This window comes from Allorhodopirellula heiligendammensis (assembly GCF_007860105.1).
Lineage (GTDB): Bacteria > Planctomycetota > Planctomycetia > Pirellulales > Pirellulaceae > Rhodopirellula > Rhodopirellula heiligendammensis.
In genome coordinates this window covers 115,344-173,014 of record NZ_SJPU01000004.1, presented here as the reverse complement: position 1 = coordinate 173,014, position 57,671 = coordinate 115,344, and the positions used below count along the sequence as shown (strand labels likewise).

39 protein-coding genes and 1 tRNA gene are annotated in these 57,671 nt (G+C 57.0%); 12 read left to right on the top strand and 28 right to left on the bottom strand.

Translation table 11 applies throughout. The annotated features are described in order from the left end of the window. Positions 1-241: 241 nt before the first annotated feature. The gene (gene uvrA / locus Poly21_RS24090; RefSeq protein ID WP_302120441.1) at positions 242-2,683 is read left to right on the top strand and encodes an excinuclease ABC subunit UvrA; all 2,442 of its coding nucleotides are present in this window, start codon (positions 242-244) and stop codon (positions 2,681-2,683) included. A gap of 209 nt (positions 2,684-2,892) precedes the next feature. Here the strand turns inward: uvrA and Poly21_RS24085 are convergent, their stop codons facing one another. Genes Poly21_RS24085 through nadA form a run of 4 tightly spaced genes read right to left on the bottom strand, consistent with a single transcriptional unit; the run spans position 2,893 to position 6,920 of the window. Then, positions 2,893-4,224, bottom strand: a complete 1,332-nt coding sequence (locus Poly21_RS24085; protein ID WP_146409627.1) for a dihydroorotase — start codon at positions 4,222-4,224, stop codon at positions 2,893-2,895. Between the two features lie 18 nt (positions 4,225-4,242). Then, positions 4,243-5,274, bottom strand: a complete 1,032-nt coding sequence (locus Poly21_RS24080; protein WP_146409626.1) for an aspartate carbamoyltransferase catalytic subunit — start codon at positions 5,272-5,274, stop codon at positions 4,243-4,245. Between the two features lie 21 nt (positions 5,275-5,295). Continuing rightward, positions 5,296-5,706 (bottom strand): DUF423 domain-containing protein, encoded by a 411-nt coding sequence (locus tag Poly21_RS24075; RefSeq protein ID WP_302120438.1) that lies wholly within the window; start codon positions 5,704-5,706, stop codon positions 5,296-5,298. Further along, a complete protein-coding gene (gene nadA, locus Poly21_RS24070; protein WP_146409625.1) occupies positions 5,703-6,920 on the bottom strand; it encodes a quinolinate synthase NadA in 1,218 nt (405 codons plus the stop codon). The genes Poly21_RS24075 and nadA overlap by 4 nt, the downstream gene beginning before the upstream one ends. Positions 6,921-7,288: 368 nt before the next feature. On the opposite strand from nadA, the gene Poly21_RS24065 reads away from it, so the two are divergent. Then, positions 7,289-8,752, top strand: a complete 1,464-nt coding sequence (locus tag Poly21_RS24065) for a DUF1501 domain-containing protein (RefSeq protein WP_146409624.1) — start codon at positions 7,289-7,291, stop codon at positions 8,750-8,752. A gap of 75 nt (positions 8,753-8,827) precedes the next feature. Here Poly21_RS24065 and Poly21_RS24060 read toward each other — a convergent pair whose 3' ends face one another. The 9 genes from Poly21_RS24060 to Poly21_RS24020 all read right to left on the bottom strand — a co-directional run bounded on the left by Poly21_RS24060 (position 8,828) and on the right by Poly21_RS24020 (position 20,892). Then, complete coding sequence (locus tag Poly21_RS24060; RefSeq protein ID WP_146409623.1) at positions 8,828-9,157, bottom strand: cupin domain-containing protein; 330 nt, start codon at positions 9,155-9,157, stop codon at positions 8,828-8,830. Between the two features lie 217 nt (positions 9,158-9,374). After that, positions 9,375-9,758, bottom strand: a complete 384-nt coding sequence (locus Poly21_RS24055; RefSeq protein WP_146409622.1) for a translation initiation factor — start codon at positions 9,756-9,758, stop codon at positions 9,375-9,377. Position 9,759: 1 nt separating this feature from the next. Further along, the gene (topA, locus tag Poly21_RS24050; RefSeq protein WP_436967524.1) at positions 9,760-12,567 is read right to left on the bottom strand and encodes a type I DNA topoisomerase; all 2,808 of its coding nucleotides are present in this window, start codon (positions 12,565-12,567) and stop codon (positions 9,760-9,762) included. 384 nt (positions 12,568-12,951) lie between these two features. After that, complete coding sequence (locus tag Poly21_RS24045) at positions 12,952-13,773, bottom strand: arginyltransferase (RefSeq protein ID WP_146409620.1); 822 nt, start codon at positions 13,771-13,773, stop codon at positions 12,952-12,954. 4 nt (positions 13,774-13,777) lie between these two features. Further along, positions 13,778-14,764, bottom strand: a complete 987-nt coding sequence (locus Poly21_RS24040) for an ABC transporter ATP-binding protein (RefSeq protein WP_146409619.1) — start codon at positions 14,762-14,764, stop codon at positions 13,778-13,780. Further along, positions 14,761-17,187 (bottom strand): hypothetical protein, encoded by a 2,427-nt coding sequence (locus tag Poly21_RS24035; protein ID WP_302120437.1) that lies wholly within the window; start codon positions 17,185-17,187, stop codon positions 14,761-14,763. The genes Poly21_RS24040 and Poly21_RS24035 overlap by 4 nt, the downstream gene beginning before the upstream one ends. Next, entirely contained in the window at positions 17,184-17,537 is a 354-nt protein-coding gene (locus Poly21_RS24030; protein ID WP_146409618.1) for a hypothetical protein, read from the bottom strand. The genes Poly21_RS24035 and Poly21_RS24030 overlap by 4 nt, the downstream gene beginning before the upstream one ends. Before the next feature lie 60 nt (positions 17,538-17,597). Beyond that, positions 17,598-19,847, bottom strand: a complete 2,250-nt coding sequence (ppk1, locus tag Poly21_RS24025; RefSeq protein WP_146409617.1) for a polyphosphate kinase 1 — start codon at positions 19,845-19,847, stop codon at positions 17,598-17,600. 73 nt (positions 19,848-19,920) lie between these two features. Beyond that, entirely contained in the window at positions 19,921-20,892 is a 972-nt protein-coding gene (locus Poly21_RS24020; protein ID WP_146409702.1) for a c-type cytochrome domain-containing protein, read from the bottom strand. Positions 20,893-21,384: 492 nt separating this feature from the next. On the opposite strand from Poly21_RS24020, the gene Poly21_RS24015 reads away from it, so the two are divergent. Then, entirely contained in the window at positions 21,385-23,703 is a 2,319-nt protein-coding gene (locus tag Poly21_RS24015) for a hybrid sensor histidine kinase/response regulator (protein ID WP_146409616.1), read from the top strand. A 190-nt stretch (positions 23,704-23,893) separates the two neighbouring features. Beyond that, positions 23,894-25,144, top strand: coding sequence for a tagaturonate epimerase family protein (locus Poly21_RS24010; RefSeq protein WP_146409615.1), 1,251 nt, complete (start codon positions 23,894-23,896; stop codon positions 25,142-25,144). Here Poly21_RS24010 and Poly21_RS24005 read toward each other — a convergent pair. Both Poly21_RS24005 and Poly21_RS24000 read right to left on the bottom strand, forming a co-directional pair. Then, positions 25,108-25,599, bottom strand: a complete 492-nt coding sequence (locus tag Poly21_RS24005) for a hypothetical protein (protein ID WP_146409614.1) — start codon at positions 25,597-25,599, stop codon at positions 25,108-25,110. The two genes, Poly21_RS24010 and Poly21_RS24005, sit on opposite strands and share 37 nt — an antisense overlap. Positions 25,600-25,604: 5 nt before the next feature. Next, on the bottom strand, positions 25,605-27,203 hold the full coding sequence (locus Poly21_RS24000) for an ExeA family protein (RefSeq protein ID WP_146409613.1): 1,599 nt from the start codon (positions 27,201-27,203) through the stop codon (positions 25,605-25,607). Between the two features lie 206 nt (positions 27,204-27,409). Between Poly21_RS24000 and queG the strand changes: the two genes are divergently transcribed. Beyond that, positions 27,410-28,597: a tRNA epoxyqueuosine(34) reductase QueG gene (gene queG / locus Poly21_RS23995; protein WP_302120434.1), complete on the top strand. Its 1,188-nt coding sequence runs from the start codon at positions 27,410-27,412 to the stop codon at positions 28,595-28,597. 62 nt (positions 28,598-28,659) lie between these two features. Here the strand turns inward: queG and Poly21_RS23990 are convergent, their stop codons facing one another. Continuing rightward, positions 28,660-30,129, bottom strand: a complete 1,470-nt coding sequence (locus Poly21_RS23990) for an ABC transporter substrate-binding protein (RefSeq protein ID WP_302120433.1) — start codon at positions 30,127-30,129, stop codon at positions 28,660-28,662. Positions 30,130-30,271: 142 nt separating this feature from the next. Between Poly21_RS23990 and xylB the strand changes: the two genes are divergently transcribed. Next, a complete protein-coding gene (gene xylB, locus Poly21_RS23985; RefSeq protein WP_146409612.1) occupies positions 30,272-31,792 on the top strand; it encodes a xylulokinase in 1,521 nt (506 codons plus the stop codon). Between the two features lie 238 nt (positions 31,793-32,030). Continuing rightward, complete coding sequence (locus tag Poly21_RS23980) at positions 32,031-35,804, top strand: 3-keto-alpha-glucoside-1,2-lyase-like domain-containing protein (RefSeq protein WP_146409611.1); 3,774 nt, start codon at positions 32,031-32,033, stop codon at positions 35,802-35,804. A gap of 127 nt (positions 35,805-35,931) precedes the next feature. Here Poly21_RS23980 and Poly21_RS23975 read toward each other — a convergent pair whose 3' ends face one another. Next, entirely contained in the window at positions 35,932-37,026 is a 1,095-nt protein-coding gene (locus Poly21_RS23975) for a beta-ketoacyl-ACP synthase III (RefSeq protein ID WP_436967523.1), read from the bottom strand. A gap of 378 nt (positions 37,027-37,404) precedes the next feature. Here Poly21_RS23975 and Poly21_RS23970 point away from each other — a divergent pair. The 3 genes from Poly21_RS23970 (at position 37,405) to Poly21_RS23960 (ending at position 39,825) form a co-directional block, all read left to right on the top strand. Next, a tRNA-Met gene (locus Poly21_RS23970) sits at positions 37,405-37,478 on the top strand. A 338-nt stretch (positions 37,479-37,816) separates the two neighbouring features. Further along, complete coding sequence (locus Poly21_RS23965; protein WP_302120430.1) at positions 37,817-38,914, top strand: fatty acid desaturase family protein; 1,098 nt, start codon at positions 37,817-37,819, stop codon at positions 38,912-38,914. Then, entirely contained in the window at positions 38,911-39,825 is a 915-nt protein-coding gene (locus tag Poly21_RS23960) for an aminotransferase class IV (RefSeq protein ID WP_302120429.1), read from the top strand. The genes Poly21_RS23965 and Poly21_RS23960 overlap by 4 nt, the downstream gene beginning before the upstream one ends. 23 nt (positions 39,826-39,848) lie before the next feature. On the opposite strand, the gene rimI is transcribed toward Poly21_RS23960, so the two are convergent. The 3 genes from rimI to mnmL form a co-directional block, all read right to left on the bottom strand. Then, the gene (gene rimI, locus Poly21_RS23955) at positions 39,849-40,325 is read right to left on the bottom strand and encodes a ribosomal protein S18-alanine N-acetyltransferase (RefSeq protein ID WP_496109477.1); all 477 of its coding nucleotides are present in this window, start codon (positions 40,323-40,325) and stop codon (positions 39,849-39,851) included. A gap of 168 nt (positions 40,326-40,493) precedes the next feature. Then, positions 40,494-41,486 carry an exonuclease domain-containing protein gene (locus tag Poly21_RS23950; RefSeq protein ID WP_146409607.1) on the bottom strand — a complete coding sequence of 331 codons (993 nt, stop codon included), beginning with the start codon at positions 41,484-41,486 and terminating at the stop codon, positions 40,494-40,496. Between the two features lie 4 nt (positions 41,487-41,490). Then, complete coding sequence (mnmL, locus tag Poly21_RS23945) at positions 41,491-42,579, bottom strand: tRNA modification radical SAM protein MnmL/YtqA (protein WP_146409606.1); 1,089 nt, start codon at positions 42,577-42,579, stop codon at positions 41,491-41,493. Between the two features lie 392 nt (positions 42,580-42,971). On the opposite strand from mnmL, the gene Poly21_RS23940 reads away from it, so the two are divergent. Beyond that, positions 42,972-44,426 carry a protein kinase domain-containing protein gene (locus tag Poly21_RS23940; RefSeq protein ID WP_146409605.1) on the top strand — a complete coding sequence of 485 codons (1,455 nt, stop codon included), beginning with the start codon at positions 42,972-42,974 and terminating at the stop codon, positions 44,424-44,426. On the opposite strand, the gene serB is transcribed toward Poly21_RS23940, so the two are convergent. From serB to Poly21_RS23910, 6 genes are all read right to left on the bottom strand, one after another. Continuing rightward, on the bottom strand, positions 44,346-45,578 hold the full coding sequence (gene serB / locus Poly21_RS23935) for a phosphoserine phosphatase SerB (RefSeq protein WP_146409604.1): 1,233 nt from the start codon (positions 45,576-45,578) through the stop codon (positions 44,346-44,348). The two genes, Poly21_RS23940 and serB, sit on opposite strands and share 81 nt — an antisense overlap. 45 nt (positions 45,579-45,623) lie before the next feature. After that, entirely contained in the window at positions 45,624-45,872 is a 249-nt protein-coding gene (locus Poly21_RS23930; protein ID WP_146409603.1) for a hypothetical protein, read from the bottom strand. A gap of 42 nt (positions 45,873-45,914) precedes the next feature. Continuing rightward, positions 45,915-46,736: a pyrroline-5-carboxylate reductase gene (gene proC, locus Poly21_RS23925; RefSeq protein WP_146409602.1), complete on the bottom strand. Its 822-nt coding sequence runs from the start codon at positions 46,734-46,736 to the stop codon at positions 45,915-45,917. Positions 46,737-46,786: 50 nt separating this feature from the next. After that, positions 46,787-48,292, bottom strand: coding sequence for a serine/threonine-protein kinase (locus Poly21_RS23920; RefSeq protein ID WP_146409601.1), 1,506 nt, complete (start codon positions 48,290-48,292; stop codon positions 46,787-46,789). Next, entirely contained in the window at positions 48,289-49,185 is an 897-nt protein-coding gene (locus Poly21_RS23915) for a leucine-rich repeat domain-containing protein (protein WP_302120426.1), read from the bottom strand. Before Poly21_RS23915 ends, Poly21_RS23920 begins: the two co-directional genes overlap by 4 nt. Positions 49,186-49,268: 83 nt before the next feature. After that, the gene (locus Poly21_RS23910; protein WP_146409599.1) at positions 49,269-50,936 is read right to left on the bottom strand and encodes a hypothetical protein; all 1,668 of its coding nucleotides are present in this window, start codon (positions 50,934-50,936) and stop codon (positions 49,269-49,271) included. Positions 50,937-51,221: 285 nt separating this feature from the next. Here Poly21_RS23910 and Poly21_RS23905 point away from each other — a divergent pair, with 285 nt between their 5' ends. After that, positions 51,222-54,326 carry a dockerin type I domain-containing protein gene (locus Poly21_RS23905; RefSeq protein ID WP_302120425.1) on the top strand — a complete coding sequence of 1,035 codons (3,105 nt, stop codon included), beginning with the start codon at positions 51,222-51,224 and terminating at the stop codon, positions 54,324-54,326. 58 nt (positions 54,327-54,384) lie between these two features. Here the strand turns inward: Poly21_RS23905 and Poly21_RS23900 are convergent, their stop codons facing one another. Next, positions 54,385-57,153, bottom strand: a complete 2,769-nt coding sequence (locus Poly21_RS23900) for an O-antigen ligase family protein (protein ID WP_146409598.1) — start codon at positions 57,151-57,153, stop codon at positions 54,385-54,387. 208 nt (positions 57,154-57,361) lie between these two features. Continuing rightward, positions 57,362-57,574 (bottom strand): DUF3565 domain-containing protein, encoded by a 213-nt coding sequence (locus Poly21_RS23895; protein ID WP_146409597.1) that lies wholly within the window; start codon positions 57,572-57,574, stop codon positions 57,362-57,364. Between the last annotated feature and the right edge of the window lie 97 nt (positions 57,575-57,671).

Genomic DNA, 57,671 nt, shown 5'->3' with positions numbered 1-57,671 from the left:
CGCATTTCGGGCATTCGATTTGCAGACCAGTGCAAGTGCATGCCAGTTGACCCGAGGTGACCGGCATTGACTCTACGCGTCCAGCACAGATTTCCTAGGCAATACGCGATAGCCCCAGTAGGCTCACAACAGTTTTCGGAGTATCCCCATCGCCTCAATCAACTTCCAAACCGAATCAGGTTCCCTCGGACAAAATATTCAGGTGCGGGGGGCCCGTGTTCACAATCTCAAAAATGTGGATGTGGATGTTCCACGCAACGCGATAGTCGTGTTTACCGGCATCTCGGGTTCAGGTAAATCCTCGTTAGCGTTCGGAACGCTGTTCGCTGAGTCACAGCGACGGTATCTCGACTCGGTGTCGCCTTATGCTCGGCGTTTGATCGACCAGGTCGGTGAACCGGACGTGGATACGATTGAGGGACTGCCGCCCGCGGTCGCTCTCCAACAGCAACGCGGAACACCATCGGCCCGTTCCTCGGTCGGGAGCGTGACGACAATTTCCAATAGCCTCCGGATGCTGTACTCACGCGCCGGAATCTATCCACGCGGTCAGACGATTTTGTACGCGGACGCTTTTTCACCTAACACGCCGGAAGGTGCCTGTCCTCGGTGTCATGGAATCGGGCGTGTGTTCGATGTTACGGAAGATCTGTTGGTACCGGACAACTCTCTGACGATTCGCGAAGGCGCGATCGCCGCTTGGCCGCCCGCTTGGCAGGGCAAGAATCTGCGTGGGATTCTTGTGACGCTGGGCCACGATATTGACAAACCTTGGAAAAAACTGTCTCGAAAAACTCGCGACTGGATCCTGTATACCGACGAGACACCGGAGGTGCCGGTCTACCCCGGACTGAACTGCGAACAGGTCCGCCAGGCAATCAAGCACGACGAGCCACCCAGCTATATGGGCACGTTTTCGAGTGCCCGCCGCTATGTTCTGCACTCCTTCGCGACCACACAAAGTCAGCGGACAAAGCAACGAGTCTCACGTTACATGCAGATTTCGCAGTGCCCTGATTGCAACGGCAAGATGCTGAAGCAAGAGTCGCTGTCGGTGAAGTTCGCAGGACTTGATATCGGGGAATTGTCGCAATTAACTTTGACAGAACTGGCTGATAGGTTGCGCGGGGCTGTCGACGGTGAGTCTGCCACGAACGACGCGCACCGCGAACGAACGATCGTCGCGGAAAGAATTGTCCGCGATGTTCTGGCTCGGGTTGAGGCGCTAACCAACCTGGGTCTGGGCTATCTTTCGCTGCAGCGCAGCACGCCTACTTTGTCGCCGGGTGAGCTTCAGCGACTGCGGTTGGCCACGCAGCTTCGGTCGCAACTTTTTGGCGTTGTCTACGTTCTCGACGAGCCATCGGCAGGTTTGCATCCAGCAGACACTCAGGCGCTGCTCGGGGCACTCGACGAGCTCAAACGAATTGGTAACTCGATCTTTGTCGTTGAGCACGATGTCAGTGTCATCGAACACGCTGACTGGATTGTCGATATCGGGCCGGATGCAGGACAACATGGGGGCGAGGTGATCTACAGCGGCCCCATCGCAGGATTGTGCGGTGTTGAAAGATCGCATACAGCTCGCTACCTCGTTGCCGCCGATGGCGAGTCGATCAGGGCAGCGAAGATGCCGCGGCGTGACCCCGCGGGATGGCTCAGGCTGGAAGGTGTGACGCGCAATAACTTGAATCGACTCAACGTGGAATTTCCGCTCGGCGTGATGACCACGGTGACGGGGGTATCAGGTTCAGGCAAATCAAGTTTGGTCAGTCAGGCGCTTGTTGAACTCGTCCGTCAAACCCTGGGGCAGAAAATCGAGGCTGATCCTACCAGTAGCGAGACCGACCTGCTCGAGCACTCAGAAGAGACACCGATCGGAGGAAGTATCGAAGGTGGGCTGGAGCACGTTCGACGTCTCGTCACGGTTGATCAAAAGCCAATCGGCCGCACACCACGTTCGAATCTTGCGACTTATACGGGACTATTTGACTATGTTCGTAAGCTATTCGCTTCCACACGTGAGGCGAAGACGCGGCGCTACGATGCTGGACGGTTTTCGTTTAATATCGCTAAAGGACGTTGTGCCAATTGCGAGGGCGCAGGGTTCGTCAGTGTTGAGTTGCTGTTTCTTCCGAGCGTCTACACGCCATGTCCAGTCTGTCAGGGACAGCGGTATAACGACGAGACGTTGGAAATCGTCTACCGGGAGAAAAACATCGCTGAGGTACTCGACCTGACCGTTGAAGATGCGTATGACTTCTTTAGCGAGGAATTGCCGGTGCAGCGCGCACTCGACGCACTGCTGCAGGTTGGACTCGGATACCTTCGATTGGGTCAGTCTGCAACGGAATTGTCCGGCGGTGAAGCGCAGAGAATTAAACTTGCAACCGAACTGCAGCGTGTTCAGCGAGGCGACACACTTTACATACTCGACGAGCCAACCACAGGTCTCCATCCAGCAGACGTTTCACGATTGATGTCACAGCTAAACGGCTTGGTCGATGCAGGCAATACCGTCATCCTGGTCGAGCACGACATGCAAGTCGCCGGCAACAGTGATTGGATGATCGATATGGGGCCCGGTGCTGGTGACCAGGGGGGGCAGATCGTCGCCCAGGGCCCACCTGCGACGATTGCTAAATCGACAACGAGCCGCACCGCAAAGTTTCTGCGCTGCTGAAAAATGCTCTCCTCGATGCTGAACTCGTTTGCGTTGAAAACAGAATTCTGCGGCTGTTCAGCTGAGTTGTCAGCGAACTCGTCATCGACCTGCAGACCGTCACCAGCGATTGCCGCGATCCTCCCACCGCCAGTCTCCACGCGAGAGAGGCTAAGGTGTTCAGTCGGCGAGGGTGCGATGCCGGATAGGCGATCAGATGAGCTGCAGATTCAAACCACAGCGGTGGATTCTTCCACGCGCACAAACAGCAGTCGTCCGCCGACGATGGTATGCGTGACCCGGCCAAATAACTCGCGATCTTCCATCGGACTGCTCTGGCATCGAGAGAGAAACTCGCTTGGCCGCACCGTCCATGCCGCGTCAGGATCGATCAATGTCACATCGGCGGGCGCTCCCTTGCCTAGCGTCCCAGCATCGAGCTTGGCAATCCGAGCGGGGTTGGTCGAGAGGCATTCAATCGCACGCGACCAACTCAAAATATCGGTACGGATCATATCGGTCAGCGTCGCCGCCAGTGTGGTTTCGAGCGTCGCCGCACCAAACGGAGCGAGGTCGAGATCGTTGCCCTTCTTCTCGCGTGCCCGAGGCATGTGCCCAGACTGGATCGCGTCGATCGTGCCATCAGCGACCGCCTGTTGCAACGACTCCACATGTGCGGGACTTCGCATTGGCGGATGGACCTTGAAACGTGAATCGAACGACCGCAGCAGAGCGTCGCTACCGTGCAGGTTTTGGGGACAAACCGACGCAGAAATCGGTACACCACGGCTCTTTACCCGACCGATCATGTCGATCGCGCCCATCGTACTAACCGGACCGACGTGCAATCGCCCTTTCGTTGCCTCGGCCAAGCGGACGTCGCGTGCGACGGCAAGATCCTCCGCTTCAGTGGGCAGCCCCTTGAGGCCGAGCACCAGCGAGACTTGGCCGTCATGCATGATGCCGCCTTCGGCAAGTCCCGGGACTTCGGGGCGGTCAAAAATTGGGAGATCGAGCATCCGGCAGTAATCGAGCGCTCGTTTGAGCAAAGCGTCATTTGGCATCGCCCGCGGCGAGTCGCTGAAACCGATCGCGCCGGCTTCGGCCAGGATCGCGAGCTCGGCCATTTGCGCCGCCTCGCGTCCCTTGCTTAAGCACCCTATTGGATAGACGCGTACACCGCCGAGACGCTGCGCAATCTGCGTGACGAGTTCGACTGCGGCTGCGGAGTCGATCACTGGATTGGTATTGCTGCAGCAGAGCACCGAGGTAAAACCACCGGCCAGGGCGGCGTTGCTGCCTGTCTGAATGGTCTCATCTTCCTCACGTCCGGGTTGACGTAGTTCTGCGCCCAAGTCAACCAGTCCCGGTGCCACAACACGTTGTTGCGCGTCGATCCAATAGGCATCGCCCGGACAATCTCCGTCACATGGATCCAGCTCAGCGATGCGTCCTTCGATGATAAGCAAGCGACCGATTCGGTCGACACCGTTGGCAGGGTCAACGATACGACCGCCGTCAATCACGATCGGCTGGAGGAGTGTAGGTGTGGGGCGAGACATGGCGAGCGTTTCCTACCGTCAACGAGGTGGGTTAGATTCTGATGCAGCGATATCGGACGCCCCCGACAACAGCCACAGAGCCGCCATTCTCACCGCGATTCCATTAGTGACTTGCTCGAGGATCACCGAGTGCGGTCCATCGGCGACTTCGGGCGTGATCTCGACGCCACGATTGATAGGGCCAGGGGCCATGATCAAAATGTCAGATTTCGCCCGCCGCATCCGATCACCATTCATGGCATACAAGGCCGCGTACTCACGCACACTCGGGAACGGACGCGTTTGCTGACGTTCGAACTGAATCCGCAGTAGGTTCAGTACATCGCACCGCTCGACAATATCATCGAGCCGGTGAGCGACTTCGAAACCGATCTCTTCCCAGCGTGGACTGACGAGCGTGGGTGGGCCGCAAATGATCACGTCTGCCCCCAGCGATTTCAGGCCCCAGATATTGCTGCGAGCGGTTCGGCTATGGGCAATGTCACCTACCATCGCAACGGTCATTCCCGCCAGTAATTGACTGGGGTCAAGAGACGCACTCTGCCAATCACGCGGGCCACGATGCTGCAGAATTGTGAGGATATCGAGCAAACCCTGCGTGGGGTGTTCATGCGGCCCATCGCCTGCATTGAGAACGCTACACCCGAGTTCGCGAGCGAGCAAATGTGGCGTGCCTGGCGTCTGGTGCCGCGTCACAACCCAGTCGACGCCCATCGCCTCGATCGTTTTGGCTGTGTCAACGAACGTTTCACCCTTCGCAACACTGCTGCCGGCACTGCTGAACTCGACCGTGTCCGCCCCGAGTCGCTTGGCGGCGAGCGAAAAACTATTTCGCGTCCGTGTACTGTTTTCAAAAAACAGATTCGCACAGGTCTTGCCTGACAGTAGGGATATCTTTCGCCGACATCCATCGGTCAGTGCTTTGAGCTGTTCGGCTGTGCTAAGAATCGCGAACAGCTCCGCCGCTTGCAGTCGCTCGAGGTCCAGTAGATGACGATCACGCCATGCGGACGGGAAGGGGAGCGGAGCGGATTGGGTCATCGTGTCCATGCTCGAGATTGTAGGAACCCATCAGGCATTGCGGGAGGAGGGATGCAGGAATGCGATCAAGATCCACGCGATGATCCAGCACCCGCCGCCGATCGGTGTGATCGCACCCAGCCAGGGTGTATTGGTCAGCACGAGCACGTAAAGGCTACCTGAGAAAAACACGATGCCGGCGACAAAGAGGCAAACGCTCCAGCGGAGGGTGGCGCTCGGACGCGTCGGTAAGGCAATCAACGCCAGCAGGGCGATCGCGTGCGCCAAATGATAGCGCGCGCCCGTGTCGAACTGCGCCAAACGTTTGGCCAGTAGCTCGGCATCGACGCCGGTTCCGGCCAAATAAACCGGTAGCCAGTGGGCTCCGAAGGCGCCGATCAATACCGCGAGTGCCCCAGCGACTGCCGCGGCCACGAAGGGAGTCCGTGCGTTGCTCATCATTTAACAGCCAGCATTCGTTCCAACGCAATCAAACTCCATTTCATCGTCTCGTCATCAACGCGAATTTGATTGACGAGATTTCCCTCGCGCAGGTTCTCCAGCGTCCAGCATAGATGGGGTAAATCGATGCGATACATCGTCGCGCACATGCAAACAACGGGGCTGAGAAAATGGATCTCTTGCTCGGGATGCTCGGCTTTGAGCCGGTTCACGAGATGCAGTTCGGTACCGATGGCCCACTTCGTCCCCGGAGCAGCCGCTTTGACGGTATTGATGATCTTTCCGGTGCTACCGCTAATGTCAGCGATATCGTTGACATCTCGTGGACACTCGGGGTGTACTAGGATCTTGATACCAGGATGATCTTCGCGAAATTTAGCGACGTGTTCGGGGCGGAACATTTGATGAACACTGCAGTGTCCTTTCCAGAGAATGACGCGACTGTTCTCAATCTGAGCTTCCGAGTTGCCGCCCAGTTCAAGCGCATATGGATCCCAGACCGGCATCTGCTCTTCACCGATATCCATGGTCAGGGCTGTGTTGCGCCCCAGATGTTGGTCGGGGAAAAACAGCACTCGCTGCCCGCGTTCAAAGGCCCATTTCAAGACGGCCTGTGCATTACTGCTGGTACAGACAATTCCACCATGCCGGCCACAAAACGCTTTTAAACTAGCGGCACTGTTGATGTAGGTCACAGGAATGACCTGCTCGGTATCGATCACCTCACCCATGTCGGCCCAAGCAGCTTCGACTTGTCGGATGCCGGCCATATCCGCCATTGAGCAGCCTGCCGCCATGTCCGGCAGGAGCACATTGACGCGTTCGCCCCTGCGAGAGGCAAGTCGGTCGGGCGTGTTGGCCAGGATGTCCGCTGTTTCAGCCATGAAGTGAACGCCGCAGAATACGATGGTTCGGCACTCACCACTCGATGCAGCCATCTCGGACAGTTGATAACTGTCGCCGCGGAGATCGGTATGGGCGATCACGTCATCCTGCTGATAATGATGTCCCAAAATCAGCAAACGTTTTCCGAACTCCTCGCGCACTGATTCGATCCGCTCGCGTAATTCCGGTTCGCCTACCGTTTTGTACGGGGCAAGCGGCAACATTGAATCCGCATTACTGACGCCGCTCCCCGCAGAGCCGCTAACCGGATTTGCGGTTGTGGTCGGCAAGCTTTGACGAGTAGACGCGGAGAGTGGGGATTCAGCCATGGAGATTACTCAAGATTTCTGCAGCACTTGTAGAAGTGTCGATCGACGAACCCGATTCTACCCGGCCCACGTCATTTCAGAAACTCCTACCAAGCTGACACCTCCGCCGGCGGCCGACCTGCGGCGTGAGCTGCCAGCTAACATTCAGTGCTGCGAAGCGAAACTTCGGGGGTGGTGTTGGATCGCCGTCCGTGGGGACATCAGGGCTAAACCGCCTGGAGATCGGGTGGATTCAGAGAATGCCCGCATGCTGGCCACAGGCATTTTGCCAAAACCTGCCATCTATGGTTAGAATGAATTCGCAACATCCCCGCAGCTGCTGTCTTCGACACGCCCCTCCCGTAAACTCCCACCCCATCTCCTCACCGATGACTCAATCACGCTCTCATTTCTGTGGACGCACCCGTCGCGAATTTATTTGGGAATCTGGAGCCGGGTTCGGGGCTGCTGCTCTGAGCGGCATGTTCTGCGATGATGGTTTCTTCTCGTCGGCCGCGGCTGCGTCACTGGATGGGGAATCTCCGGCGGGTCCGATGGCGATCAAGCCACCGCATTTTGCTCCCAAAGCAAAGTCCGTGATTTTCTTGTTCATGTACGGCGGTCCCAGTCATATCGACACCTTCGACTACAAACCCGCCATGAAGGGCATGGATGGCAAGACGGTCGACGTCAAGACATTTGGTCGCGGTGGACACAAGGCGGGGGGCCGAATCGTCGAGCCACGCTGGGATTTCAAGCAGTACGGCGAGTGTGGGAAGTACGTCAGCTCGCTGTTCCCTAACGTAGCAAAGCATGTTGATGATATCGCGTTCCTGCACTCAATGACCGCCGAATCGCCCATCCACGGCTCGGCCATGTTGATGATGAATAGCGGCAAATTGCTGTCTGGAAACCCCGCGATGGGGTCATGGGTGACCTATGGATTGGGTAGTGAGAATCAGAACATGCCCGGGTTCGTCGTCATGCTCGACCCCAGCGGAGGACCGATCAGTGGCGCCAAGAATTGGAGCAGTGGATACATGCCCGCTACCTATCAGGGTACGGTGTTTCGGACCAAGGGCGCTCCCATCCTCGACCTCGCCCCTCCCAAGGATCTGCCGCCAGGGGTGCAACGCCAGTTGATCGATTCGATCCAAGTTGCCAATCGGCGACACTTAGTTAGTCATGGGCATGAAGAAGCACTTGCGTCGCGGATTAGCAGCTATGAGCTGGCGTACAACATGCAGACGGCCGCTCCGGAAGCGGTTGACCTCTCCGACGAGTCAGCCGAAACACTTGCCCTGTACGGCGTCGAAGACCCGAAAACGGCTGACTTTGGCCGTCGTTGTCTGCTGGCCCGCCGGCTGGTCCAGCGGGGCGTCCGATTCATCCAACTCTACAGCGGTGGCGCACATAACGACGCCAACTGGGATGCTCATGGAAATTTGGAGTCAAATCACAACCTCCATGCTGGCGCAACCGATCTGCCAGTTGCCGCGCTGCTAACGGATCTCAAACGAACCGGGCTACTCGATGAGACGTTGGTCGTCTGGGGTGGCGAGTTTGGACGCCAGCCGACTGCGGAGTATGCTGAAGGCAGTGGACGGGACCACAACTCGATGGGATTCACCATGTGGATGGCAGGCGGCGGGATCAAAGGTGGTGTTAGCTACGGTACCACCGATGAGCTCGGCTCCGCTGCCGTTGAAAATCCGATGCACGTGAAGAATCTGCACGCAACCATTTTGCATCAAATGGGACTTGATCCAAATCACCTATCCTATTTCTATAGTGGCTTGGATCAGAAACTCGTCGGTGTCGAGCATGTCGAGCCGATTCACGCAATCATTTGAGCTGGCGGTTCCATGTAGTCTGCCGATGACCCGTCTGCCGACGAATACACAGGCTGCGTGCCCAATGCCACCGGCTCACTCGTCCTTATGTTGAAATCGCCCCGGAGGGCTGGTGGCTTCGATCGCCACAATTGATTCGATTATTCGGTAGTGGTGTGGCGCCCCCGCGGGGACCAACCACGAGTCACCGGCTTTCAACGTCGCGCATTGTCCATTGATTTCAATTTCCATCACGCCGCTGATAAGATAACCGACCGTCTCATATTGGCGACAGCTCGACTGACAGGCATTGCCCGGCTCTTCGTCCCAGCGCCTAAGGTCAACATTTTTTCCGGCGACAAGGTACCCCTGGCCCATACCACCGATGCTGGCTTCGTCCTTGTTGATGATCTGCGGGATGTCCATCTTAGCGCCCTTCGTCAAAGATGTGATTGAAGTGATGCGACACAGAGGTGCCAACCGAACGCGAGCACGATCAAACGTTCCAATTTGCTCACGAGACACCATTCTGCAGCAAATCGATTTCGAATGCAAATCCCATTCCGCGGAGCCACTGGCTGGCCGCGAAGCAATTGGCTGGCCGCGAAGCAATTGGCTGGATGGAGTGGCACGCCGGAGCGAGTCACTTCTTGATGCGATAGCCGAGATCCACGAGGCACCTCGTCGCGTTGGCAACGTGGTCGCCTTGCAGTTCGATGAGATCTTCCTTGCGTTTGACCGTGCCCCCGGTGCCGCAAGCGGCCTGCAGTTGTGAAAGCAGGCTGGGCAAGTCATTTGCGACCGCTGACAGCCCCGTGATTACAGTCGCGGTCCGTCCGCCTTTCCGCTTCTCAGTGCGAATGGTTGCGGTCTGCTTTTCGGGTGCGACGCGTTCTGATTCGATCCGTTGACGGGTCTCGGCAGCCTCCTTTTCCGCGGCTGTGCAGCTGCACTGCGGCTCAGGGTTCCCGCACAGCTCACAGGTGGGAGGGATGTCGAAGGGGGTGCCAGCGAAAAGTCGAGACATATTATTCCTTCTTGATGATGCCTTTCTTTTTGGCTGCTTTCTTCGCGGCCTTCTTCTTGGTCGCCTTCTTTTTCACCGCCTTTTTCTTCGCAGTTTTTTTCTTGACCGCCTTCTTCTTTTTCTTTTTGGACGGTCCCTTGGCGGCCCGCTCGGCGATCAGGTTCAGGGCGTCTTCAAAGGAGACTTCCTTCGCGTCGGTCCCTCGCGGAATCGACGCGTTCGTTTCACCATCGGTTGCGTAGGGACCAAAACGTCCTTCCAGGATCTTGACCTCTTGGTCAGTGATCGGGCTCTTCTTCTCGAACGCGACGATGGGTTCTTTCGGAGCGGCGCGACCCCGCTGCTTCGGTTCCTTCAAAAGCTTGATCGCTTCGTCAAAGGTGACATCGATGGGGGAAACGCCTGCGGGCAAGGAACGCGTTTCTTTTCCGCATTTGACGTAGGGACCATACCGACCGTCGTGGGCCAGCACAGGCTCGTCATTTTCAGGATTGTTGCCTAGATTGCGGGGCAGCGTCAGCAATTGGCATGCGATTTCGAACGTGACGTCCTCGGGCGCTACACTCTTCGGGATTGATTGGTTGCGTTTTTCTTCGTCATCTTTCTCACCGAGCTGGATGTACTGTCCAAACCGTCCCGCCTTGATGTAGACGTTTTTGCCAGTTTCGGGATGAACCCCTAGTGGCTCGTCTTCGCGAGCCGACGCATCAAACAGCTCCATCGCCTTCTCGAGCGTCATTTCATCGGGTGGTGTCCCTTCGAGAATTGCGGCCTTCCGTTCACCTTGCTCGAGGAACGGTCCATATTTCCCAACACGGACGAAAACTTCTTCGCGATGTTCGCCTTGCTCAGGCGTACCGAGAGAGAACATGGCTGAGATGCGTGGATCGATCTCCTCGATTTTCTCGGCGAGTCGCTTCTTCAGGCCCACGGCAGCCTTTTGATCCGGTGGTAGCTCAGCTCCGTCCTCGTCCCCGAAGTAGAAAGCCTTGAGGTACGCGAGTGCCTCGGCTTCCTGGCGACTAATCGTATCGAGGAAATCTTCCATCTGGGCCGTGAAGTCATAGTCGACCAAGGCTTCAAAATGCGTTTCCATCAAACGGATCACGCTGAATGCCGTCCAGCTTGGAACGAGTGCACTGCCTTTCTTGTAGACATAATCGCGTTTTTGGATCGTATCGATGATCGATGCGTAGGTACTCGGCCGGCCAATTCCCTTTTCTTCCAGCGTACGGGTTAGTGACGCTTCACTGAATCGTGCTGGTGGCTGCGTCGTGTGGCTCTTAGGGTCCATTTCGGCGACGCTCAACGCGTCACTTTCGGAAACGGCGGGCAAGAGGCGTTCTTTGTCGGCGAGTTCGGCCTCGGGATCGTCGCTGCCCTCGACATACGCTCGCAAAAAACCTTCGAACAGGATACTCGTCCCCGACGCCGTGAAGGTACAGTCGCCGCCGCTGACAGTGACCCCGATACGTTGTTTCTTGGCATCGGCCATTTGGCAGGCGACAGTACGTTTCCAGATCAGTTCGAACAATCGAAATTGATCGTTATCGAGCTCTCCTTGGACGGCCGAGGGCACCCGGAAGGGGGTACCGGCTGGCCGAATTGCTTCGTGAGCTTCCTGAGCATTCTTGACTTTACCCTTGTAAGTCCGCACGCTTTCGTGCAGGAACTTTTCGCCGTATTCGCTCCGCACCAATTCGCGTGCCGCATTGACGGCTTCGGTCGACAAGGTCGTGGAGTCGGTCCGCATGTAGGTGATGTAACCGTTTTCGTAGAGCCGCTGGGCGGCCTGCATACAGCGGCGGGCGGTCATGCCCAATTTGCGGTTCGCTTCCTGTTGGAGAGTACTCGTCGTGAATGGGGCTTTGGGACGCTCGACGAATGGTTTCACCTCGACCTTGGTGACTTCAAAGTCACCGGTTCGAAGCCGCTCCGCAAGATCTTTGGACTCAGTCTCGTCCATCTGCAAGAGCTGCGGATTGATCAGATTTCCGGTGTCGGAATCGAAATCTTTGCCGGTTGGGATCTTGCGGCCCGATACCGTACTGAGCGTCGCAGGCAAAGAGTCTCCGTTCGCGGTGGTGAAGATTGCTTCGAGATCCCAGTACGTTGCGTTATGAAACGCGATGCGTTCCCGCTCGCGCTCAACGATTAATCGTACCGCGACGCTTTGCACCCGGCCGGCGGACAGACCCCGGCCGACCTTGCGCCAGAGCAGCTGCGAGACGTCGTAGCCGTAGAGGCGATCGAGAATCCGGCGAGTTTCCTGGGCGCGGACCAGTCCGTCGTCGATCTGGCGGGGAGTGTCGAGAGCGTGCTGGATCGCGTCTTTGGTAATTTCGTGGAATACAAGCCGGTGAACGGGCACGTTTGGCTTGAGCAGCTCGAATAGATGCCAACTGATCGCTTCTCCCTCGCGATCCTCGTCCGTCGCGAGATAGAGACTGTCGGCGTCTTTGAGAGCTTCCTTAAGCTTGTCGACCTGCTTTTTCTTGTCCGCAGGAACGATGTAAACCGGCTCAAAATCCTTGTCGACGTTCACACCGAGGTAGGCCCACGGCTCTTTTTTATATTTTTTAGGGATGTCTTTCGTCCCACCCGGCAAATCGCGCACGTGTCCGACGCTGGCTTCGACCTGATATCCACTGCCGAGAAACTTCGAGATCGTGCGGGCTTTCGCGGGTGATTCGACGATCACCAAACTTTTGCTGGTCGGTTTAGCCATGAAGGGGCGGAGCGTGGGAGAGAGGAAAACGGCGATAAATCTCGGACACGAATGTTGGCGTTGTGACGGAAACCGCGCCAGACGTCAACATGAGCTCACGCAACACCCGTCGCGGGCGGGCAAATTGACGCCTCACGTCCGCGTTCAAATCAACTAGCAGTCTGACGCAGTAACTCGCTCGAAGGAGCGGCGAAATAGAGGAGATCCATTGAGAAATTGCACAAATACCGAGCACGCAACCCTGGCGGGATATTTTGACCTGCCCGAGTTTTCCCGGGGTGACGAATCACCCGGCCATTTTTCGGACTGCGAAAGTCTTGAATCAGCCAACCGGTATGAACTGGCCCGGTGGAACCGTGATCGTGGCCCCATCCAGCACGGACGGGATTTCGTCCGATTTTCTCACGGAAGTTGCTGTCGCAAGGGATTTGCAGCGGGAGTCGTCGCGCGTGCTGGCAGGACGACTCAGGTCTCCGGCAGCGTGCTACCGCCCGTTCCCAGATTAGTCCATGAGGGTTTTTCCGCGGATGGAGTATGTGCTCCGTCTCTGATCTCCACCCACTCCCCGTGGATGAGACGTTGCTGGGGAAGGTATCGAGACTTGTAGTTGAGGTGAGGATTGCTGCTCACGTACAACCCAAGATAAACCCAGCGGCGTTGATGTTTAGCGGCCCACTCAAGCTGTTTGAGCACGCCGAGTGTGCCGGGACTGTACCGCGATGCGGCGGGATCAAAGTGAGTGTAGACCGCGCTGACACTGGTAGATCCGACATCCATGATGGAGATTCCGATCAGTTGATCGCCCCTCCGCATCTCCAGTTCCAGCGTGGGCCAGCACGAATCGGTCAGGAAGCCGCGATAGTCTGCCATGTCGATCGGAGGGCTGTTGCCCAAATTCCGTCCTGCCCGATGGGCGTTGTAAAGTCGCACTCGCGCGGGATCGACGACCGGTGCTTGCCAGGTCAACGTGAGCTCTTTGTCTGCCCGGCGGAGTACCCGTTTGAACGAATTGCTGAGTCGAAATGCATTAACTTCCACCCGCGTCGGCTCGCACGCATGGCAGGGGGCACATCGTGTGTAGTACAGCAGCGACCCACTGCGACGGAAACCGCCTGCCAGCAGTTGATCGACATCATCCCCATCGAGCGGCGAGACCGGGTAGAGCAACGGCATTCGGGCTGTCGTGGAGTCGATGTAAGGACAGGGTGAGCGACTGTCCTGCACCTGCAGCAATCGATTGCGAACCGATCGAGCTTGGGATGGAAATTCGTCCGCAGGGCGTGACATCTTTTTACTGCACCAGCCCCTCGGTGACCTGCAGGAACACGTCTTCGAGACTCTTCCGGTGGGAAGCAATCTCCGCGACCGCAAAATTCTTGTCGATCAACCACGCCACCAAATCCGCCTGATCGCGCACATCACCGGCGAAGGCGAAGCGAAGCAACTCACCGTCAACGATGGGCTCGCCCAAAACATGGGATGCCGGACTTGCGCAGCCCTCCTGCTCACTCGTGGAAGTGAGCAGCGCTGCTGCGTCCAGGGCTCGTTCGAGTATCCGCACGGTTAGCTCACGCGTCTGGTTTCGTTGGAGTTGAATCTCATCCACACTGCCGGTGGCCAGCAGTTGTCCTTGCTCGATAATCCCCACGGCGTCGCACATCTCGGCGAGCTCCGTGAGAATATGGCTGCTGATCAAGATTGTTTTGCCTCGGTCGGCCAGCTCTCGAATCATCTTTCGCAGCTGAATTCGAGCCCGGGGATCTAGCCCTGCCGCGGGCTCGTCAAGAATCATCACGGCCGGATCATGAACGAGCGCACGGCCCAAACACAATCGCTGTTTCATCCCCTTGGACAATCCACGAATCGGTTTGTCCTTCATACCGACGGTACCGGTGAATTCGAGCACCCACTTGAGTCGCTGCGTCCGCTCCCGTCCGACCAGGCCGTACGCGCGAGCGAAGAAGTCGAGGTATTCCTCGCAATTCACATCGCGGTAGGTACCAAACGAATCAGGCATGAAACCGAGTCGTCTGCGGACCAATTCCGGATCGTTGACGACTGAGAATCCATCGACAAATGCATCTCCGTAGCTCGGCAGATCGAGCGTTGAAAGAATTCGCATCGACGTCGTTTTACCAGCTCCATTGGGCCCAATGTAGCCAAACACGTGACCGCGTGGGACACTGAACGAGATATCGTGAACTGCTTTAGTTTTACCGAAATACCGGTAGAGCCGCCGCAGTTCGATGCAATCGCTGCCGCTGGTATGTACGTTCATGGCAACGATCCAAATACGTAGTGAATGCTGTCGGTGGGTTCCGCGGTCGAGATGGCAATTGCATCACCGGTAAGGTCGCAGAGCCCTATGAAGCTGTTAGCGGGCAAATCCGATTGTAGCTGCAAACGTTGCTGAAGTTCATTTTCAAACACGCCATCGATGGGTTTCGTCGAGCTATCAATTGTCGAAAGTTGCTGGGTCAGAAGGTCGGTCGTATTATTGCCGCGGTTCAAATTACGCTGGGATGCCGTTTGTCCAGTTCCTACGTTGCTGCTGATCAACCACTGTCGTTTGTACAGGTCACCCATTCGTTTTGAGGCCGTCTCGCGACTGATCCGTTTTGCTGTGACCGTTTCACCTGCAGCAACAGCTGCCACGAAGAAATAGCGTCTTTTTTCATCGCAGATCAACAGTTCTTGCAGGGCTGCGTCGGTCTCACTCGATACGATGATCGAATCCGGTCCGCTGAAAGGAGTGCCATCCTCAAACTGCTTGGGCGATGCTCCTGGCGACTGCGGCGCAGACGCTTCGGTGGCGGCTTTCACCCGAATACGTCCCCACCCGTTGGTTGGGCGATGCACGACGAATTGTCGCTGTTGACGACTGGGGAGAAACTCGCGACTGAAACCTACGTCTTCCGAAGTTGCGGAGACGAGTCCGCGGGTTTCAAAATGTTCATCCACCCGCGACTCCCAGCTTTGATTTTGGTTGTCAGGGTAGAGTGTGACCTCGGCATCAGCGGCAAACGTAAGCCCATCTGCCGGGCGGATTCCGGCAAAATAAGTGCTCCGTGTACGCGTGAAAGCGTCACCGGTCGCACCGTCGACCCAGGTGATTTGCCGGCTTCGCACGCGAGTTCCGAATCCGTCGGCAATGACGCCATAGCCCAACATCGCCCCCGTCGTCGTCAGCGCCAGGACCGGCGCAATGGCAAACATCAAATAGCTGCGTCCGGCCTTTGCGGTTTTCCGATACGCCACGGGGCCCACCAGGATCACGAACATACCGAGCAGTCCCATGAACGTGTACACCGGCGGCTGGGACACGCCAGGAATCACCCACTGGAAAAATCGCTGGCTACCAAGAATCGGCTCGGCGCCATTGCGGGTTAGTCGAGGACGGTGCCAACTCATCAAGTTATGAACTGCTGCCCATTGCAGAATCTGCACGGGTTCCTCGTCCTGACGCGGACCTAAATAGATCACCATTCCCGCTAGATCGTCACGTCGTCGTACCCCAGTGCGTCCGGTCGCGCGTGAACTCGGGTATTCCCTGAGCGACTGTCGCAACATCTCAGCGCTCGTTGGGAACCACGCTTGCCAGGCTTTGATTCGTTCGGGCGTGAGGTCGGCGTAAGGATTTTGGCTGACAAACGTCTGTTCATCCATTGTGGCAAAGGTGTCAAACCTCGCCGCGACACCCTCGTGAGACACTGTATCGAGAGCGTCCTGGGCTGGGACTGCGTCCGAACTGCTCGCCCCGGCACCGGCAGGCGGCGGCGACGCATCGCGCACAATCACTACGCCACCGGCATGCACCCAATCACGCAGCGCGATTGCCACTGACGAGTCGGCCGATTCAACCGCCTCCCAATCGGTACGATGGATCATGATGGCGTCATAGGGGCGCAGGGCACGCCAATCCAGAGGCATATTCTGCATCTTGACGTTTTGGAATCGTTTCAATTGACCGACCCCCAGAGCGCCGCCTCCCAGTTCAGCCCATTGCTCGGGCGTGCTCGCGACCATCAACGGCATGGGGTTGTCGAACAGTGACCACAACTGCAGAGATTCTTTGAAAGTCGACTCATCAGCGTCCGACTCGACCCACAGCACGTGCCACGCATTCTGCTGCGCCTCGTTGACGTATACCGAGTATTCCGCGTCCGCGATGGGTTGCCCCAGCACGGCCTTGCAATCGGGGATTGCACGACCATCCGCTCTCAACTCAACCTGATAGAGATTCCCAAAGGATGTCTTGGGCACATGACGGCTCAGACGAACTCGGTCGGTCCCTTGGCTGATGGATAGCGGCAGTGAAACTGCGACGCTCGCTTGCGGAGGTGAATGTCCTGAAGCCAACGGGATTAACCTCAGATCGAACTGTTGCTCGGCAGTTGTCGGGCCACCCGTCGTTGCGAATTCCACTTCCACTCTCATGATGTCGGCGGTCGCTAGCGACGACGCCCGGACGCGAATCGTCCAGCCAAGTGGGTTGTTAGCGGAGGTGGGCAGTCGTACCTCCTGGCTGATCTCGTCGCTGAGAAATCGCGGCGCGTCCGGTCGAACGTTCGGTCGCGGAGATTGGGCGTGCAACGTTGCACAGACGAAGCCAGCCAGGACGATCATGCAACGGAATATCCCGCCGGAGAATGCTCGCAGCGGCTCGGTCGCAAGCAATGGTTTCCATCCTGTTATCATCATTGTTCTCGTTCGCGCGGCTTGAGCAATTGTGGCGGCAGCTGGTCTTTAGCGAATGGATTGCCTTCTCGGGAATTGTCAAATTCGCCAATCACAAAGCGTGCCGTCAGCCACGCGAGCAGGAAAGCGCCGGCGGCGAGCAAAAAGAACAGGCCCAGCATGGCGACCGCGAAGGTGACGGCTTTCGCAAACGTCGCTCCATCTCCGGCGGCGCGAGCGATGGCCGCAATCAGAGCCGCGACCACAGTCCATAACATCATCGCACGAAAGGAAATCCGCGGCAGTACCCGACTGCGAACAATCGGCTGCATCGACGACGGAGACGGGGAAGGCGAGGAGGTGGTCGTTGGCATGATGATGTTGAAGAGTGAAGCGAATTGCGTCCCCGTCCAGCACATTGGGATGTGACGCGTCTATTCCCGTGGGCGATGGGTTTCAAACCGCGATTGCGTGCTCTGCTGTTTTTCCTGGATATCCTGCAGTGTCTTGACCGCCTTTCGATACAAGCTTTCTTGCGACCGGATGGGTTTCTGTTTTTTACCCGGCACGACGCGTTCGTAAGCGCCGTCGCTCTGCATGGCCCACGCATTCTGATTGTCGCGGAAGTATAACTGTAGCGTTTCTCGCAGCCGTCGGCGAATGGCAGGGTCGTTGACGGGCACCAACAATTCAATCCGGCGATCTAAGTTACGCGGCATCCAGTCCGCACTGCTGATAAATATCTGCGGGTCGCCGCCATGGCGGAAATAGAACACGCGCGCATGTTCTAAAAACCGGTCGACGATCGAAACGACCTCGATGGATTCACTCAATCCTGCGATCCCCGGCCGCAAACAGCAAACCCCGCGAACGTTGAGCTGAATCTTCACACCTGCTTGACTGGCTTCGTACAGCGTATCGATCACTTCCATGTCGACAAGCGCATTGAGCTTCACCATGATATGTGCCTTCTGACCTTGCCGCGATCGCTCAGTCTCCCCGCGGATCAGCTCTAAAATTGTGCGACGGAGCGTCAGTGGCGCGATCGCGAGTTGCTGCAGTGGCTGGGGATGACTTGAACCGGTCACGGCATTAAAAAACATGGTCGCGTCGGTGCCAAATGTTTCGTCTTTGGTAAGCAGCGAAACGTCTCCGTAGAGATTAGCGGTCACCTCGTTATAGTTCCCTGTACCAAAATGCATGTAGCGCACTAAACCTTGGGGTTCGCGGCGCACGATGATGCAGACTTTCGCATGTGTCTTCAGGCCGCGGATGCCGTAGATGACCTGTACACCCGACTGCTCCATCTCACGCGCCCACTCGATATTGCGAGCTTCGTCAAAACGTGCCTTCAACTCCACGATCGCAGTGACGTACTTTCCTCTCTCGGCGGCTCGTTTGAGAGCAGCGACAATGGGGCTATCTCGGCTGGTTCTGTACAGGATCTGTTTGACGGCTAAGACATCTGGATCAGTGGCCGCCTCTTCAATCAATCGGACCACTGGATCGAATGTTTCGTAGGGATGCATCAGCATGATGTCACCCGCTGCGATCGATGAGAACATCGGCTCGGCAGGATCCACAGCGGGACTGCGCTGGGGTGGCCAGGCTTCGTCCCGCAGTGCGTCGAAGCCCTTCACTCCATGCAACCCAAATAGATAGGTCAGGTCCAAGGGCCCTTCGGTACGAAAAACATAGTCGGGATCGACGTAAAAACTCTCCATCAGGTAGTTGCGGATCTCGTCACTGGCGGACGCGTCCATTTCGAGACGCACCACGTCGGAGAGACGCCGGCTCTCAAGCACCTCCTCCATGCCGCCGAGCAAGTCACCGGCGCCGTCTTCCCGCAACTCTACATCGGCGTTGCGAGTGATGCGGAACGGTTTGCACTGTACTACCTCTCGGCCGGGAAAGAATTCGTCGACAAAATGAGACACGAGATCCTCGAGCAGCACATAGCTGAAACTCGATTCGTGAGCGTCCGGATCCCCGTCGCTGGAGACATCCATCGCTGGATCGGTCGCCTGCTTGTCGATCGGCAACGGCACAATTCTGGGTAGGGTCCGTCCCAAGGGGATGACCGCAAATTGTGGCTCCTCGTCGTCTGATTGGGGATCCGAACTGGGCTCGTGAGCAGGAAGGATCTGCGGCATGTTCTGGGGGGCTAACTCCGCGACACCGCGGAGCTGGACACAGAGATGGATGCCGAGGCCAGGCAACATCGGAAAGCGGCGATCGTGGAGCGCTTGGGGTGACAGAACCGCGACGACATCGCCGCGAAAGTGACGTTCGGCAACCGCGCGCAATCGCTCGCTACATTGGTCCAAATCAACTCGTGTGATCCGGTGCTCGGCCAACTGCGGTTGTAAATCGTCTAAAAGAATTTTGTACTGGCGGCCGACATGTCGATGGCAACGGGTCGCGACCGCCTGCAGTTGTTCGCTCGCGGTCAGCCCCGCTGGATCACGACGTCCGCTCGAGCCCTGTCCCTGCAGTTTCAAACTGCCGACGCGGACCATCACAAACTCGTCCAGGTTCGATGCCGTGATCGCGAGGAACTTTGCTCGCTCGAGCAAGTGTACTCTGGCATCATCTGCCTGATCGAGCACCCGAGAATTGAACTCCAGCCATGCGAGCTCGCGGTTGAGGTAACGTGACTCAGCTGCGACAGGGGACGATGACACGAAAGATTCTCAAATCAAAGAAACGAAAAAGGAATGCGGTTGGGTAGGGAGGTAGCCGCGGTTACTGCGATCGCTATTCCAATGGGACCATGCTAGCTGATTCAGTTTCCCGCAGTGTATCCGAATCTTCTTCGTTTGAGTCGTGGCTGGAGTCAACGGGATGACCAAGTAGGATGCTGAACGCTTTGGGGTAAAACTCTTTGCCATAAGTCAACTCGCCGCCCTGGTGTCCCACCGCTCCGACCAGCCCCGCGACTAATAATAGCCCCGCCTTCCAGGTCGTCGTCAACCGTGTCGATCGCGAGCGAATGGAGAGCAGTGCGACGATCGCGAAAACGCTTGAGAGTACGGTCACAATCACCGCAGACCAACGATGCCAAAAGATTTCTGAATCCATGTCAAACCGATTCCATGACCCATAGCCTTTCTCGACACTGAATGACCAACCCATCATGGTAGCCACGATCGCTGAAACCGCACCAATCCATAGGCACGCCAATGGGATCTGCGTGCCCACGGCGGACCACTTCCAACCCAGTACCACGAATAGTGCTCCGATCATCAGCGAAGCAATCGGAAAGTGAACGGTGGCGGGGTGCAGGAAGCCCTGGAACGCCCAGACGCGTGATACCAGACCTCGATTCTCCGTCAATAGCTCGTCAGCGGCCGGTAGCGGCGCCCCCGAACCATCGAGCATCGCGTCCTCTGGCCAATTCGCGCCCTCGTCGATCCACAGTCGGATGAGCGCCAATTCGCTGGGACTGAGCGGGCCCCCATGGCTTCGCGGCGGCATCAACATGTCGTCGTCCTCGGTAGTCAGATAGTCCGTAAATAAACTACTTGAGAGGGCGTCCTCTTCGACAACGTAATCAAATACCAGTTCGGGATCATCGACCCGAAAATCATTCTTAGCGTCATCGGGACCGTGGCACTCCATACAGCGCTCCCGCAGGATGGGGATCACGTCACGTTCAAAACTCACCACCCGTCCGTCCTCGTCGACCGGCAATCGCTTGGTGGGCTGATCGGCAACGTCTTCCATCATTTCTGCCGTTGATTTCCCCACGATGTCGCTGTCGTTCGCGGCCGCGATGGGCCATTGGAACGTTAGCACCGCGATGCTGGTCAGGAGGGCAATGCTCAAACAATTCGGCAGGGGACGGTGGGGTGGGAGATGCATGGTAAATCCGTGCCGTGAAGGCGACCAAGGTGGGAGGCGGGAAGCGATAGGTGGGAGACTCGAAGGGAGACGAGAAGTCTTCAAACAGCATTGTAGTGCGAACATCTCCGCTCTACCAACCACCATGCGACGACCTCGCCGTAACTCGGGCTGCCCACCCAGTGACACGCAAGTAAATTTCTGGGCCATTGACCCGGGCGAATCGATGGCCTTCAATTGGAGCCTCTACCGTCTTTGAACCTCTGCACAGTGAGGCAGGCATTACTACCGCCGCGTTGGCGGGCTGACCACGGCCTCAAGGGCGCATATTGAAACGGCGAGGCGGTGGTGAATCTCCCTGTTTCCCCTGAGCCAACCGTGAATGATTTTGAATCCCACGATCATCAACTCAGGCTACGCAGGAGCGTCGTTGAGCCGCTGGCGATTGCGTGCGTCATCGTGGTCCTTGTTATCAGTGGTGTCGTTGCGCTTGCGAATATTCGCGATCTCCAGGAAAATCGCCTGCTGGTAAGGCATACCAATCAGGTGCTCTCCGCCCTCAGAGAGGTCGAGTCGTCCGTCATGGATGCCGAAAGTGCGCAGCGTGGGTATCTGATCACTGCGGACCAAGCGTATCTGGCACCGTTCCGTGCGGCGGTGATCAACGCCGAATCATCGCTGGATCTGTACGCCCAATTGACTCGCGACAATCCACGCGAACAACGTGACGGCGTGGAACTCCGCCAACTGGTGGAGGAGCGAATCGCGGAACTCGAATTCGTTCTCGCCATGCAGGATGAGGATGGCCCTGAGGAAGCTCGATTGGCCGTGGCCACCGATGTTGGCAAACGTACGATGAACCGGATCGCCAATAAGGCAGACCAGATGCGCCAGAGCGTGGCGGATTTGTTAACCGAACGTGAGCAGCTTGCGTCCCACTCCTACCAGAGCGGCCGGACTACGTCGGTGCTGTCGACCTTGATCGGATTGATCCTCGTCGGTGGTGTGTTGTACCTGCTGCAGCGAAATCGGCGCAAAGCCGAGCATGCCGCCGCAGTATTATCGAAAACGCGTGAACGATTGCAGCTCGCCCTCGATGCCGCGGAAATGGGGTCCTGGAACATCATTCCGGCGACTCGGGAATTGATCGGAGATGCGCAATTTGAACGAATCTTTGGCTTTGAACCTGGGCAGGTCACCTATCAAGGCGCCATCGACGCCCTTCACCCCGACGACCGATCTCGTGTGGAAGCGGCGATCGCGGCAGCGGTCCGCCCGGTCGATCCACAGCCCTACGCTTCTGAATACCGCATCATTCGACCCGATGGGAGCGAGCGCTGGGTCCTCGCCAAGGGAGCGGCTCACTTCACTGGAACGGGTACCGCCCGTATCCTCTCCAGCTTTGACGGAACGATCACTGATATCACCCAGCGAAAGCGGCAAGAGGAGCGACTGCGTCAGAGTGAGCAGAATGCGCTCGCAGCCAGCCAATCCAAAAGCGAGTTTCTGGCCAACATGAGCCACGAGATTCGTACACCGATGGCAGCGATCCTCGGCTACGCCGATGTTCTGCTGGGTCACCTCCGCGACCCCGACAATCGAAACTGCGTGCTCGTCATGAAACGCAATGGTCAGCATCTGCTGGAGTTGATCAACGATATCTTGGATCTGTCGCGGATCGAAGCCGGGAGGCTCGACATTGATGTCGAAGCGACGTCGCTTCCGCAGTTGGTGGCTGATGTCCAATCATTGATGCACGTCCGCGCCGATCAGAAGAACCTGCCGTTTCACGCGGAGTTTGAGGGCAGTGTTCCCGAGACGATTCGCACCGACGCGACCCGATTGCGGCAGGTATTGATCAACCTAATCGGCAACGCCATCAAATTCACCGAGGAGGGGCGCGTGACCTTGGCGGTTTCTTATGACGCAGACGAACGGCTGGTATTGTTCTCGGTTCGCGACACGGGAATCGGTATCAGTCCCGAGCAGCAACAGCGTTTATTTCAACCGTTCTCACAAGGCGACTCCTCGGTGACGCGTTCCTACGGTGGCAGCGGTTTGGGTTTGGCGATTAGTCAACGATTAGTCCATATCCTCCAAGGGGAGGTCTGCCTGGAGAGTCAGTTGGGCGAGGGAGCCACGTTCACCGTGAAACTTCCCATACCTGCAACCGAAGACGTACACCTCATTGAACCTGATCTAGTGTCGTTCACGCGGGAGGATGAAGAGGCTCCCACGCAAGCCCGTGCTCTGGCCTGCCGCGTACTTGTCGTCGATGACCGGCGTGATGTTCGTCACATCAGCCAGCATTTTTTGGAGAAGGCGGGTGCGATCGTCAGCACTGCCGAGGATGGCGGCGAAGGCGTCGAGGCGGCAGTTGCAGCTCGCGATTCTGGTAGCCCATTCCACTTGATCGTCATGGACATGCAGATGCCCAATGTCGATGGTCTGCAAGCCACCGCTCAACTCCGTTCAGCAGGGGTGCAAGAACCGATCATCGCGCTCACCGCCGATGCCATGAAGGGCGACCGTGAGAAATGTTTGGCAGGTGGTTGCGATGACTACCTCTCGAAACCAATCGACCACTCCAAATTGGTACGCATGGTCGCGAAATACACTCAGGACGTTTCCCTCCACGAACTCCAGCATCTGCGCCGCGCACGGGCGGCTGAACTGAGGTCTACCCTGCCGAATTGAGCGGGCGGTTAGCTCGTGGTTGCCCGAACAAACTGGCAATTAGGCGAAGCGACCGCTACCGAGTTTCTCTGCGCAGTTTCTCTGCGCTTGATGATAACGCACTGCAGTCGGCCATACGCCACACGGGTAGCCGGTTTTTCCACCATCGATTAGAAAACACACTACTTCAAACTACTGGGATAAGAAATCTATGCTGACCATCGGAAAATACTCTTTCGGCGTGGGCGATCGCTTCGCTCATCAAGCAGCGGCACAACTGCGTGCTTTTCAGAAACTCGCCGATGATGGCGTTGATGTCGCTCCGGTTTGGAATAAATCCAATCGGGAACACACCTTCGTCGGGTCTCGGCCACAGAGCGTCTACGATGCGGCAAAAGCAGCGGTGGAGAAGCTCGGCTGGGCGAAGCCTTGGCACGTCGATGCCGATCATATCCAGCTCGCCACGGTCGAACCATTCTTGCCATGCAGCGATTTCTTCACAATCGACGTCGCGGACTGGATCGGGAAGGCGGCTCCAGCATCCGACATTGACACCTTCGTCGATCGACACAGTGAACTGGTGGGATCACTGGAACTCGCCGGCCTGTCGACCCCTCTCCAGATCACGGGTGACGATGTCCGCCGTGTTGCTGAGCAATACTTGCTCGCTGTCAAGGAAGCAGCCGTGATCTATCAGCATATCGCGTCTGTCAAAGGCAGCGGGAACTTGGTTGCAGAGGTTTCCATGGATGAAACCGATTCACCACAGACGCCTCCAGAGCTGTTGATCATTCTGGCGGCCATGGCGGATGAAAAAATTCCGCTGCAAACGATCGCTCCCAAATTCACGGGGCGTTTCAACAAGGGGGTCGACTACGTCGGCGACCTGGCCCAGTTCGAGCGAGAATTTAACGATGACTTGGCCGTGATCGCTCACGCGGTAAAGCAATATGGCTTGCCAGAGAATCTCAAACTGAGCGTACACAGCGGTAGCGACAAGTTCAGCTTGTACCCGATCATCCGTGAATCCCTGCGTCGCACCGGTGCGGGACTACACATCAAGACCGCCGGGACAACCTGGCTCGAAGAATTAATCGGTCTTGCTGAGGCTGGCGGTGACGGTCTGGAGCTCGCCAAGGAGATCTACTTGTACGCGCTCGACCATGTCGAAGAGTTGTCCGCACCCTACGCCAGCGTGATCGATGTCGATGCCAGCAAACTGCTCGATCTCGCAACCGTGCAGCAGTACAGCGGCAGCGAATTTGCATCGTCGATCCGTCACATTCCCGCCAACCCCATGTTTAACGCGAGCATGCGACAACTATTGCATGTGTCATTCAAGGTCGCTGCCAAGACCGGCAGTCGGTACACCGACCTGCTTGTCGCCAACGAAGAGATTGTCGGCAAACAGGTGACCGAAAATATCTACGAGCGACACATGCGCCCGTTGTTTCTCGGATAACCAGGCATTGAGATTTGCGCTGGCTCAGCCCAATCGGGCAGCGAGACCGAAGGTTCAGCAACGCCCATCACCACTGCAGACGCATCGCGTGTGGGCTTGCCGACAATGAGGCAGCGGGACAATTTTATCAAGCCATGGAGTTTCTGCTGCCTAAGGTTGTGCTGGCAACGCCATTGCTCAATTCGTCTGAAAGCTTCTTGGAGGATGCCTAGCCCATCGGCATCGCTGCAGTAGTCAACCTTCAGTTCAGTGCCCTCGCCGAGTGAAAGTTTCTTACGCAATACTCGCCAGCTACTGGCGAGATCGCAAAAGAAGTCCGGTTGCAAGGCAACATGCTCAGGTAGAACCAGGGTGAGCGTCTTCCGCTCGCTACGATTAGCGGAAACCGCATGGCATAGAAGTGTTGTCAGCGTGTCGTCACTGCGGATCGGATTGACCGGGCTTGTTATCGGCATGTTGACTATCGTTTTGAGGTGCGCATCTTGGCCAACATGGCGTGGAAGTCGATCGCGACCGAAGGTTCCGCAGGGGCGTCGGTGGGAATCTCTTTGACGATCACCGGATTCTCGACGTCAATGTCGTCCTCGATGACCAGCATGTCGCGATCGTCGTGGACGAGTTCGTCGTCGTCGGCCTCTTCGACCCAGAGCACTGGAGCGGCGGCCGCACGCAGGTTCAGCACTTCCTGATGCAAGGCGGTTTCGACCTCTGTCGATTCAACCATATGATCGGTGTCAGCTTCGCTGTCTGGCTCGTCGCGAATTCGCAGTGTCGGAGTTTCAGCGGAGTCCGTCACCGGCTCTTCATCGTCGAAGTCACCAAATAGCTCGTCAGGCGAGGGTGTTTCGAGCGTGCTGTTGGGCTCCAAGGTGCTTTCTGGACTTTCTTCATTGACTTGGCGAGCAGTGATGTTTTCATAGTCAAAGTCGCATGGCGATTGACAGTCAACGCTAACCGCACCGAACTGAGACGCATCATCGCAGCTGTAAGCGACATCGGTTTGCACGGTAAACTCGGGATCTTCGATCTCCTGTTCGTGTTCCACGGCGTCGCAATTGCGAAGATTCTCGGTGCACTGCGAATGATCGTCCGTGTTGTGGCCAACGGAGGGAAGATCATTTGGGAGTTTGGAGAGCTCGCTGGTCTCAAAGGTCACGTCTTCGCCATCGCGGAGAGGACCGAATTCGACGTCAGATACAGGTCGGCTCAATTCAGGTTCATCGAGAAGCGGGCCGGGAAGCTGCTGCAGCACCGACCAGGCGCCATCGACGATTTTAGTCGTGATCTGGGTTTGTTGCTTGGAACTGGCGAATGATATCGCTGCGGTCATGAGTTGATTGACGAGGCGTGGCACACCGCTACACGCAGAATGAATGCAGCGAATGGCTTCTTCGTCAATGGCGAACTGGGCCGCTTCCCCGGCATTGTCGATTGCGCGGCGAACGTACCGCACCGTCTCATCACTGGAGAGCGGGTGCAGGTAGCAACGCGTCGCGACGCGTTGGACGAGAGCATCGAGAGATGGCAGGGCGAGCGTCTCGTCGAGCTGGGGGCCACCCAGTAAGACGGCGCTGACACGCGGCCGTCCATCGGACATCACGTTGGTCAGAATGCGAATGGTCTCGAGCACCTCGGGACGCAGAGACTGCGCTTCGTCGACCAGCAAAAGCAGACCGGCGAACTCTTTCGAACTGCCAGCGATTCGCTCAATAATGGCAAGCTGCGGATCGTCCCCCAGTGCTGGCGGCGTGGGCGCGATACCCCGAATCCGATCGAGGCGGCTGAGCAGGTGACGCTGCAGCGACAGGGGGCTTTCGAGCGTGGTGTCACCGAACACAATGACTTCGCGATCCCGCGAAAAATACTGCTGCAAAACTTGGCAGATCAAGGACTTGCCGGTACCCGGTGGTCCAATGACCAACGAAATGGCTTCCCAAGCCTCGACGGCGTGCCTAACACGCTGCAGAGCTTCATCCTGAGAACCGACGCGAACGTATCGCGAGGCGCTGGGGAAGGGGGGAAACGGGGGTACGTGAAACTGTGTTTCAACCGATGACATGGTCGACGTCCCGAGGCGGCACAAAACTAAAAAAGCGGAAAACCTATCTAATCGTTACAGTCGGCACGTCGTGCGGGCAAACTGAAGCGAAAATGGTAGTATCGGTGGCCTGCCTGTTTCGACACGGTTGGAGTGCACCACGGTCGAGACCCCAAGTACGGACACGCAGCCATGCTCGCGTTACTCAATCTCTCCACGTCAAGCCTATGCCACTTTCGCAACCGCCCGATCTGCACGAAGTTGCGGCCGCAGTTCGTGCTGCTGCGATCGACGAAGGATTCTCGGCATGCGGATTCGCACCCGCCGTCGACAGTCAGGGATTTACTGAACTTGTCGAGTGGATTGAGGCCGGTTATGCGGCGGAGATGGGCTATTTTGCAAACCGATTGGATGCCTATCGCCATCCCGCAGGTGTTTTGCCTGGGGCGCGGGCGGTGATTGTTTTGGCATTCCCCTATCCAGCGGCCAATCCAGCATCTAACGAAGAGTTGCCAGACGGTGGTGTTCATGGGCGCGTTGCCCGGTACTCCTGGTCGGGATTGGACTATCACGATGTGATTCATCCCAAACTCAAGCGAATCTGCAAGCTCATTCGAGGCCTGCGTCCGGAGTCTCACGCACGTGGGATCGTCGATACTGCGCCGTTGATGGAACGAGAGGTTGCTCAACTCGCCGGGTTGGGCTGGCGTGGCAAGAACACGCTGCTATTGAACCCAGTGATGGGTAGCTATTTCTTTCTGGCCTGCGTGCTCGTCGATATCGAGTTGCCCGCGGATACTCCTTTCGAACCAGACCACTGTGGAACTTGCACAGCTTGCTTAGATGCCTGCCCAACCAACGCGTTTGTGGGCCCCCATGTGCTCGATGCGTCGAAATGCATTAGTTTTCTGACGATTGAGAGTCGCGAACTGATCCCGGAGCCGATGCGCGCCGGCATTGGAGACTGGGTATTCGGTTGCGATGTCTGCCAAGAGGTTTGCCCGTGGAATCGCAAGCCAACACGCCGAGCCATGGCAGCTGAGGGGATGCGGGATGCGAGGCAGATGGCCCCGACACAGACGGTGCGTGGCCGGATGGAGTTGTTGCGGTTGTTTTCACTTGATGACGAGAGCTTTCGTAAGCAGTTCCGCGATACTGCGATGTGGCGAACGCGGCGTCGCGGGTTGCTGCGAAACGCCGCTGTCGTGCTGGGGAATGTCGGCGATGTTGACTGCGTCGAAACCCTGATGATCGGTTTGCGAGATTCGGAGTCCATCGTGCGAGCAGCTTGTCTCTGGGCAATTCAAAAGCTCTTAGTGCATGCGGACTCCAACGAGGCCCGCACGATCCAGGAAGCTTTAGCGAGGTTTCGTCTCCAGGAAACCGATCCCATCGTTTTAGCCGAATTCGATTGACGTTGTGGAACGCGGGGAGATCTTTCACTGACCTCGGGGAGCAGGAGATGAGTCGCGGTTGTCTAACCCATCGAAAGGGCCCGTCGCCACATTCGCTTTTGACTGGGAAGATCGTATTGGTGATGGAGATGATTCCACTGATCGTTGATCTGCTGGCAGGCAACCTCGGCGGTGGTGTCTCCGAGCACGCAGTCACGCACGATGCTATCAAGCGAGTTGTAGTACTCCACGGCACCGGCGAGTTGAAGTGTCGGAACGTAACCCGGCTTGGATAGCTGGGTGCTCAGCCATGCTCGATACCGCTCTGCCATATCGACAGATGACTCACTCGCCGGGCTGGTGACGTCGACTAACGACGCGATACTGCGATAGAGTGGCTCGCTCCCTTGGCCACCGGAGAGCCAATCCAAAAATGCGTCTGCCGCTGCAGTCTGCCGACAGGACGCGGCTAACGATCCCACCAGCATGAATGGATCAATCATGGCTCGCTGCCGAGCCTGCCGGATTTCGGTACCGAGTTTCGACTCGTCATCACCACCGTCGGGCAGCGCGGAGAATGCAATCACACCATTTACTTGATCTCGCGCGTCCTCTGGGCTCGGGCCGAGCTGCGGGAACCCAATGCCTGCCTGCAATTCACCGTTGGCGACAAGCCGATAGATTTGGCCGGGAGCCAGGTCGCGAAACTCGGGGCTAGACTTCTGTACCGCAGCGCGCATCTGCTGCAATACGGCCACATACTCGGGCAGCGTCAGGAGGGGGGCAAGGGTCTCGCGGTCGAACAACCAAGTGGTCTGCAGGCTGCTAGCCAGTCGCCATAGGTACATCGCTCCGGCCCATCCCAATGCAGTGGGTTCAGCACACTTGCCTCCCGAGGACTCGACAAAGTCAGCGTATTCGCTCCAGGACTGGATTGATTCATCACTGGAGTTTTCCCCCAACATCAATGCAGGCAAACGACCGCCCAGGGGCGTCGCCATCTGTTCCCCTGCGAACGTCGTTGCCAATCGCAGGGTGATCGGCAGTGACGAACGATCGAGCCCTCGAAAAGTATCGTGTTGATCGGCGCTGGTGCTGCCGAGACTTTCCTCGCTGGAGGCGTTAGCGAGCAGCGGCATGATGCGTTTGTTGGTCACCAGTTCGCCCATCATGGAGACGGGATACAGCAAAACGTCGGCGCTGCTGGACTGTTTCAGATACTCTTGGGATTGCAGTGGTGATGGGTCATCGGGCGCGTCTGTTGACTCGGCATCGCGAGGAGGCTCGAGCAATCGAATATCGAGTGGTTGCTCGCTGATCGATGCCCACGTTCGCTCGAGCACCGTCGCGTCTGCGGCCCTACCCATCCAGAGGATCCGCAGCGGCACGTCGGAGTGAATCGTCGCGTCGCGGCTCGCGGAATCCTCGCTGGGCTGTCCCGGTCGGCACCCCAACGTTGCCAGCAGGCAGCCTGCTCCGGCGATCCAATCACGGCGTGGCAAACCGGATGATGAAGGCGAATGTGGCTCGCGCGCGTGGTCGGAGGATCGCATGAAAGGGCAGCATTGGTTCGGAGCAGAGAAATCGTCGGCCTGCGAGGACAACGCGGCCATCATACGGGTTATATTGTCGTTTTGTTCAGGGCAGACCCCGATCCAATCTTTTCACACCTCCACTTTTGATCAACCACGCAACATGAGTTATTACCTCGGCATCGATATCGGTACCAGCGGCACCAAAACACTTCTCATTGACGAAGCGGGCAGCGTGCTCGCCGAATCCGATGCCAATTACCCCATGGCCCAGCCTCGCCCGGGGTGGACCGAGCAAGATCCTGAGGATTGGTGGAAAGCGACTGTGAAGACCGTTCGTGCCGTCCTGCGTGCGTCGAACGTCGACAAATCCGAAGTCAAGGCGATCGGGCTATCTGGACAGATGCACGGCTCGGTGTTCCTGGACAAAGACGATCAAGTCATTCGCCCGGCACTTCTGTGGAACGATCAACGAACCGTTGAGCAGTGTGATGCGATCACGAGTGCGGCCGGTTCGCGTGAGAAATTGATTGGCATGGTCGCTAACCCAGCCCTGACCGGTTTCCAGGCACCTAAGATTTTGTGGTTGCGGGACAATGAGAAGCGAAATTTTGGAAAGCTTGCAAAGGTATTGTTGCCGAAGGACGAGATTCGCCGGCGGCTGATCGGCGATTACGTCACTGAAGTCAGCGACGCCAGCGGCACGTTGCTCCTCGACGTCAAGGCGCGTGGCTGGTCGAGTGAGCTACTCAGCAAGCTGGGCTTGGACGCCTCTCTCCTCCCGCGGGTAGTTGAATCCGAGGATGTTACGGGAACGTTGACGCCCGCTGCCGCCAAATCACTTGGGCTGAGCACCGAGTGCAAGGTGGTTGGTGGTGCGGGGGACTGCGCAGCCGGCGCGATCGGCAATGGAATTGTAAAGACCGGCTTGCTGAGCACATCGATCGGCACCAGCGGCGTGATGTTCGTCCACAGTGACGAACCCAATATCGATGCTGCTGGACGCTTGCATACGTTCTGCCATGCCGTACGCGGTAAGTGGCACATGATGGGGGTGAACCTGACCAGTGGCGGCTCGCTGCAGTGGTGGGTAGAGAACGTGTTGCAAGGTTTAGCAGGCATGCCGAAAGGCCAATCGTTCGCCGCTGCGACCAAGGAAGCGGAAGGTGTTCCCGCTGGCAGTGGCTCGCTATTGTTCCTGCCCTACCTCAACGGCGAGCGCACGCCTCACGCCGACCCGAAAGCGCGCGGGGCGTTTGTTGGTATGAACCTGACCCATGATCGTGCCGCGATGACCCGTAGCGTGATGGAAGGGATTACCTTTGCTCTGCGTGACAGCCTCGACATTATCGAATCTCTCGGGGTGCCCGTCCGGCAAATCCGCGCATCCGGTGGCGGCAGTAAGAACGAGCTGTGGCGTCAGATGCAAGCGGATGTGTTCGGCAAAAAGATCACCACGCTAAAGGTCGAGCAAGGTGCAGCGTACGGTGTGGCATTGCTAGCTGCGGTAGGCGACGGTGCCTATCGGAATATCGCCTCTGCTTGCGCGGCTACCATTGAAGTGGCGGCAGAGACCAAACCCGACGCCAAAGCCAAAGCGACCTACAACCGCCTGTTTCCGGTCTATCGTGACCTCTATCTGCGGCTGAGCGATTCGATGCATACGCTCGCTGACATGCAATAAGCCCAGCCCGTAGGATGGGACCGTTGTCCCGTCCGAGCAACTGCTGAAACGCATTTTTTCTGTAGAAAACATGCGTCCGAATTAAGCGGTCGGTACGCCCGCATGCCTGTCAAACGTGCTACAAAATGGTCCACGGCGTAGTTGCCCAAGGTCTCATTCTGCGTGACGAACGCTCGGGACGATGGTCCCAAACTACACTCCCTCCAAACTCCTGCCCTCAATCCCACCGCAATCCTCCATGCTACTTCACTTTGGTACGGCTGCCCGTTATGGCTGCCTATGTCTATTTCTGCTCAACCTCCCTGCTGTTGTCGCGGAATCCCCAGAACCAAAAACGTCACCAGAACCCAAATTTCAAATCCTATTTGATGGCTCGTCATTAGCTGGCTGGCGGGGAGTCGAAGGCTTCTGGTCAGTGGTCGACGGTGCGATTCAGGGGCAAACAACCGCTGAAAATCCCACCAAGGGGAACACCTTCTTAGTCTGGCAAGGCGGCGAGCTGGGTGATTTTGAGTTTCGCTGCAAAGTGCGTTTCGAAGGGAATAACTCTGGCGTGCAGTATCGCAGCGAGGTCGTCGATGCGAGCAATTTCGCCATGGCTGGGTATCAAGCGGATCTGCACCCGAACCCGAACTATTTTGGAATGATGTACGGCGAGCGAACGCCGCGAGGTATCATTGCCACCCGTGGACAGCGCGTCGTGATTGACGCCGACGGAAAGAAGAACGTGGTGGGTGACGTCGGTAAAGAAGAACCGCTCGTGGCAGGCGACTGGAACGACCTGCGAATTATTGCCGTGGGCAATCGACTGATTCACCAGGTCAATGGGATCACCACGGTCGATATCACGGACAACGATCCCGGTGCGAAAGCAACTGGGCAACTGGGGCTGCAATTGCATGCCGGGCCGCCAATGAAAGTCGAGTTCCGCTCGCTGCTACTGCGTCCACTCGAGGGGCAAGATGCGAAAAAGACCTTGGCAGATGCACTCGATTCATCCGCGTCGGCAGTTTCACAAGCAGCGGAGTTACCCCAGGTCGACGATGGGAAATGGCTGCTTGCAGAACCGAAGCCTACATGGGTTTGGGCACCTCAATCACACACCAATCAGCAGGTGTGGGTTCGCCAGACCGTGCAACTGGAAGACTCGATTAAGTCGGCTCGTCTGTATGCCACCTGCGACAATGCAGTGAAAATGTGGATCAACGGAAAATCCGTGGGTAGCTCCAAAGAGTGGAAAGAACCGATCGAGAAAGAGATCACGAACTTGCTATCGACGGGTCCGAATGTGATTGCAGCCGAGTGCCAGAACGAGACCGGCGTGGCGGCTTTCGTATGCAAAATCGAGATTCGATTTGCGAATGGGAAGTCACGATCCATCGTTTCGAATCAGGATTGGAAGCTTAGTGAGAAACTGGAAAAGGGCTGGCGACAGGTCTCCTTCGACGACGCGACTTGGAAATCGGCTAAAGGATTTGGCGACCTGGGCAAACAACCTTGGGGGATTCCCAACCACGAGCAGGGTTCGGCTGGCGGCGCCGACCCTCTCAACGCGAAAAATATCAGCGTGCCGCCCGGCTTCGCGATCGAGCGCGTCTATTCCATTCCGAAAGAACAAGGCAGTTGGGTAGCGATGGCACTGGATCCTCAGGGACGGATCTATGCATGTGACCAGGGCGGCCAAGGACTCTATCGCGTCACGATGCAAGGTTCCCAAAAGCCGATTGTTGAGAAGGTCTCGGTTGGCACGCTCAGTGATCTCTCCTCTGCGCAGGGTTTGGTGTGGGCATTTGATAGTTTGTGGTTTCATCGCAATGGTGGCAACCTCGTTCGGATCACGGATAGCGACGGCGATGACGTTCTCGACCATGCCGAGGTTGTTCCGGGCGGTCGAAGTGGTGGTGAGCACGGCAACCATGCCGTGATCGTGACCGAAGATGGCGACGCGATCTACATGGCGGGCGGCAACCATGCCGAGCGGGGCGAGCTCGCTGGTAGCAAGGTGCCGACTTGGTACGAAGGATTGCTGTTGCCGCGAATGTGGGATTCCAACGGCCATGCACGGGGACGATTGGCGCCAGGCGGTTGGGTGACGCGACTCGATATCGATGCAAAAACTCAAACACTCCATGCGATTGGTTTTCGAAATGAATATGACATCACGCTGAATGGTGTCGGTGATATGTTCACCTATGATGCTGACATGGAGTGGGACATGGGCGCACCTTGGTACCGTCCGACACGCATTTGTCATGTCGTGAGTGGCGCTGATTTCGGATGGCGCAGTGGCAGTGGCAAATGGCCCACCTACTACGAGGATAGTCTGCCCCCGGTGGTAGAGATCGGTCCTGGATCGCCTACTGGGATGATCTCCGGAGAGGGCACTCGTTTTCCCACACGCTATCAAGATGCCGTGTTCGCACTCGACTGGACTTTTGGCACCATTTACGCCATCCATCTGCGACCCGAGGGCTCGAGCTATCGCGGCGAAGCAGAAGCATTCGTCTATGGCACGCCATTGCCGGTGACTGACGCTGTCGTGGGGCTCGATGGCGCGCTCTACTTCGCTGTCGGTGGACGCGGTACGGAATCTGCTTTATTCAAAGTGCACTACATCGGCGATGAGTCCACAGCAGCTCCTGCACCACCGCAACGCAAACACATTGCCGCCCGCGAACAACGCCGGACGCTCGAAGCATTCCACGGGATTGCAGATCCGGCAGCCGTTGCAGCAGCGTGGCCATTTCTCGCGAGTGAGGATCGTTTTCTGCGCTACGCCGCCCGGATCGCCATCGAAAGCCAAGACGTCAACACCTGGGCTGCGCGTGTTCTTGAAGATGCGGATCCACAAACGACCATCACTGCCGCAGTGGCACTCGCCCGCATGGGCGAGGCTGATCATGCAGGACCGCTGCTCGATCGGCTATTGCAACTGCAGATCGGTGAACTCTCCGAAAGTCAACAACTCGGCGCACTCCGGGCCCTTGCTCTGGTATTTACTGAACTTCAAAAACCGACTCCCGAACAGCGCCGGCGGGTACTTGCCAAGCTTGAACCTCTCATGCCTAGCCGCTTCGCTGACGTGAACGTGGAGCTCGTGCGAGTGCTGGTCTATCTGCAGAGTGCGAAGGTAGCGGCACGGGCGATGGACTTGATTACCCACCGGGGTGCACCGGAGTACCCGGATTGGTCGACGCTCGCTGCTCGCAACAGCCGATACGGACGCGGAGTTCAGCAAATGCTCGATAATCCGCCACCGGCTCGCGAAATCCAGTACGCCTTTATGCTTCGCAACCTACGCCAGGGTTGGACGCTGCCATTACGGCGTGCGTATTTTGAGTTTCTTAATGAGGCGGCGAAGACTTCTGGGGGGGCGAGTTTTCCTGGGTATCTAAGTCGCACTCGTGACGAGGCGCTCCAGTTTTGTACCGATGAGCAGCGGAAAGCTCTGGAAGATGTAACGGGCGAAGATTTCAATCCCGTCCCCGATTTTGCGATCGCCGCCATCGAAGGTCCTGGCCGAGCTTGGGAAATCGCGTCAGCGAATCAGGCAGCCAGCGGCGGGAAACCCGATTTCGAAAGGGGACGCTCGTTGTACTTCAGCGCGAAGTGTGCATCCTGTCACCGGTTGGCTGGCCTCGGAGGTAACATCGGGCCGGATTTGACGAGTATCCCAAATAAGTTTGATCAGAACTATGTGATTGAAGCGATCATCGATCCCAGTAAAGTGATCTCCGATCAATACGGATCGTCCACGGTTCTGGTCGCCGATGGCAGCTTGGTGAGTGGTCTCGTCGTTGAACGTGCGGGCGGCGATCTGACCGTTTATCCCAACCAGCCTGATGCTAAACCGATTGAAATCGAAGCGGGCGATGTCGAAGAAGTTACGGCATCACCGGTCTCGCAGATGCCATTGGAGTTGCTCAACAATCTGAATGCCGACGAAGTTCGCGATCTCGTGGCCTACCTCATGTCGGGTGGCAATCCCGAAGACAAGCGGTATCAGAAGTAGGCGGCTGGTGAGTTTCGACCATTCCTAGTCCAACCGCTACTTGGGCTAGGAATGTTGTTTGGTGATTAGAGCCGAGAATCTCGCGTGCTGCCTTAAGGAACAGGCAACAATGCAGTTCATGCTGTGCCTACCAACGCAGCAGCAGTGTTCCCCAGGCCAGGCCGGCGCCGAAGCCGCTCATCAAGAGCAGATCGCCTCTTTGCAAACGGCCCGCCTGCACTGCTTCATCGAGCGCTAACGGGATGCTCGCCGCAGAGGTGTTGCCATACCTATCTAAGTTTACAAATACGCGAGCGGGGTCGACACCGAGCCCCGCGACGGCCGAATCAATGATGCGTTGATTCGCTTGATGCAGAATCAAAAGTGCAATGTCGTCAGCGGCCACACCAGCGTGGGCGAGCACATCTTTGGCGCTCTCGTCGACGACTCGGACCGCCCATTTAAACACATTTCGGCCGTCCATTTTCATGAACTGATCACCGGCCGCGTAGGCTTCGGGTGTGAGCGTCTGACGACTTCCACCAGCGGGCACACACAGCATCTCGCCACCGATTCCCTCGCTGCCGAGTTGATAGGAAATCAAGCCCTCTGTTGCGGGGCCCGGATCACAGGGGTTGTGTGCACCTCCCTCGCTACCCGACGGTGTCGGGGTAACCAAAACCGCTCCTGCGGCATCACCAAACAGCGGATAGATTTTCTTATCATCGGGATCGACTGTTCGGGTCATCAAATCTGCGCCCACGATGAGCACGTTTTTTGCATTGCCGGCGGCGATGAATTGCGCTGCCGTGACGAGCGCGTAGGTAAAACCTGAACAGGCCACGCCTAGATCCATCGCAGGGGCGGCAATGCCCAAGCGGCCTTGCAGCTGGCTGGCGGTGGACGGCGTCTGGTGGTCGGGGGTAATCGTGGCGACGAGGACTAAGTCTACTTCGCTGGCTGTCACCCCCGCATTTTGCATGCACCGGTTCGCAGCGTGGAAACACATGTCACTGGTCGCTTCGTCGGCCGCAGCGTGCCGCCGCTGGCGGATTCCGGTACGGCGAACAATCCAATCGCTGTCGCATCCCAAATTGGCAAGATCTTCGTTGGTCACAATCTGCTCGGGCACATACGAGCCCGTTCCAGCGATTCGAATCCCGCCCACGCGACCCAAGCGGCCGTGTTCGGTCACATGCCCACGTGCGAGTGCTGATTCGGCTGAGGTCCCCGCCGGCGCGATATCGCTGCCTGACTGAAGTCTTGCAGAATTGCCTCCGGAAGCTTGACTCTGCGAAGACAGAACGGACGTTTTAGGCGATTCGTGAGCCGGTTCGGTGTGCAACCAACTTTCCTCATTTATCTGGAGCGGGTGGGCAAGAAGCCAATCATGGCCTGTGTCGAGCGGTTGGGCAATATACCGAAAACAGCAGCTAAAGCGACATCCGACAGGTTTTGAACCGAGATCTGAAAATACCTAGCCAAGGACGTCTTTTCAAACGAGCCAATTTGTCGTAAGTTTCCGCCATCGCGAAGACGATACAAGTTTTTGCAGCAAATCGTGGATGAGTTTTGGCTCTCCATTGAAAATGAAAAGTCACAGCTGTGCTGTGATTTACTCGGCGATGTAGCTCAGTCGGTTAGAGCGGAGTCTTCATAAGGCTTAGGTCAGCGGTTCGAGTCCGCTCATCGCTATTTCATGCTGCCTGTCGCCCCGGCAGTGAGATCGTCACCCCAAAGCCACAGTGGAGAGAAATTCTGTGGTTTTGGCGGCGCATCCCCGTAGCATGGTGTAGAGTATTTTGGAGCAGGGACGCTGATCGTCTCCATCGGTGTTAGTCAGCTCCGCTCACTGTACCTCACCCTTTGATGATCGGCGGGGCACGTGGCGACCGGAATCTTCGTCACAGCCTGCCGAAACGACATCGCCAGCTACGAATATTCCAGCAATGACCTCATCGACTAATGTTCAGTCGTCCGTGTCGGAATTTTGCGTCTCGACCGGGCCGAAGCCAACCGGATCCACCTCTCGCTTGACATCTCCCGTTGGGGCACCGAAGTCTAGCAAAACGTGCCACACCTTCCGATTTTCGGAAGCGCGAGCCCTGATTGGGGATCTGCAGCGTCCGAATCAGAAGGTTTACTGGTTCGATTTTCTGTGCTCGATCATTCTAGGGCACGTCACCCTGCACGCTATATTCTGGTTGCCGGTCTGGTATGGATTCACGCCGACAGTCGTAGCGACCATGGGCGCGTGCTACGTCGTGACCGTGTTGTTGTACATGCGAGCGCTGATGTTTATTCACGAGCTCGTTCATCTGCCGGATAAAGGGTTTGCAGCATTCCGAATCGCGTGGAATGCCCTTTGTGGGATCTTTTTCCTGGTGCCGTCATTTCTTTACTATCCGCATATCGATCATCATCGGCGCAAGCACTATGGTACCGAACACGACGGCGAGTACCTCGCGTTGGGTCATCGCGGTCCCTGGATGATAGTGGGATTCGTTGTGCAGGCGCTGATCATCCCGTTCATTGCCCTGCTGCGTTTTGCCCTCATCAGCCCCGCGTGTTGGCTGTTTCCGCGATTGCGTCCCTTCGTTCATCGGCACATGTCCACGATGCTTGTGGATCCCACGTACGAGCGTCCAGACGCGTCGCCAAAGTCGATGCGAATCGTAATTCTGCAAGAGGTGCTTTGTTTTGCCTGGTGCGTATGGTTTCTCATTCGCGGCGGTATTATGCGAGATACCTGGATCGATCCATTCTGGCTGGTGGCGTACGCGGTCGGTGTGGGAATTTTGGTGCTCAATGAGGTTCGCACGCTGGGTGCGCATCGCTGGACCAATCAAGGCGGTGAGATGACTTTCGAGGAGCAGCTGATCGATAGTGTGAATTTCCCGTCGCGACCTTGGATCACGGAGCTCTGGGGGCCGATAGGAACTCGATATCATGCCTTGCATCATCTTTTCCCGCGTTTGCCCTATCACAATCTTGGCGAGGCCCACCGGCGACTTACAGAGGGTTTGCCAGCGGATTCGATATACCATTTGACCACGGAGCTCTCGCTCACGTCGGCAATCGTCAAGTTATGGCGTCGGAGCCAGGGCTCTCAGCGAAATCTTGTTTCGTGACTGGCCCGCATCACCCTAGTGCCGATTTTGCTGAGCACCTCGCTTATTTCTCATGCTCGTCGAATGCCGAGGATGGTTGGCTACCCTACAGTCAACTCCGTCTGCCCGTTGATGATCTAGGCTTTCGGCAGGGCGTGACCGCAGTGGAGCGGATGCGCACTTATGCGGGCGAGGTGTTCCGCCGCAAAGACCATCTCCTGCGGTTTGAAAACACAATGCGTCATGCCCGCATCAGCGGAATGCCAGAGAGTGCTGCCCTCGACTCCTTGATTGACGAATCGCTGAGGCGGAATTCGGCATTGCTCGTTTCCAGGCGTGACGTGGGCGTCACGTTGTGGGCAACGCCCGGAAAGCGTCACGGCGGTCGGCCAACCTTTGCGCTACATCTTAATGAGATCGACGGTGCCGCAGTCCAGCGGCGGCGTACTCAAGGGCAAGCGGTGGTACTGACGAATGTTGTCCAGCCTGGGGAGGAAAGCTGGTCACGACATGCGAAGGTTCGCTGCCGCATGCATTATTACCTCGCTGATTGCCACGCCGAGTCCATTGTGCCCGGTGCTACCGGGGTATTGCGGGACGCCGACGGCAGTTGGACGGAGTCCAGTATCGCGAACATAGCGCTGCTGTTTGGCCGGGACGTTGTCTTCGCACCTGCGAGCCGAGTGTTGCCGGGAGTCACTCAGGCTCTTGTAAAGGAAGTGTGCCGCGAATTGTCACTGTCAACTCGAGAGTCGCCGCTGACATCGGCCATGATCACCGACGCAGATGCCCTGTTGCTGATGGGGACTGACACCGGGCTCTGGTTTGCGAGGTCTGTTCACGATGCCCAGGGAGAGTTGCTCCGTGCTGCTCCTGGCGAATCGGCGAAGGCTGTCATCGCCGACATGCAGTGTCAATTTATCTGTCTCTAGCAAGACGCGGCTAGTAGATCTCTTTAGCCAGCCATTCGCGTGATGCGATTGTGAGGCTGGGCGAGTTCCTCAGCACTGGGCTGGTAGCGAAATTGCATCAGGTAGGCGTCTTCCGTCGCGTCGTCGTAGAAGTCGCGTAAGACGGAGATCGCTTTGAAGCCGAGGTTCTTAAAGAACAGTTGTGCTTCGAGGTTCGTTTCGCGGACCTCGAGCATGATCCGATTGCGGCGTTCTTGGGAGAGTTTGCCGAGCAGTTTCTGCATCATCACGTTGCCAATGCCTTGGCGGCGATAGTTGCTGTGGACGGCAAAGTTGAGAATGTGCAAACGGTTCTTGTGCAGTTCGTAAATCATGAAGCCCACGACTTTACCATCGCATTCGGCAACCATGCCGATGCAGTTTCGCTGTCGCAAGCAGCGAATGAAGTCGTCTTCGGTCCACGGGAACTCGAAACAATCACTTTCGATGCCCAGGACGTCCGGCATATCGCGTCGAATCATCCAGCGGATGTGGGCGGTTTGGCAAGCTTGTTTAGTCTGTTCCACGTCGGACTCCCTTCCGGTGCAATGAAGATTCCATGGCCGCTTTGGAGGCCATCCTGGCCGCCGCGGCGATGAAACGAAAATTAGCAGATCATTCAATCCGCACCAAGACAGAAAAGCAAAAAGCTAGAGACTCTGCGAAATCAGTCGCAGAAATTCGTCCTCCGTTACAATCTTCACGCCCGCACCGTCGGCGATCAGGGAGCGAGCTTTTTCCTCCTTCGTACTTTGCGATCGTCCTGAGCGAAGGGTTCGTGAGTCGGGTTGTCCAACGACAAGTAGATTTGTGAGTTTGGACACGCTGGCCACACAGCGTCCGCCGCAAACCTGTGTCAATCGCTCAGCATCCTCGCGTTGGATCCGGGTGAGGGTGCCGGTGAATACGACTCGTTGTCCGGCAAGGGGGCGGATGAATTCGGCACGTATGAAAAGCCGCTGTACATCCACGCCAGCGGCACTAACGAGCACCTCGGCCTCGGGTAGCTTTACGCCGTTCGCTGCCGTGGTGCCTGCGACCTTCAGCACGGTAGATCGGCGTGCCGTCGCAGGCCCCTTTTTCCCCCAGGGACCAGCCAAGCCCCGGCTGAGTTTCAGCCGCTCTTCCAGCTGTGCAAGCGATTCGACCCCCAAATGTTTCGCGGCGGCGAGAGCGATTTTGGCACATGCAATCGAGTCCTCAAGTGCGTCGTGGTGCTTGAAACGCACACCTAACCAATCCGAGAGAGGCTTGAGCCCGAACCGAGGTTGCTCGGGCCAGGTGCGCCGGGCGATCGCGCGCGTACAACTGTACTGCATGTCCGGTGCCGGATGACCGTGCGACTTTAAGCAAGCCAATAGCACACCGAGATCGAAGCTCGCGTTATGGGCAATCAAACAGTCGTCACCGAATGTGCGAGCAATCTCTGGCCATAACTCGCCGAATTCCGGTGCATCGCGAACCATGTCGGGCGTGATGCCGTGAATCTCAATGTTTCGCGGGCTGATGTAAAATGGTTTGGGGCGAATCAGCCAGCAGGCACTGTCAATCATCTCACCGTCGCGGACGCGCACCGCCGCGAGCTGGCAAGCGCTGTCGCTTTGATGCGTGGCGGTCTCGAAGTCAATCGCCGTGAAATCCACTGGGCTAGTTCCCTTGCATCTTCAACACCGGCAGGCGGCCCCGCATGTCAATTTGCGCAGCAATCGACGCCGGCGTCGTGTCCTGGGGACGTGGTCGAGCAGACGGTGCCAATGCTGGAGTGACAAATCGTGCTCCTTGACGCGTACCACGGCGTGCGAATTCCGCATCGATCTCGTTCCGGATCGCAGATTTTTCCAAACACCATTTGGGCTCGATTAAAAACTTGGGCGGCGCATCGCCGCTAACCCTTTCGACGATCGTGGTGGGAGGGATGCGCTCGAGAAAGTCTACCACGGTGTTGACGTATTCCTCTCGACCCATCATCTGTACCTTTCCTGCGAGAACCTCGCCCCCCAAGGGGGTGCCGTGGACGCTGTACAGATTGTGCAGTTTGATGGCATCGAAACCGAGTACGCCGACTTCGTCTGCCGTCTGCATCATCATGGCATGGTCTTCTCCAGGGACCCCCAAAATCACATGTGCACAACACTCGAATCCACGACCGCGGGCGCGATCGATGGCGTTGATCATGTCGGCGTGGGTGTGCGCCCGGTTCATCCACCGCAGCGATTCATCGTGCACCGACTGCATGCCGAATTCGAGCGAGACCATCGATCGCTGGGCCAGTCGCTCAAGTAGGTCGAGCACACTATCGGGAGCGCAGTCGGGGCGAGTTCCAATCGCGATCCCCACAATTCGGGGATCTGCCGCTAAAGCGAGGTCGTAGACTTCGGCGAGCTGACCGACGGGAGCGTAGGTATTCGTCGCAGGCTGAAAATAAGCGATAAAACCGTCAACTTGATCGTAACGCCGAGTGACTCGCTCAATACCAGCCCGTAGCTGCTCACTCACTCGCTGTAGCCGGACTCTTCGCGACGGACTGAATGATCGATTGTCACAGAAATTGCAGCCGCCAGTGGTGACAGCTCCGTCCACATTCGGACACGTGAATCCGGCGTCCACACTGACCCGTTGGATTCGACCACCAAATTTTCGCCGCAGGTGTCGCCCAAACGCATTGATCAACAGCCCTTCCTGCTGCCAAGCAAGGGGACCGTCGTCAGGATGAGGTTTTGGTTCAGTTTCGGGCATCACTTATACCGGGCGGAGGTCAACTCAGGGAGCAATTCCCCACAATATCACGCTCCATCGAATCGGCAAAGCGATCGTGCGCGCCGTTGCAGCGAGGAAATTGAGCGAAATACTTAGGGAAACATAGTCGTTTTGCGAGTATCTGCGTTCCCCCAGCGAGGAAACAGGTTCTGGTAGACTGATGTTATGGCGCGCCCTGTTTCTCGAGATGATCTCATGACATACGGCGGGTCCCCGCGAGTGAAGTTATTGACTCATGCAGCCGGTGGGAACCAGCATTTTCGTAATGCAAAGCTGGGATGGGGAGCTCGTCAGGGCGCCTTAGACGGCGGGAATTAGACGGCGGGACCACCTACGATACATTCGTGTGAAAAGAGGATGTAAAGCGTTCCATGAGCTCATCATCAAGCGAGAACGAAACCGCGCCCCTGGAATCACCATCCATGTCTGTTGCCGAGGAGGGTGATGACTTTGTGATTATCTCGGGACCGCGCATTGCTGGTGATGCCCCACCTGAATTGCCGACCGATCGCTACCAGATTATTTCGCTGCTTCAGACTGGAGGCATGGGGCTGGTGTATCGCGCTCGTGATCAGATGTTCGAGCGAGATGTGGTCGTCAAAGTACTGCGGCAGGATCGTGCGATGAGCTCGACCGCAATTAGCGATTTCGCGAAAGAGGCGCAGGTGATGAGCTTTCTCTCACACCCCGGCGTGACTCCGATCTACGAAACCGGCGTTTGCCGGAATGGATTACCGTTCCACGTAATGAAGTTGGTCGACGGTGTGACACTGCGTGAAATGATCGCCGCAGGCCGCGTGGAGACGGCTGAGCTGTTAAGTATTTTTACGGACGTTTGCCAAACGATGGCCTTCGCCCACACCAAAGGTGTAATTCATCTGGATTTGAAACCGTCCAACATCATGGTGGGTGAGTTTGGAGAGGTCAACGTGATGGACTGGGGACTTGCAATGTATACACGCCGGCAGTCGGAGGATGACGTGTGGTTAACTCGCAAGACCGTCGGAGGTGATCCGTTGTCACCAATGCCCGACGGAGGCGAAGCGAGCAAGTTGATCACGCGGCAGTCGCAAATTAATGGTACGCCCCAATACATGTCCCCCGAGCAAGCCCGGGGTTCGGCACTCGATGCTCGCGCCGATGTCTTCAGTCTTGGCGGGATCCTTTGCGAGATTCTGACCGGACATGCTCCCTATGAAGGGGAGAGTCTACGAAAAGTTTATCAGTCCGCCCTGCGCTCGAAGACCTTCGTGAGCTTGGAGCGACTGCGCTCCTGTGGTCTGGACAATGCCTTGGTGCAGCTCGCCATCCACTGCTTACAAGCGAAGTTTTCTGATCGGCCGACGAGTGCCAAGGTGCTCGCCCACGTCATGCAGGCACACCAAACGGCGACGTTGAGGAGTGTTCAAAGTGACATGAATCGATTCTTCGAGCTATCGCCTGACATGTTCTGTATCGCTGATCGGAACGGCTTTTTCGTGCGCGTCAATGATAATTTCAGTCGTGTCCTGGGGTACTCCACGGACGAATTGTTGTCGAAGCCTTTCATCGCATTTGTGCACAAGGATGACGTTGCGCAAACGATCGACCAAATCAAGGCGCTGAACGAGGGACGGCCAGTGATTCGCTTCCGAAACCGCTACATCGGTTCAGGCGGAAACCACATCACCCTCGAATGGACGGCGAAATCGATCGAGGACGAACAGCTGGTTTTCGCTGTGGCCCGCGATGTGACCGAAGGGGTTTCAAACGAGATCGCGATCGCGAACGCCGAGCATGTACAGAACAGCATCGAGGCCGAGCGTCGAGACTTGATGTCGGGCTGATTCACGCACAATCGGCTTGGCGTGGAAGGCGATACCCAACCCTGCTCGAGAGAGCATCGGCAGGTCATTGGCACCATCGCCGATCGCGATCGTTTGCTCGCAGTCGATACCCATGTCCGACGCGAGTTGTTCGAGCAACGCTGCTTTTCGCTTGGCATTGACGATTTCTCCAACGACGCGTCCGGTCAGTTTCCCATCAACGATTTCCAGTTCGTTGGCATGCACGTGGTCGATATCGAGGCGTGCCCGAAGGTGCTCGGCAAAGTACGTAAATCCGCCTGAAAGAATTGCCGTTCGGTAGCCGAATCGTTTGAGGTTGGATAGCAGTGTCTCAGCGCCCTCAGTCAACTCGAGTCGGGCAGCGATCATGGGCAATACGGTTTCAGGAAGTCCTGCGAGGGCCGCGACTCGTTGGCGGAGCGACTCGTCAAAATCGATCTCGCCCCGCATGGCGGCCTCCGTCACCGCAGCAACTTGATCTCCGACGCCAGCTTCCTTGGCGATTTCGTCAATCACCTCGGCCTGTAACAGCGTCGAATCCATGTCGAGTGCAACGACCCTGCGAATACGACGAAACGCGTCATCTCGTTGCCACGCCAAGTCGAGATCCAAGCGGGTGGATAGTTCGAGTAACCGGGCCTTGAGTAAATCAGGGTTGATGGGGTCGCCGCGAAGAGAAAACTCCACACACGCTCGCGTGGGGCCGCCATCGGTGATCCGTTTTGGGCGTCCCGATAGTCGGGTAATGACGTCGATGTTCAGTCCTTGGTCAGCGACCAGTCGACTGACAGCGGCGAACTGTTCCGCCGTGACGGCGCGAGAGAGCAGAGTCAGAATGAAACGTGACTTCCCCTCCTCCCCAATCCAGACATCGTAGGCGGCGTCCGCGATCGGCGTGTGCTTGCACTTGAGCTCGAGTTCGCTTGCTCGTTGCCGAAGGGCGTCGATGACGGTGTCTGGTGCGACTTCATCCGGCACGCTGACCATCAGGCCGAGCAGTAACGAGCGATGGATCACGGCTTGATTGACATCGAGCACCCGGCAACCGAAATGTGCCAGATGATCGGATAATGATGCAGTGAGTCCTGGTCGATCTTCGCCGGTGAAGCGAAACAGGATGGTGGTCACGGTAGCGGTTTCGGTCTGGTTCATAGCCCGCGAATCGTAGCGGTCTCGCTGCGTGTCGTCAAAGTGGCATCAGAATTCAAGTTCACCGCCGAGTTCGCCTTCGTCACGCGGATCACCGCACCATTGGTTGAGGGCGTCAATGACGCGGTCTCGATCCTGGTGATTGGTCCAGAGGGAATCGTCCACGTCGAGGCGAATTTCGTAGTAGCCTTCACGAACGCAGTCCTCCTCGCCGCAGAAATGCGGTAGGTCGGCCACCCACACGATACGGTAGAGGGGAACGTGTTTATCGTCGATTTTAATGATGGGGGCGTGCATCCAAGTTCTCGCTTGAGGGCGCGTGCAACGGTGAGGTGGTATTTACTGGGCTAACTCGCGGCTGCGACCAGCCGATGCGGCAACCGCGTCGATCAGTGCCGCGCGGATCGCATTCTGTTCGAGCACCCGGACCGCGGCAATAGTCGTTCCCCCCGGGCTGCAAACTTTGTCTTTGAGTGCACCGGGGTGTTCGCCGGTGTCGCGAACCATCGTGGCGGCACCACGTACGGTCTGCGTTGCCAGTTCCAAGGCAATTTTTCGCGGCAGCCCTGCTGCGACGCCGCCATCGGCCAGGGCCTCGATCATGAGAAACACGTAGGCCGGTCCGGATCCGCTCACGCCCGTGACGGCATCGAGCTGGCTCTCGGTCACCTCGGTGACGTAGCCGACACTGCCCAGCATCGCTTCAATCGACTCCACGTCACTCTCGCTGGCGTCCGCAGCGGTGCAGTATGCGGCAGCACCCTCGCCGACCAAGCTTGGAGTATTTGGCATGACGCGGACAACTCGTTCATGCCCCACGCCAGCGGTAAGTTTGGCCAATGGTACGCCTGCGGCCACCGAAATAACCAGTTTGCCCGCTAAGCCGGTGCCCAACCCTGAGAGTACGGTGGGAAGGATATGCGGTTTGACTGCCAGCATCACGATTTCACTCTGCGCGATCGCTGTGCTGCGCGAATCAGGTGAGTCCGCAGTAAAAAAACGACATCCCGGGTAACTTTCCTGCCACCATTGGCCGGTTGCTTGGCTGGTGGCAACCACGGTGAGGTTGTTCGCGTCAAGAATGGATTGGTCGATCATACCGCCGACCAGGGCGCGCGCCATTTGACCACCGCCAATGACGGTGAGCTGAGGAAGTTTCATGAGCTACAGGGTGACAAACGAAGGTGTGCGTTAGCAAAAGCACGCCAGGATCAAAACAAAGCCTCCGAACGTGGTTCGGTATCGGCGAGCAATTTGATCAAAGCGATGCGAAGATGTTTGACACTCAAGGGTAATGGTAAGAGAGCCCGATGGGAACCGCGAACCGCTCGCTGGATCAAGTGCTTCTGATTCGGATCGACCAGGAGAATGGCTGGGATCTCCTTGGTATCCTCATTTTCGGAGAAAGCGTTATACGCCTCGAGGGCGTCATTACCGAGTTCCGCTGCTCCAAAAATGACGCAATCGGCGGGTTTGTCGATCGCATCGACGAACCGGTCCAAGGCACGCTGCGGGTTGGCAATGATTAAAACGCGATAGCCCCGTGCTTTGAGCCGATCCCGGACCGCGTTTTGCAAGCCAGCCTTGGATTCGACGAACATCACCACATAGCCTTCTCCCTCGTTGGTGATCACGTGGTCATCACCCACATCCTCGGCGTTGACTTTCCCAGAAAGATCGGGGGCCCGCGCTTCGGCGGGGCCTTGCTCGAGAGTATCGATCACTTTCTTGGTAGCCGTTGCCAAGGCGGTACAGGTTTGGATCCGTTTCTCAGGATTGAATTCCATCGCTGCGAGTAGTAATTGATTGACAATGCCCGGTAGGTCTGGAACGTAATCGTAGATCGATCGGATGTCCTGGAACCGGGAAATGTTCAGCCGCGCCATGCGGTCGCGGGTTTCCGTCAAGGCGGGGGTCCCAGCGAGCATATGGTAGAGCATGTTCCCCGCGAAAAACACGTCGCTGCGAGGATCATCCTTGCGAACATTCGTTCCCCGCTCCAGCGCGGCGTAATCGATCGCACGCGCGTTGGGGCAATCAGCGACCACTTCGGGATTGCTGCGGTCCGCCAACGCTGCCAAACCGAAGTCAACAAGTTTCGCTACGCCACCTGAACTGATCAGCACGTTGGAGAGCTTTAAGTCCCGGTGCGAGATTCCGAGGGACGCAGCAAAGGCGAGCCCCTGTGCGATTTCGTGCATCAATTTCAGGGAGAGTTCGACGGGAAGCTTGCCGCGAATCTTCACCAGTTCACGCAACGTCTGCCCTTCCACGAACTCCATCACAAGAAAGGGGTTATGGCGGTCGGGCACCACCTCGAGAATCCGCACGATGTTGGGGTGTTTAAGTTTTAACCCCATCCGGCCTTCCCGGAGGAACTGTTCGAGTTCGTGCGCCTCATCGCGGAATCGCTTTCGGAGCACTTTGACAGCAAACACCTGACCGTCTTTTTCAGCCCGGTACACTCGTGCGAATGTACCCGCGCCGATCAGATAGAGGATCTTGAAGTCGCCGTAAAAATACCCGACCCGATCACCGCGCATGATCTTCTCAGTCTGCAGGGTTGTGATCAATCCACGGCTCTGCAGATGATCGACCACTTGCGGCAACGTCACCTCGCCGACACCAAGTTCTCCGATGGCACGACTGACGTCCATGCGTTCGGCAACTCCGGCCGAGATGACGCGTTCCACAAATTCTTCTTTGGTGATACTCATGGCGAGTGTGTTGATTTCGATGTAGTGGGTCGACGATAGTCATGAACCGACACGCCGACTGCTTTTAGTTTTTCAATAGCCCCCTGCCAGGCGGACGCCTTGTCTGACTGCAAATCGAGATAGATCTTCAGGTAGGGTGCAAATCGTCGATTTGAGCCGGCATCTTCAACACACATTTTGAGGATGGGGTCGAGCGAATCAATCGGATTATTGGGCATGATTAGCATCGCTAATTTGGTCAAGTTGCCCAGTGGTGACAGCGACCGCACTTGGCAATCTGAGATCTCTAGCGTCGTCAGCCAACCCAAACTTGACACAGGTGACAAATCGACGATTGGGTTGCCGGCGAGATCCAAGGCACTGATCTTTTGCAACTCGGCGATCGCGGAAATATTTTCGAGCTGATTATCGGCGAGATAGAGGGTTCGCATATTCTTCATGTTGCGAATCGGCTCCAGCTGCGCCACGTCGTTCCCGGAGAGATCGAGTAACTGAATCCTAGTCAGCGGTTCCAGTGCCGCAATGCTCTCAATGCGGTTTCCTGCCAGCGTCACACTCTGCAATTTGTTCAGTTTCGCTAGCGGCGCGAGATCGCTGATTTCGTTACCCGCCAAGTCGACCAACATCAATGACCGACAGTGTTGCAACCCCTCCAGACTGCGGATTCCCTGCTGCGGGGCCACGACGCGTGAAATCTCCGCAACGTCGTCGACAGTCAACGGTTCATTACCGTGGCGTTTGGCGAAGACGTGGGCACGGACTGCCGCTTCTAATGCCGGATCGGTAAAGATCGAACCGGACTCCGGCGTTTGTGCCAACGCGGGATTGCTCGTGTGGCTCATCGAGCACACGAACGCCGCGACAGCGAAGCTGAGGGTAGACAAGCGGAACACGAGCGAGACCATATTCTCAAGGAGACTGCGAGGGCGAAGAAGACAGATCAGAGTTGTCCGCCCATGATAGTCAAAAAACACTTTCAAGGCGTTCTCACTGCCGACCGCTTCGCGATGTCATGGACTGTACTGATGGCGTCCGTCGGTGAGCCATACAGGATTGTCATCCCGTCGGAGCCAGCCGCGATTGCGTAGGCCTGCTCAACTTCTTCCGCCGTGAGCCATCCCTGAGCTCCCATATACTGAATTTCGGCAAGTTTGCGCAGCAGCGTGAAAGAGGAATCCCCCAACACGCCTGTCACGCGGCGCCTCGCCACTTCGGGGGTGAGCTTGGGGAACGGCTCGACGCTGAGTTTGCTGTCCAGGACGCTCCAGAACTTTTCCAATGCCCCGTTGACGTAGCTCTCGGCGGTGGCGCGTTTGGTCTGCAGTAGCCTTTGGAGTTCGCGATTATCCATCTCGCTGGAAGTGATCAGGGTGCGGCCGCTGCGGCCGTCGATCACTTTGACACGAGTGGAATTTTGGGGCGTGCTATTGCGTACTTCTTTCAAGCCAACGTCGAAGTGCAGCAAGAGTTCGATTCCCTGTGTCGCAGCCGCTTTGGACATTTCTTGAGTGCTCCCCTCCCCGAGATATACGACGTTTGAGATCCACATGCGAGGCTCACTGGGTTGGACATAATCGCCTTCGACCGTATCACCCTGGTCGGTTGCTTCCAGGTCTACGTTGGCGAGGGCGAGGCCAAATTGACCGCTCGCCATTCGCGTCTGCATGGATTCCTTGACAGTGGTCGCCACATACCCCATTAGTTCTTCGAACCGATCACTAATGTTCGGATCGGTCATTTGTGCCTGGGGAGCCGCAGCAGCTGCGGCATTTGGACTGATCAGACGCCCGTTGCTATCGTACCGTGGGGCGCCCTGGGAACTGGATCCGCTGTCCATCTCCATATTTTCATAGTCATCGTACGAACTCGATGAACTCGGTGACCCGGATAATTCCGCAACGCTTGATGAGCCCGGCCCCCCCTCCCCGTTGAAGGAATCCGACTCATAATCGCTCGACATTTCCATGCCTGAATCCATTCCGCCCATTCCGGCAGCGGCATCGGCCTTGATGGGAGCGAAGTCCGTCACGTCGGTGTCACCGTGAAGTCCGAGGGAGACCCCCCACCGGATTTGCCACACGGGGCGGCGGAAGTAGTTACTAAACTTCAAACTGTTGAGATCCTCTTTTGATTCTTCTCCCCCGCGAGCCAGGAACCCGAAATACAGATCCCGGGCGAGTGGAAGATTGCCGTAACGCATCGCAACATTCGCTTCATTGCGCAGCTGAGGACCGGTAATCGGGGGTGTTGATGGTGTCGCCGACGGGGCCAATACGCGGGCGATCTCTTGGCGAAGCGGCTTCCAATCGGGTTGAATCAACTGAAAGATGGACATGGGGGTGGGACCCGTCGTCAAATTTGCCGCGGGCTTTGCCGGCGTCGTGCCCATTTCACTGTCGTAGCCGCCATCGTCGTACTCACTCTCATAGCCACTCTCGTAGGCCGATGTGCTAGGCGATTCATCGGGGCCTTGCCCGAGCGATGTCCCCGACGACAACGCTACCACCGCCCCGGCGATCATAACGGGCAGCATCCAGCCGATTAGCGGCCGCACCACGCGGGAGGCCCCACAGGCAAGCGGATGGAACGGCAGTTCCCAACGGTTGAATTCAATCAATCGGTAGCGGGTGGCAGGAAATAACATGTGCTAATCTCTGGTCAAAATGAGGCAAAAAAGCGCAAAAATGACAGCATTGTTTGAATTTTCAGTAACTTTTTTCGCAATGCAGCGTTCATAATAAGCCAATCCAAACCGACAGACGAGCATTTTTGAGCGGGTTTCCCCCCACGGAGGGAACTTTTTCTCCTCCGCCGGCGTCGTAGTCTGCGGGTGTAAACGTTCATTTTGGGTAACCGGTCGCCCCGCCGCATGATGTGGATACGACCACCGGCAACCTTTTATCTACGCGATTTTTAAGTTCCAGATTTCATGCCACGTCATCTTCACCGCACCACGCGACGCCTTTCTCTCCAAGTGCTCGATGATCGACGCGTGTTGGCCGCGCTGGTGGGGAGTGTATTCCATGATGCGAACGATTCGCTCCGGCGAGATTCCGAGGAAGTCGGATTAGAAAAACGTCTCGTCTACGTCGACCAGAACGACAACTCGAAGATGGACCAGGGTGAGCCGTTCGCTCTGACGGGTGCGGGAGGATCGTTCTCGATTGACAATTTGCCCGACGGTGACTACGCCGTGCGATTGTTCAGCGGCACAAACAGCCAAGTTCAAACGACACCATCCTCCGCGATTTTGCTGCATGACGCGGTGATGCGGACAGATGTGATCGCAGCGGTTCCCGCGATCAAGCTCGACGCCGGCACCGATAGTGAACGGACCGCCCCGGCGGTGCTTGCCAGCGGCGCGAGTTTGCAAACGATCGCTGCGGATGGCACGCTCTCGGAACCTTACGATGTGGGTGGCGAGATCACGCAAATCGTGCGGCTGGCTGATGGTTCCTTGGTGGTGTTTGCGAATACGAGCGACGGTGGCCAGGCATGGATTCTCGACGATGCCCTCGCTGGTTCCGCCGCGCTGGGCGCCACCGGATCAGAGAGTGCTGTTCATTCCGCCGGCGGTGATGACCTGGGACGCGGGGTCATGGTCGCGGGCCTGAGTGATTCTGAAGAACAGGGCGAATTGTGGGCGTTCGATGCAGCGGGTGGAACGATTTCGGCAACTGGCGTGATCGTCGGTTCGGACGCAGTCGTTACGGGCGACTCCACCCCGCGGAGCGATGATGGTCCGACGCGAAGCGTGATCAGCGAGGCGTCGGTAGTGGATGATGGAGAAGGTGGGATGACCCAGTCGCTCGCCATCAGTTTTTGGAGCAATTCCGCTGCATCCATGCTAGGCGAACCCATCGTCGTCAGTGGCGCCAGTGAAGTGGTGGCATTCAGCGACCAGGCCGGCTTGCTCGTGCTGCGGACTGGCGACAACCTCTCGGTGTATGACGTCGACAATAACTTGGCGATGCTATACTCCGTTGACGATACCGAACCGGTCGCCGCAATCGATGCCAACCGAGGATTGCTGGTTACCCGTTCACCGCGTTCCTTTGACGATGACGGTTCAACTCTCGATAGCGGTTTACGATTAATTGATAGCGAAACCGGAGCGGTGTTCGCCGACCTACCGATCGATTTATCGGCATTGGACGACTTGCATTCGCTGGCTCTCGATGACAGCATGCGTTCAGTCGTGCTCACCGGCGCCGCGGGACTGGTGCAACTCTCACTTCGCAAACCGGCCGCAGCGCGGGTGACCGTTGCGGGCGGCCAGGCCGAGCCAATCGCATTTGGGGTTCAGTTGATTGGTTCCAACGACGCACCCGCTTACGCCGAGACGCCCGTCATCTCGGGAGCGGAAGACACCGTGTTTTCAGTGCCACTGCCCAGTGCAACGGACGGGGATGACGAACTCATTATTTTGCCGCTCTATCCACCTGAGTTTGGGGTCGCGACGATCGGGCCCGATGGCCAGATTGAATACACGCCGGACGAAAATTTTGAGGGCACCGATTCGCTGTGGGTGCTCGTCGGTGATGGTCGCGATTTCACTGAGACACCGGTCACCATCAATGTGACGCCTGTCCCAGATGTTCCCTCTGGGGTGACCGCGGGAATCGATCCCGTGCCCGAGAATTTGCCACCGGGCATCGCAGGCGGTTCTTCACCGATCGGCATTGTCGGGGTCATTGATGTCGATGCGGTCAACCATTTCGGCGTTCAAATTCTCGATCTTAATCGCGTCCCTGATGAACGTTTTCAAGTCGTTGACCTGAAGATCTACTTCGTCGGCCCAGAACCTCTCGACGCCGAAACGGAATGGTTGATTCCGCTGATTGTCAGTGTGGACGACCCCGATAGTGGGGGCAAACTCGAGTTTCTCACTGCCATTTCGGTATTGGATGAGGACGATCCCATCACGGACATTACGCCTGATGATGCCACGGTGAACGAAAATTCTCCCGGTGAATCGATCACGGCGCTGGGTGTTATCGATCAAGATGTCGGGCAGTCACATGATTTAAGCGTGGACGATGATCGCTTCGAAATCGTCAATCGCGGACTGAAGCTGAAAGATGGTGTGGCGCTCGACTATGAAGCGACCCTGACCGTCACGGTGAATGTCACCGCCGAGCACGATGAGGATTCATTTACTAAGGCGATTACGATCACCGTGCTCGACCAAGCTGAAACTCCTGAGAACCTGGAACTCAGCAATCAGACCGTCAATGAACTCGAGGTCGCTGCTGTCGTTGGCGAGCTAACGGTCGACGGTAATCCAGCGGCGAACGGTCATTCGTTGACGGTAAACGACGCCCGGTTCGTGATCGAGGGCTCGACGCTCAGACTTGCCGATAACACTTTCATCGAGCGGACGCCTGGTCTTGATGATGAGATTCTAGTGGAAATCACGGCTACGCCGATCACTGGCGGCGCCGATGGGGTCACCGAGGAGTTTGTGATCGCTGTCGTCGGACACGCAACGCCGTTTCACAATGGCAGCTACCCTGAGGATGTTAATCGAGATGAAGGCGTTACAGCCGTCGATGCGCTAGCGATTATCAACTATCTCAATGCTTACGGTGCTGGTCCAGTGGGAGAGGGCGACCCGTCGTACGGGTACGATGTCAACAGCGATGGATTCGTAACGTCTCTCGATGCTCTGTTGGTCATCAATGAGCTCAACGCAATTAGCACGAGCACCACGGGTACGGTAGGCAATGAACCAAGTGGGGAACCCGACGCTGGCTCCGGAAACTCCAAGGCGTCCAAACGCATTGCGAAAGAGTCGGACGTCCCCGTTCCTCTGCAGGCACCGCCCATCTCTCCACGGCAGCGAGCCATACCTCAGGATTTTGCGATCGCGAGCTTAGTTGATGCTATCAGCGCGAAGGCCGTCGATAGTTCGGCTCAGGAATCGATTGACGAGGCGGTCGCGGTGATCTCCGTGGACACACCTCGTATGCGTGACGACGCAACGCGTGCCGACGAGGTGTTTGGCGAATCGGAGATCGACCTGCTGGGTTAATCTTTGCGCGACCTCAGTGGCCACGCTCACCATCTGCGGAACGAAGTCGTATAGCAGTTTATCGCGGCGTCGCCTCTAAGAGTGCGTCGAGTTTGCTGCGGTCGATTGCCGGAGCCGCATCGGGTGGTGGCGTTTGCGTTCGTTCGGACTTGGCAATCTGATCCACGAACTCTTGGAACCGTGGATCGTCGGTTATGCTCTGACGCCCCAGTCGCGCCTGTTGGAGAGCGTCCTCCTTGAGGTTTCGTTGCAATAGCCGGTCGATATACTCGACTCGATAATCTGCTTCGTGCGGTGCCAGACGGATGGCTTGTCGGTAATGCTCCTGGCCATCGCTGGTATTATCTAACACAAAGTGTATCCGCCCTAACAGCGCTTGGCATGCCGCTCGTTGACCCATTGACTCGCCATCATCGCAATGAATGACAGTGAGCGCGTGGCGGAGAAACTGAAGATCGGGTTGGTCCCACTGCAGCGCGTCTGATGCTGCCAATCGCATCGCCTCGGAATTGTCTGGGATAACGTCGGCAATGTTGAGTTGCGGCGTTGCTCGCAGCAATTCCATCACGCGCGGAGTGAATTGGTGGTCTGTCTCCACTGCAGAGCGGAGCCCCATTGCCGCAGTGTCAAAGTCTCCACGCGCGATCGACGATTGTCCCAATGCAAACTGTCGCATCGAATTTCCGTTATAGAAAATGAGCAGTTGCTGAGCAGCTTTGTGAGCGACGACGTCCAGTTCCGAAGACGCGATATTCCCATTGGCGGCGCCGCTGGCGATGATCGTCGACAGCCTCATCAGACTGCCACGTGGTGTCTGGGCGAGTGGGCAGATCTGCAGAGCATCGATGCTTGTATCCCAGGCATCTGTGTAATGCTGCCAACTTGACATTGACTCCAACCGCTGCGTAGTGGTGTTCGGAGGGTATGGACGCTGGCGATTCCGCAAGTCCGTTTGCTGGTAAATTTCACGCATCTGCACATTGGACTGCGGACGCCACTCCTGAGTTTCGGCGATGTGCGCGCGATCTCGCTGGACCTTACTCAATCGCATCAGCAGCAACGGCGAAGGATCAGCAGTCACCCGTTGGCTGAGCACCTCCTCCATTTTCGCGAGGGAATTAGGATTGAGCTGCCACTGCGAGTACTCTTGATTCAATCTGCTGAGCATCGAATCGGTGATCGCGTCCTGCTTCAAGCCGGGCAGGACGAAAATCGCGAGGGCAACCATCGCTACGGCCAGAACAAATGACGACACGCGAGTGAAGGACCCGCCTTGCCTCGCAACCCATCCACGTACGCCCGCTGACGGCACGGGTTCCGGTGGGCTCTCAAATGCTGCGTCGTCATGGAGTCGATCGTCATGATACGATGTAAACATGGAGGTCCAACTTGAACTGCCACCACCATTCGCTGTGTCGCGGGAAATGATCGCAGTGCCAAGGAGAACTGCGATGATCAGGTTCGCCGGCAGGGCCAAACCATAGTCGAAAAACTGAGAGACCAAGATGGCCGCGATCGCATACCATCCCGCGACTCGGATGCCCTGATCGAGCGGATCTACAGACGCCGACAAGCGTTTTAATGACACCAATAACAGAGCTAGAAGCATGACACCGACGGCCACACCGACCAGCCCGGTTTCAACAAGCGTCTCCAACCACAGATTGTCGGCGTGTTCGTACCACGCACTTGGCGAGTAATGCTGATACGGCAGGTAAGCGTAGGCGTAGGTGGACAGTCCGGCGCCCCCTGGCAAGTATGCCCTGGCGGCGCGCCAGCCGTCCTGCCAGTGAAGTATTCGCCCGTCACTTTGGAGCGTATCGGCATGACGGGAAAATACTTCCCAACGCTGTAGTGACTCGAGGTTCAAATCCATCGGCGTAATCAAGATCGTGACGGAGATCGCCAGCACGACCATCAGAATGGGGAGGCTGATCAGACCACGACGAGGGCGAACGTAACCGAACGCCAGCGTCATCCCGAACAATGCCGCGACCAGTCCTCCACGCGATCCATTGATCAGCAATCCTGCCATGCACGTGGTCGCCGAAAGAAGCCCGACCATGGATTCTCGATCTGTGATCAACGAGAATAAATCATTGAATTCGAACTCCGGAGTATCCAGTTCGATTTGGTGCAAAGCCATCATCCGCCAGGACAGCAATCCCAGACTAGCAGCCATCCCAAAATTCAACATCAACGCCGCATTGTTCCGATTGACAAATCCTCCGAAAGAGTGCGGTCTCGGTTGGAATATCCAGAGGTCAGCCGTGGGATCGAGTTTTCGGTAAACCCCCAAGATCGCAACGCTGGCTCCCGCAATCGCAACGGCGCTGAGCAGCATCTTCAATCGTGAGCGGGCATGGAAGACGATGGATCCTGCCCAGCACAAAGGTAGCAGCAGTACCAGCACCGCAGCAGCATGTGCGGTGTCGTAGGGCGAGACGGATAGTGAGATCAGGTCAGCCCGATGCGATCCTGGAACCTCGGCACCGGTGCGATATCCATCCAGCCATTCTGTGTAAGCCGCGTACGACCCCGGACTCAGCCACGTCACCACGCTTGCCGGCATCGAGTGACTCTGCACACAAGCCCAACAGGCTAACAGTCCCAACGGCAATAAAATCGCATGCTGGCGAACGCCAGTCGAGGCCGTGTTGTCAGTCAATCCCGGTAACGCCAAAAACGTCGCCAGCAATATTCCGATCGCTGCCAGGTATTGACTCCAGTGATAGATTCCGCCGAAATCGACCGCCAACATGATTGGAATCGCCACCATCAAAACAGCGGAAGTCCATAGGCAAACATTTCGCAGTGAGGAAAACAATGGAACCCTTGGCAAATAGAGGAAATGACATTAGTCGAGCAATTGCTCATTCCCGTATTGGCGTCGTCCTGCCGCCGTGAAAGTCCGTCGGATCCACAGCAGCAGGTTGCCGTTCACGCGATGATCTATCTCCCTTTATCCCAAAGTTTGCTTCATAAAGCGACCCACGCTTGCGCGGGAATCGCAACTTCGATGGTTGGTATGTGCTTTAAGTGCGATCGCGATCAGGTGGGGCCTGCTCATCGCATTTTTTGCACTGCAGCAGTTGTCCGATCATCGATTGACGACCCTCAAGAGTAGTCACCCAAGGGCGACTCATCCAAGGCGGATTGTGGCGCACATGCTGGTTGTGCCCGCAAGCGAGTTCAGCAACCCAATGTTGTTCGTCGTCGCAATGGTATCCCGAGATGGGTTGGTCCATAAAAATCGAATGCTCTCCTGAAATGGGACGCGCCGTCGTTGTGGATGAGTTAGCAGTTTAAATCATTGAGGACCGGCTGGTGCAATCGCGGAACCAT

Coding starts and splice junctions, on each gene's coding strand:
- Poly21_RS24085 (WP_146409627.1), bottom strand. CDS start 4,224: ATGTCTCGCCCCACACCTACACTCCTCCAGCCGATCGTGATTGACGGC.
- Poly21_RS24080 (WP_146409626.1), bottom strand. CDS start 5,274: ATGGACACGATGACCCAATCCGCTCCGCTCCCCTTCCCGTCCGCATGG.
- Poly21_RS24075 (WP_302120438.1), bottom strand. CDS start 5,706: ATGATGAGCAACGCACGGACTCCCTTCGTGGCCGCGGCAGTCGCTGGG.
- nadA (WP_146409625.1), bottom strand. CDS start 6,920: ATGGCTGAATCCCCACTCTCCGCGTCTACTCGTCAAAGCTTGCCGACC.
- Poly21_RS24065 (WP_146409624.1), top strand. CDS start 7,289: ATGACTCAATCACGCTCTCATTTCTGTGGACGCACCCGTCGCGAATTT.
- Poly21_RS24060 (WP_146409623.1), bottom strand. CDS start 9,157: ATGGACATCCCGCAGATCATCAACAAGGACGAAGCCAGCATCGGTGGT.
- Poly21_RS24055 (WP_146409622.1), bottom strand. CDS start 9,758: ATGTCTCGACTTTTCGCTGGCACCCCCTTCGACATCCCTCCCACCTGT.
- Poly21_RS24045 (WP_146409620.1), bottom strand. CDS start 13,773: ATGTCACGCCCTGCGGACGAATTTCCATCCCAAGCTCGATCGGTTCGC.
- Poly21_RS24040 (WP_146409619.1), bottom strand. CDS start 14,764: ATGAACGTACATACCAGCGGCAGCGATTGCATCGAACTGCGGCGGCTC.
- Poly21_RS24035 (WP_302120437.1), bottom strand. CDS start 17,187: ATGATGATAACAGGATGGAAACCATTGCTTGCGACCGAGCCGCTGCGA.
- Poly21_RS24030 (WP_146409618.1), bottom strand. CDS start 17,537: ATGCCAACGACCACCTCCTCGCCTTCCCCGTCTCCGTCGTCGATGCAG.
- Poly21_RS24020 (WP_146409702.1), bottom strand. CDS start 20,892: ATGATGGAAGACGTTGCCGATCAGCCCACCAAGCGATTGCCGGTCGAC.
- Poly21_RS24010 (WP_146409615.1), top strand. CDS start 23,894: ATGCTGACCATCGGAAAATACTCTTTCGGCGTGGGCGATCGCTTCGCT.
- Poly21_RS24005 (WP_146409614.1), bottom strand. CDS start 25,599: ATGCCGATAACAAGCCCGGTCAATCCGATCCGCAGTGACGACACGCTG.
- Poly21_RS24000 (WP_146409613.1), bottom strand. CDS start 27,203: ATGTCATCGGTTGAAACACAGTTTCACGTACCCCCGTTTCCCCCCTTC.
- queG (WP_302120434.1), top strand. CDS start 27,410: ATGCCACTTTCGCAACCGCCCGATCTGCACGAAGTTGCGGCCGCAGTT.
- Poly21_RS23990 (WP_302120433.1), bottom strand. CDS start 30,129: ATGCGATCCTCCGACCACGCGCGCGAGCCACATTCGCCTTCATCATCC.
- xylB (WP_146409612.1), top strand. CDS start 30,272: ATGAGTTATTACCTCGGCATCGATATCGGTACCAGCGGCACCAAAACA.
- Poly21_RS23980 (WP_146409611.1), top strand. CDS start 32,031: ATGCTACTTCACTTTGGTACGGCTGCCCGTTATGGCTGCCTATGTCTA.
- rimI (WP_496109477.1), bottom strand. CDS start 40,325: ATGATTCGACGCGATATGCCGGACGTCCTGGGCATCGAAAGTGATTGT.
- mnmL (WP_146409606.1), bottom strand. CDS start 42,579: ATGCCCGAAACTGAACCAAAACCTCATCCTGACGACGGTCCCCTTGCT.
- Poly21_RS23940 (WP_146409605.1), top strand. CDS start 42,972: ATGAGCTCATCATCAAGCGAGAACGAAACCGCGCCCCTGGAATCACCA.
- serB (WP_146409604.1), bottom strand. CDS start 45,578: ATGAACCAGACCGAAACCGCTACCGTGACCACCATCCTGTTTCGCTTC.
- Poly21_RS23930 (WP_146409603.1), bottom strand. CDS start 45,872: ATGCACGCCCCCATCATTAAAATCGACGATAAACACGTTCCCCTCTAC.
- proC (WP_146409602.1), bottom strand. CDS start 46,736: ATGAAACTTCCTCAGCTCACCGTCATTGGCGGTGGTCAAATGGCGCGC.
- Poly21_RS23920 (WP_146409601.1), bottom strand. CDS start 48,292: ATGAGTATCACCAAAGAAGAATTTGTGGAACGCGTCATCTCGGCCGGA.
- Poly21_RS23910 (WP_146409599.1), bottom strand. CDS start 50,936: ATGTTATTTCCTGCCACCCGCTACCGATTGATTGAATTCAACCGTTGG.
- Poly21_RS23905 (WP_302120425.1), top strand. CDS start 51,222: ATGCCACGTCATCTTCACCGCACCACGCGACGCCTTTCTCTCCAAGTG.
- Poly21_RS23895 (WP_146409597.1), bottom strand. CDS start 57,574: ATGGACCAACCCATCTCGGGATACCATTGCGACGACGAACAACATTGG.